Annotated in this window: 58 protein-coding genes and 4 pseudogenes; 39 read left to right on the top strand and 23 right to left on the bottom strand. The window is 35.4% G+C overall.

From position 1 onward, the window contains the following. Both AN161_RS11425 and AN161_RS11430 read left to right on the top strand, forming a co-directional pair. A pseudogene (locus tag AN161_RS11425) lies at positions 1-417 on the top strand (hypothetical protein); the annotation flags it as partial. 219 nt (positions 418-636) lie between these two features. Continuing rightward, on the top strand, positions 637-921 hold the full coding sequence (locus tag AN161_RS11430) for a DUF6886 family protein (protein ID WP_343069290.1): 285 nt from the start codon (positions 637-639) through the stop codon (positions 919-921). Between the two features lie 51 nt (positions 922-972). Here AN161_RS11430 and AN161_RS11435 read toward each other — a convergent pair whose 3' ends face one another. The 3 genes from AN161_RS11435 to madL all read right to left on the bottom strand — a co-directional run bounded on the left by AN161_RS11435 (position 973) and on the right by madL (position 2,866). Beyond that, positions 973-1,458 carry an 8-oxo-dGTP diphosphatase gene (locus AN161_RS11435; protein ID WP_053594468.1) on the bottom strand — a complete coding sequence of 162 codons (486 nt, stop codon included), beginning with the start codon at positions 1,456-1,458 and terminating at the stop codon, positions 973-975. 252 nt (positions 1,459-1,710) lie between these two features. Continuing rightward, positions 1,711-2,472 (bottom strand): malonate transporter subunit MadM, encoded by a 762-nt coding sequence (gene madM, locus AN161_RS11440; RefSeq protein ID WP_053594469.1) that lies wholly within the window; start codon positions 2,470-2,472, stop codon positions 1,711-1,713. Next, positions 2,465-2,866: a malonate transporter subunit MadL gene (gene madL / locus AN161_RS11445; protein ID WP_053594470.1), complete on the bottom strand. Its 402-nt coding sequence runs from the start codon at positions 2,864-2,866 to the stop codon at positions 2,465-2,467. Before madL ends, madM begins: the two co-directional genes overlap by 8 nt. 227 nt (positions 2,867-3,093) lie before the next feature. On the opposite strand from madL, the gene AN161_RS11450 reads away from it, so the two are divergent. The 9 genes from AN161_RS11450 to AN161_RS11490 all read left to right on the top strand — a co-directional run bounded on the left by AN161_RS11450 (position 3,094) and on the right by AN161_RS11490 (position 11,214). Next, positions 3,094-3,744: a GntR family transcriptional regulator gene (locus AN161_RS11450; protein WP_053594471.1), complete on the top strand. Its 651-nt coding sequence runs from the start codon at positions 3,094-3,096 to the stop codon at positions 3,742-3,744. Between the two features lie 6 nt (positions 3,745-3,750). Beyond that, entirely contained in the window at positions 3,751-4,674 is a 924-nt protein-coding gene (locus tag AN161_RS11455) for a malonate decarboxylase subunit epsilon (protein WP_343069256.1), read from the top strand. A 27-nt stretch (positions 4,675-4,701) separates the two neighbouring features. Further along, positions 4,702-6,360: a malonate decarboxylase subunit alpha gene (gene mdcA / locus AN161_RS11460; RefSeq protein ID WP_053594473.1), complete on the top strand. Its 1,659-nt coding sequence runs from the start codon at positions 4,702-4,704 to the stop codon at positions 6,358-6,360. Positions 6,361-6,382: 22 nt separating this feature from the next. Beyond that, positions 6,383-7,234 carry a triphosphoribosyl-dephospho-CoA synthase gene (locus AN161_RS11465; protein ID WP_053594474.1) on the top strand — a complete coding sequence of 284 codons (852 nt, stop codon included), beginning with the start codon at positions 6,383-6,385 and terminating at the stop codon, positions 7,232-7,234. Between the two features lie 20 nt (positions 7,235-7,254). Next, positions 7,255-7,551 (top strand): malonate decarboxylase subunit delta, encoded by a 297-nt coding sequence (locus AN161_RS11470; protein ID WP_053594475.1) that lies wholly within the window; start codon positions 7,255-7,257, stop codon positions 7,549-7,551. Next, the gene (locus AN161_RS11475) at positions 7,544-9,223 is read left to right on the top strand and encodes a biotin-independent malonate decarboxylase subunit beta (RefSeq protein ID WP_053594476.1); all 1,680 of its coding nucleotides are present in this window, start codon (positions 7,544-7,546) and stop codon (positions 9,221-9,223) included. Before AN161_RS11470 ends, AN161_RS11475 begins: the two co-directional genes overlap by 8 nt. Then, positions 9,214-9,816, top strand: coding sequence for a malonate decarboxylase holo-ACP synthase (locus AN161_RS11480; protein ID WP_053594477.1), 603 nt, complete (start codon positions 9,214-9,216; stop codon positions 9,814-9,816). The genes AN161_RS11475 and AN161_RS11480 overlap by 10 nt, the downstream gene beginning before the upstream one ends. Before the next feature lie 119 nt (positions 9,817-9,935). Next, positions 9,936-10,400, top strand: a complete 465-nt coding sequence (locus AN161_RS11485) for a DUF523 domain-containing protein (RefSeq protein ID WP_053594478.1) — start codon at positions 9,936-9,938, stop codon at positions 10,398-10,400. A gap of 253 nt (positions 10,401-10,653) precedes the next feature. Beyond that, on the top strand, positions 10,654-11,214 hold the full coding sequence (locus AN161_RS11490) for a hypothetical protein (RefSeq protein ID WP_241774549.1): 561 nt from the start codon (positions 10,654-10,656) through the stop codon (positions 11,212-11,214). A 242-nt stretch (positions 11,215-11,456) separates the two neighbouring features. Here AN161_RS11490 and AN161_RS11495 read toward each other — a convergent pair whose 3' ends face one another. Then, the gene (locus AN161_RS11495; RefSeq protein ID WP_053594479.1) at positions 11,457-12,257 is read right to left on the bottom strand and encodes a copper amine oxidase N-terminal domain-containing protein; all 801 of its coding nucleotides are present in this window, start codon (positions 12,255-12,257) and stop codon (positions 11,457-11,459) included. A gap of 577 nt (positions 12,258-12,834) precedes the next feature. Between AN161_RS11495 and AN161_RS11500 the strand changes: the two genes are divergently transcribed. The 3 genes and pseudogenes from AN161_RS11500 (at position 12,835) to AN161_RS11510 (ending at position 15,536) form a co-directional block, all read left to right on the top strand. Beyond that, positions 12,835-13,335 carry a sigma-70 family RNA polymerase sigma factor gene (locus AN161_RS11500; RefSeq protein WP_053594480.1) on the top strand — a complete coding sequence of 167 codons (501 nt, stop codon included), beginning with the start codon at positions 12,835-12,837 and terminating at the stop codon, positions 13,333-13,335. After that, entirely contained in the window at positions 13,332-14,591 is a 1,260-nt protein-coding gene (locus tag AN161_RS11505; RefSeq protein ID WP_053594481.1) for a DUF4179 domain-containing protein, read from the top strand. Before AN161_RS11500 ends, AN161_RS11505 begins: the two co-directional genes overlap by 4 nt. A 228-nt stretch (positions 14,592-14,819) precedes the next feature. After that, positions 14,820-15,536, top strand: a pseudogene (locus tag AN161_RS11510) (DUF4184 family protein). Here the strand turns inward: AN161_RS11510 and AN161_RS28780 are convergent. From AN161_RS28780 to AN161_RS11520, 3 genes are all read right to left on the bottom strand, one after another. Then, positions 15,465-15,680 carry a response regulator gene (locus AN161_RS28780; RefSeq protein WP_277815939.1) on the bottom strand — a complete coding sequence of 72 codons (216 nt, stop codon included), beginning with the start codon at positions 15,678-15,680 and terminating at the stop codon, positions 15,465-15,467. The pseudogene AN161_RS11510 and the gene AN161_RS28780 overlap by 72 nt on opposite strands. A 79-nt stretch (positions 15,681-15,759) precedes the next feature. Further along, the gene (locus tag AN161_RS11515; protein ID WP_053594482.1) at positions 15,760-16,467 is read right to left on the bottom strand and encodes a hypothetical protein; all 708 of its coding nucleotides are present in this window, start codon (positions 16,465-16,467) and stop codon (positions 15,760-15,762) included. Between the two features lie 21 nt (positions 16,468-16,488). Beyond that, entirely contained in the window at positions 16,489-17,367 is an 879-nt protein-coding gene (locus tag AN161_RS11520; RefSeq protein ID WP_053594483.1) for an ABC transporter ATP-binding protein, read from the bottom strand. Positions 17,368-18,258: 891 nt separating this feature from the next. Here AN161_RS11520 and AN161_RS29610 point away from each other — a divergent pair. Then, positions 18,259-18,411: a hypothetical protein gene (locus tag AN161_RS29610; RefSeq protein WP_158003012.1), complete on the top strand. Its 153-nt coding sequence runs from the start codon at positions 18,259-18,261 to the stop codon at positions 18,409-18,411. A 177-nt stretch (positions 18,412-18,588) separates the two neighbouring features. Here the strand turns inward: AN161_RS29610 and AN161_RS11525 are convergent, their stop codons facing one another. Continuing rightward, a complete protein-coding gene (locus tag AN161_RS11525; protein ID WP_053594484.1) occupies positions 18,589-19,605 on the bottom strand; it encodes an ABC transporter permease in 1,017 nt (338 codons plus the stop codon). Continuing rightward, positions 19,602-20,330: an ABC transporter ATP-binding protein gene (locus AN161_RS11530; RefSeq protein ID WP_053594485.1), complete on the bottom strand. Its 729-nt coding sequence runs from the start codon at positions 20,328-20,330 to the stop codon at positions 19,602-19,604. Before AN161_RS11530 ends, AN161_RS11525 begins: the two co-directional genes overlap by 4 nt. A gap of 447 nt (positions 20,331-20,777) precedes the next feature. On the opposite strand from AN161_RS11530, the gene AN161_RS11535 reads away from it, so the two are divergent. From AN161_RS11535 to AN161_RS11545, 3 genes are all read left to right on the top strand, one after another. Then, positions 20,778-21,377 (top strand): TetR/AcrR family transcriptional regulator, encoded by a 600-nt coding sequence (locus tag AN161_RS11535; protein ID WP_053594486.1) that lies wholly within the window; start codon positions 20,778-20,780, stop codon positions 21,375-21,377. Positions 21,378-21,562: 185 nt separating this feature from the next. Then, entirely contained in the window at positions 21,563-22,165 is a 603-nt protein-coding gene (locus AN161_RS11540) for a TetR/AcrR family transcriptional regulator (protein ID WP_053594487.1), read from the top strand. A gap of 29 nt (positions 22,166-22,194) precedes the next feature. Beyond that, a complete protein-coding gene (locus AN161_RS11545; RefSeq protein ID WP_053594488.1) occupies positions 22,195-22,839 on the top strand; it encodes a type II CAAX endopeptidase family protein in 645 nt (214 codons plus the stop codon). Between the two features lie 370 nt (positions 22,840-23,209). Here the strand turns inward: AN161_RS11545 and AN161_RS11550 are convergent, their stop codons facing one another. From AN161_RS11550 to AN161_RS11565, 4 genes are all read right to left on the bottom strand, one after another. After that, positions 23,210-23,569 carry a LysR family transcriptional regulator substrate-binding protein gene (locus AN161_RS11550; RefSeq protein ID WP_277815940.1) on the bottom strand — a complete coding sequence of 120 codons (360 nt, stop codon included), beginning with the start codon at positions 23,567-23,569 and terminating at the stop codon, positions 23,210-23,212. A 512-nt stretch (positions 23,570-24,081) separates the two neighbouring features. Beyond that, positions 24,082-24,879: an ABC transporter permease subunit gene (locus AN161_RS11555; RefSeq protein WP_198926868.1), complete on the bottom strand. Its 798-nt coding sequence runs from the start codon at positions 24,877-24,879 to the stop codon at positions 24,082-24,084. Next, positions 24,876-25,763 (bottom strand): ABC transporter ATP-binding protein, encoded by an 888-nt coding sequence (locus AN161_RS11560; protein WP_198926876.1) that lies wholly within the window; start codon positions 25,761-25,763, stop codon positions 24,876-24,878. Before AN161_RS11560 ends, AN161_RS11555 begins: the two co-directional genes overlap by 4 nt. A 323-nt stretch (positions 25,764-26,086) precedes the next feature. Next, positions 26,087-26,986, bottom strand: coding sequence for a hypothetical protein (locus tag AN161_RS11565; protein ID WP_053594492.1), 900 nt, complete (start codon positions 26,984-26,986; stop codon positions 26,087-26,089). 386 nt (positions 26,987-27,372) lie between these two features. Here AN161_RS11565 and AN161_RS11570 point away from each other — a divergent pair, with 386 nt between their 5' ends. Together AN161_RS11570 and AN161_RS11575 are read left to right on the top strand one after the other, a co-directional pair. Beyond that, positions 27,373-27,939 carry an rRNA adenine N-6-methyltransferase family protein gene (locus AN161_RS11570; RefSeq protein ID WP_053594493.1) on the top strand — a complete coding sequence of 189 codons (567 nt, stop codon included), beginning with the start codon at positions 27,373-27,375 and terminating at the stop codon, positions 27,937-27,939. Beyond that, on the top strand, positions 27,939-28,532 hold the full coding sequence (locus AN161_RS11575; protein WP_053594494.1) for a DedA family protein: 594 nt from the start codon (positions 27,939-27,941) through the stop codon (positions 28,530-28,532). The genes AN161_RS11570 and AN161_RS11575 overlap by 1 nt, the downstream gene beginning before the upstream one ends. A 61-nt stretch (positions 28,533-28,593) precedes the next feature. Here AN161_RS11575 and AN161_RS28210 read toward each other — a convergent pair whose 3' ends face one another. After that, positions 28,594-28,839, bottom strand: coding sequence for a transposase (locus AN161_RS28210; protein WP_143114745.1), 246 nt, complete (start codon positions 28,837-28,839; stop codon positions 28,594-28,596). Between the two features lie 489 nt (positions 28,840-29,328). After that, positions 29,329-29,760, bottom strand: coding sequence for a hypothetical protein (locus tag AN161_RS28220; RefSeq protein ID WP_053594496.1), 432 nt, complete (start codon positions 29,758-29,760; stop codon positions 29,329-29,331). A gap of 325 nt (positions 29,761-30,085) precedes the next feature. On the opposite strand from AN161_RS28220, the gene AN161_RS11590 reads away from it, so the two are divergent. Next, complete coding sequence (locus AN161_RS11590) at positions 30,086-30,787, top strand: response regulator transcription factor (RefSeq protein WP_053594497.1); 702 nt, start codon at positions 30,086-30,088, stop codon at positions 30,785-30,787. Then, positions 30,771-32,291, top strand: coding sequence for a HAMP domain-containing sensor histidine kinase (locus AN161_RS11595; protein ID WP_053594498.1), 1,521 nt, complete (start codon positions 30,771-30,773; stop codon positions 32,289-32,291). Before AN161_RS11590 ends, AN161_RS11595 begins: the two co-directional genes overlap by 17 nt. Here the strand turns inward: AN161_RS11595 and AN161_RS11600 are convergent. Further along, positions 32,275-32,580, bottom strand: a complete 306-nt coding sequence (locus AN161_RS11600; RefSeq protein WP_053594499.1) for a hypothetical protein — start codon at positions 32,578-32,580, stop codon at positions 32,275-32,277. The two genes, AN161_RS11595 and AN161_RS11600, sit on opposite strands and share 17 nt — an antisense overlap. 297 nt (positions 32,581-32,877) lie before the next feature. Here AN161_RS11600 and AN161_RS11605 point away from each other — a divergent pair, with 297 nt between their 5' ends. Beyond that, the gene (locus AN161_RS11605; protein WP_198926877.1) at positions 32,878-34,479 is read left to right on the top strand and encodes a Na/Pi cotransporter family protein; all 1,602 of its coding nucleotides are present in this window, start codon (positions 32,878-32,880) and stop codon (positions 34,477-34,479) included. 144 nt (positions 34,480-34,623) lie between these two features. Here AN161_RS11605 and AN161_RS11610 read toward each other — a convergent pair whose 3' ends face one another. Further along, positions 34,624-35,502 (bottom strand): LysR family transcriptional regulator, encoded by an 879-nt coding sequence (locus tag AN161_RS11610; RefSeq protein WP_053594501.1) that lies wholly within the window; start codon positions 35,500-35,502, stop codon positions 34,624-34,626. Positions 35,503-35,605: 103 nt separating this feature from the next. Here AN161_RS11610 and AN161_RS11615 point away from each other — a divergent pair, with 103 nt between their 5' ends. Next, positions 35,606-36,799: a YbfB/YjiJ family MFS transporter gene (locus tag AN161_RS11615; protein WP_053594502.1), complete on the top strand. Its 1,194-nt coding sequence runs from the start codon at positions 35,606-35,608 to the stop codon at positions 36,797-36,799. Positions 36,800-37,001: 202 nt separating this feature from the next. Here the strand turns inward: AN161_RS11615 and AN161_RS11620 are convergent, their stop codons facing one another. From AN161_RS11620 to AN161_RS11630, 3 genes are all read right to left on the bottom strand, one after another. Beyond that, positions 37,002-37,652: a DUF3267 domain-containing protein gene (locus AN161_RS11620; protein WP_053594503.1), complete on the bottom strand. Its 651-nt coding sequence runs from the start codon at positions 37,650-37,652 to the stop codon at positions 37,002-37,004. A gap of 523 nt (positions 37,653-38,175) precedes the next feature. Continuing rightward, positions 38,176-39,036, bottom strand: a complete 861-nt coding sequence (locus AN161_RS11625) for a YitT family protein (protein WP_053594504.1) — start codon at positions 39,034-39,036, stop codon at positions 38,176-38,178. Positions 39,037-39,070: 34 nt separating this feature from the next. Next, on the bottom strand, positions 39,071-39,610 hold the full coding sequence (locus AN161_RS11630; RefSeq protein ID WP_053594505.1) for a transcriptional regulator: 540 nt from the start codon (positions 39,608-39,610) through the stop codon (positions 39,071-39,073). A gap of 176 nt (positions 39,611-39,786) precedes the next feature. Between AN161_RS11630 and AN161_RS11635 the strand changes: the two genes are divergently transcribed. From AN161_RS11635 to AN161_RS11660, 6 genes are read left to right on the top strand one after another with little or no spacing between them, the layout of a single operon-like run. After that, positions 39,787-40,038 carry a PLD nuclease N-terminal domain-containing protein gene (locus AN161_RS11635; RefSeq protein WP_053594506.1) on the top strand — a complete coding sequence of 84 codons (252 nt, stop codon included), beginning with the start codon at positions 39,787-39,789 and terminating at the stop codon, positions 40,036-40,038. Continuing rightward, positions 40,022-40,924 carry an ABC transporter ATP-binding protein gene (locus tag AN161_RS11640; protein WP_053594507.1) on the top strand — a complete coding sequence of 301 codons (903 nt, stop codon included), beginning with the start codon at positions 40,022-40,024 and terminating at the stop codon, positions 40,922-40,924. Before AN161_RS11635 ends, AN161_RS11640 begins: the two co-directional genes overlap by 17 nt. A gap of 4 nt (positions 40,925-40,928) precedes the next feature. Further along, positions 40,929-41,708 (top strand): ABC transporter permease subunit, encoded by a 780-nt coding sequence (locus AN161_RS11645; protein ID WP_053594508.1) that lies wholly within the window; start codon positions 40,929-40,931, stop codon positions 41,706-41,708. A gap of 19 nt (positions 41,709-41,727) precedes the next feature. After that, positions 41,728-42,429 (top strand): ABC transporter ATP-binding protein, encoded by a 702-nt coding sequence (locus tag AN161_RS11650; protein ID WP_053594509.1) that lies wholly within the window; start codon positions 41,728-41,730, stop codon positions 42,427-42,429. After that, positions 42,419-43,999, top strand: a complete 1,581-nt coding sequence (locus tag AN161_RS11655) for a hypothetical protein (RefSeq protein ID WP_053594510.1) — start codon at positions 42,419-42,421, stop codon at positions 43,997-43,999. The genes AN161_RS11650 and AN161_RS11655 overlap by 11 nt, the downstream gene beginning before the upstream one ends. Before the next feature lie 44 nt (positions 44,000-44,043). Continuing rightward, positions 44,044-44,418 carry a GntR family transcriptional regulator gene (locus tag AN161_RS11660; RefSeq protein ID WP_241774554.1) on the top strand — a complete coding sequence of 125 codons (375 nt, stop codon included), beginning with the start codon at positions 44,044-44,046 and terminating at the stop codon, positions 44,416-44,418. Between the two features lie 119 nt (positions 44,419-44,537). Here AN161_RS11660 and AN161_RS11665 read toward each other — a convergent pair whose 3' ends face one another. Continuing rightward, the gene (locus tag AN161_RS11665; protein WP_053594511.1) at positions 44,538-45,482 is read right to left on the bottom strand and encodes a YafY family protein; all 945 of its coding nucleotides are present in this window, start codon (positions 45,480-45,482) and stop codon (positions 44,538-44,540) included. Positions 45,483-45,726: 244 nt separating this feature from the next. Between AN161_RS11665 and AN161_RS11670 the strand changes: the two genes are divergently transcribed. The 3 genes from AN161_RS11670 to AN161_RS11680 all read left to right on the top strand — a co-directional run bounded on the left by AN161_RS11670 (position 45,727) and on the right by AN161_RS11680 (position 48,105). After that, positions 45,727-46,050 (top strand): hypothetical protein, encoded by a 324-nt coding sequence (locus AN161_RS11670; protein WP_053594512.1) that lies wholly within the window; start codon positions 45,727-45,729, stop codon positions 46,048-46,050. Between the two features lie 70 nt (positions 46,051-46,120). Next, positions 46,121-47,215, top strand: a complete 1,095-nt coding sequence (locus AN161_RS11675) for a DNA alkylation repair protein (RefSeq protein WP_053594513.1) — start codon at positions 46,121-46,123, stop codon at positions 47,213-47,215. A gap of 23 nt (positions 47,216-47,238) precedes the next feature. Next, positions 47,239-48,105, top strand: a complete 867-nt coding sequence (locus AN161_RS11680) for an NAD(P)-binding domain-containing protein (RefSeq protein WP_053594514.1) — start codon at positions 47,239-47,241, stop codon at positions 48,103-48,105. Between the two features lie 209 nt (positions 48,106-48,314). Here AN161_RS11680 and AN161_RS30580 read toward each other — a convergent pair. Next, a pseudogene (locus AN161_RS30580) lies at positions 48,315-48,539 on the bottom strand (hypothetical protein); the annotation flags it as partial. 128 nt (positions 48,540-48,667) lie between these two features. Between AN161_RS30580 and sigY the strand changes: the two are divergent. The 6 genes from sigY (at position 48,668) to AN161_RS11720 (ending at position 52,945) form a co-directional block, all read left to right on the top strand. Then, positions 48,668-49,198: an RNA polymerase sigma factor SigY gene (gene sigY, locus AN161_RS11685; RefSeq protein WP_053594515.1), complete on the top strand. Its 531-nt coding sequence runs from the start codon at positions 48,668-48,670 to the stop codon at positions 49,196-49,198. Beyond that, positions 49,185-49,529, top strand: a complete 345-nt coding sequence (locus tag AN161_RS11690) for a YxlC family protein (protein WP_053594516.1) — start codon at positions 49,185-49,187, stop codon at positions 49,527-49,529. Before sigY ends, AN161_RS11690 begins: the two co-directional genes overlap by 14 nt. A 397-nt stretch (positions 49,530-49,926) precedes the next feature. Then, positions 49,927-50,727: a CPBP family intramembrane glutamic endopeptidase gene (locus AN161_RS11700; RefSeq protein WP_053594518.1), complete on the top strand. Its 801-nt coding sequence runs from the start codon at positions 49,927-49,929 to the stop codon at positions 50,725-50,727. Positions 50,728-50,869: 142 nt separating this feature from the next. After that, a complete protein-coding gene (locus tag AN161_RS11705) occupies positions 50,870-51,061 on the top strand; it encodes a cysteine-rich KTR domain-containing protein (protein WP_053594519.1) in 192 nt (63 codons plus the stop codon). Positions 51,062-51,257: 196 nt separating this feature from the next. Further along, positions 51,258-51,506, top strand: a complete 249-nt coding sequence (locus AN161_RS28785) for a hypothetical protein (protein ID WP_143114734.1) — start codon at positions 51,258-51,260, stop codon at positions 51,504-51,506. Positions 51,507-52,330: 824 nt separating this feature from the next. Further along, positions 52,331-52,945 (top strand): hypothetical protein, encoded by a 615-nt coding sequence (locus AN161_RS11720; protein WP_053594522.1) that lies wholly within the window; start codon positions 52,331-52,333, stop codon positions 52,943-52,945. Positions 52,946-53,286: 341 nt separating this feature from the next. On the opposite strand, the pseudogene AN161_RS11725 reads toward AN161_RS11720, so the two are convergent. Beyond that, positions 53,287-53,499 (bottom strand): annotated as a pseudogene (locus AN161_RS11725) (hypothetical protein); the annotation flags it as partial.

Here is a 53,499-nt window from a genome sequence, read left to right on the forward strand (position 1 = left end):
AAAACAACTATACAGGGCAAAATCCAATCTAAAAAGCGTTTTGGAAAAAGCATTGGGAATCATGCCCCAGCCATGCTAGTGGAAATCATCCATCAAAAATTAAGTTACACAAAGCAAACGATACAGAAAGTAAATACGATAACCTTTAGAGCCAGTCAGTATAACCATATGACGGATCGTTATGAAAAGAAAAAACTCCATCAACGTTGGAGTCAAATTGGAAGTCATCTCGTACAACGAGATTTATATAGTGCGTTTTTACTGATGAATAGTGATACAAATTTACAGCAACCTAATCAAGACTTATGCAATAAAACGTTTACTACCTTTTTAGAGTTACACAATCAACATATAGAAGACTTGAAACAAGTAAAGAAAACATTCCCTCTTAGCATGGGTATCCAACAAATCAAGTGAGGGGTATTCCTCCGTAGGTAGAGCTACCTGCCTTCGTTAAAACTTATTGCCAACACAACATCGGTTGTGTAAATAAGAAAGTCTTATGGAACAGAGGATAAATCAAAGATGTTGTACACAGGACATGGCAACACCATCTGTGGAGAGCTTTGTAACGCTTCTCTTAAGTATATAAGAACCCCACTGCTTTAGCTGTGGGAGTAGTCAGATGTTGTTGTAATTGAAAGCAAGTGGTTAGAGACGATGAAAAATACGAAACTTTACTTATATGAGTTTGATAGTAATGGATTTACGCTACAAGATAAAAATGCTGGTTATTATACGAGTGAAACAACACAATATCCTATTGCTAAATTTGAAGTTGAAAATTTATTTGAAGAGATGTTTGAACGTAATGTTGAATTACGGGTAGTCGATAGCCTGTGGAACATCTATGATGAAATTCAAAAAACAACCTTGAATTGGTCGATGTGCAGAATGCGATTTGCACTACCAAGAAAATAATTAACAAAGCCTCGTAAACGCTACTATCGCGTGTACGAGGTCTTGTTTTACTTAGATAGTAACAGTTTGTACGAAGGGGGTACTCGTAATGTCAATCAATTCACTATCTTTATATGTAAATATATATTCATAGTTGGTTGTTTCATCCAGCATTTTCGGTAAGTAATATTTTAAATCTGCTATTCCTACATTTTTAGGATGGAAAATCCACGATAGATCTTTCCAATCTAAAATGCCTTCTGTGACTTTAATCGGTGTCACATAATGATAGGACTCTGGCAATTCAGCAATAAAAGCATACATACAGCCAAAGTCGGTCATTCCATCCGTCCATGTTATCTTTCCTTTGAATGTAATATCGTTCAGTACGATACCTGTTTCTTCCTTAATTTCTCGTAATGCACCTGCTAGTGGAGTTTCATTTTTCTCAATCTTTCCGCCAACCCCATTCCAAGCCCCCATCCATTCTGGAAAATCCCTATTTAGCAATAATATTTGGTCACCCTTTTTAAGAAAACAAATTGTAAATTTAACCAAGTCTTTTTCCTCCTTTTTAAATGGCAAAGCGAAAATCCAAGTATTTGAATTTGGCGGATTCCAGCCAGTACACTGACTCCATTTATCCGCTTTTCAAACTAATTCATATTTACCTTTATCGATAAATTCTTGTGTTTTTCAGCATGAGTTTATACAGAGCGTTAATTTTTACTCTAGTTAAAAGAAATGTAGATAAAAAAATAGTAGCACAAACCAGTCAAAAGGTTGTGCTACTTATAATAAAAAACGGTTTTAAAAAATCATATCAGTTAATATAAAAAGAAGTGTCGGCGCAAGTAAGCAACCTAAGCCCGTGTAAAATGTTGCCGTAACAGCACCATATGGAACAAGTTTTGGGTCTGTTGCCGCTAATCCTCCTGCTACACCTGAAGTAGTTCCCATAAGACCACCATATACCATGGCAGTTACAGGGTTATTCAAGCCGATATACTTCGCGACAAAAGGTGTACCAACCATCACTATTACAGACTTTACCAAACCTGCAGCAATACTAATAGCAATGACTTCAGAGCTAGCACCTAATGCTGCGCCTGTGACAGGACCTACGATATACGTAACTGTGCCCGCTCCAATTGTTGCTATACTTACGGCATCCTTGTAGCCAAAAGCAACTGCAAAAATAACACCGACTACAAAAGATAATACTACACCAATAAATAAGGAAAGGATGCCCCGAAGTCCTGCTTTTTTTATATCATCAAAGTTCGCCCCAAATGAGGTAGCGACAATAGCGAAATCACGAAGCATACTACCACCTAAAAAGCCTATACCCGCAAGAAAGCTAACATCTGAAAGCCCTTTCGATCCTCCAGTTGTAACGCCACCAATATAAGCTAAAATTAAACCAAGCACAATAGCGATAGCAGAGCCGTGAATAAGTCCCTTTGTTAATTTATTTGAGATTAAATAAGCTATCCACATAGTAATACCAACAATAACAAACGCTGTTACGAAACCATTATTTTCTAAGATATTCGTGATGATATCAGGCATCTACTTCGCCTCCAACTATTGAATTATTTGTTTGTACCATCGGCTTTTGCTTTCCGCTGAGTAATGGAACACAAATCCAACTTATAATGACAACAGCAATTCCTGCAATAATGGCTAATGGCCCACCTGTTAATGCACCTAGTACATTTTGGCTCGCTGCCATTGCAATCACGACCGGAATGTACATAGCGTTCCAAAAGCTTAAACCATCCTGAGCAGGTTTACTAATTTTCCCTGCTTTCACTAACTTATCGACCACAATAATTAGAAGTAGCATTGCCACTCCAACTCCGCCTACATTAGAGTCTATCCCCATTAGAGCTCCAATAAATTCACCGACAATCATTCCTACTAAATAACACCCCGCTAAAATAGCAACTCCATAGATGACCATTTTTCTCCTACACCCCTTTATGAAATAGTTGTGACCTAATATTTAAAATATTCGGTCGACTGTATTCTGAGATTATCATAATTTATCGAAAACAATAAATCAACTAGAAAAATAGTATAAAGTAGAAAATATACGCTTTTGTGATTGAAATCAATATCTGTATGTAGTATTATTTTGGTATACAGTCGACCATGTAGTTATATTTTTTAGTTAAGGGAAGTGGTTTTATGGAGTACTTTACAAATTTATTGGATAATGCCTTATCTAGAACAGTGGCACAAAAAATTATGGAGCAAATTTTAAATGGCGAATTGAAGCCAGGAGATCAAATTGTAGAGAGTACATATGCTGAAATGTTTAACACGAGCCGATCTCCTATTCGTGAAGCAATTTACTTACTCTCGACAGAAGGCCTTATTGAGCGAGTTCCTCGTAAGGGAGCATTTATCAAAGGTTACACACTTGCTGAGGTACAGGATTTACTAGATGTAAGGAATAGCTTAGAAATACTAGCAGCTCAGAGAATTAAAGAACCGCAAAAAAAGAAAACAATGCTTAATGACATGAAAAAAATAGTTAGAGACATGGAAAAGTGTTCAAATCAAATGGAATATACTCATTTAAACTATGCATTTCACTTTACACTCATTAAATTTAGTGAAAGTACAGTCATAGAAAGTGTTTATAGCAAAATCAGTCTACCGTTATTACGTATACAAGGTATTCATTTTTCTATCAATGACACCATGGAGAAATCTCGAAAAGAGCATCGTCGAATTTATGAGCTTTTAAAGGACAACCAATTGGATGAATTAATTTCTATTTTAAGAAAACATACAGAAGATGTTATTTTCAATGTGCGTAGACAAATTCTGTAAGGAGTGATGATTTTGCGGACTGCATTTTTATTTCCAGGTCAAGGTTCACAGTTTGAAGGGATGTTAGATTTCCTTCCAAATGAGCCTTGCGTGAAATATTTACTAGAACAAAGTAGTGATATTTTACAACAAACGGTTTCTTCATTGCACAGTAAAGAAGCGCTCGCAACAACTAAGGCTGTTCAACAATGTTTATTAATTTCCTCAGTAGCAACATACAAATTATTTGAGATTGAGGGGCTAATTCCTTCATTTGTTGCTGGACATTCGGTTGGAGCTTTTGGCGCTGCAGTAGCTGCTTGTGTATTAACGTTTGAAGAAGCATTGAGGTTAGTAACGTTACGGGGAGAATTAATGGAGCAAATTTGTAGTGACGGGTTTGGGATGGGGGTTGTCCTTGGTATGAATGAGCACGAACTTTTAGAGGTTACTGAACAATTTTTTCATGTGCATGACCCTGTTTATGTTTCGAATCGAAATGCCCCGTTTCAAATCACAATTTCTGGTTCGTTAAAGGGTTTAGAAAAGGTTATTAGTTATGTGAGTGCTCATGGAGCTAAATCTGCAAGTTTATTAAACGTCTCGACCCCTTCACATTGTCCGCTTTTTCAAGATGTTAGTAATCAAATGCTGGATGCTCTAAACAAAATTGAGTTAAAAAGACCGAAAATTCCGATTTCTAGCAACTTAAATGCACGTTTGTTGAAAACTACAGAGGCTATTAAAAGGGATTTGGCAGAAAGTATTTGTCATCCTGTTCGATGGCATGATGCTACAAGTGTTTTATATGAAAATGGTGCTAGGTTATTTATTGAAATGCCACCTGGTGACGTCTTAACAAAGTTAGCTACAAGTGCGTTTCAGGATGTTAGATCAATGTCCGTCAGCAAAAACGGAATCGAGGACTGTCTTTTTTTATTACAAAATTAACGTATAAACGTACAAGGGGTGTATGGAATGGTGTTGATTCATGAAAGTACTACAAGGAAATCTTGGACGACAAAGTTGGATGCAAAAAAAGAAAGGCTGAATAGTGTAAAAGATTTTGTAGATGGTGTAATGATACCCACTCATCGTATTGTTGATGCTTTAGAACGCCTTATAAAGCCTAGCGATCGTGTTGTATTGGAGGGGAATAACCAAAAACAAGCATCTTTTTTGTCACAAGCCTTGTCACAGGTAAGTCCTACGAAAGTGCATGATTTGCATATGATTATGTCAAGTATTTCTCGACCAGAGCATCTTGATTTATTTGAAGATGGTATCGCGAAAAAAATAGACTTTTCCTTTGCTGGGCCGCAAAGCTTAAGAATTTCACAAATGATTGAGGATGGGAAAATTGAACTGGGAGATCTTCATACTTATGTGGAACTTTATGGGCGATTATTTATCGATTTAATACCGAATGTTGCTTTAGTGGCAGCCGACAAAGCAGACCGTTTTGGTAACCTTTATACAGGACCAAATACCGAGGAAACACCAACTTTAGTAGAAGCGGCTGCCTTTCGTGATGGAATTGTCATTGCTCAGGTTAATGAATTAGTAGATGAATTGCCTCGTGTGGATATCCCTAGCTCATGGATAGATTTTATCGTTGTTGCAGATCAAGCATACGAATTAGAGCCTTTATTTACACGCGACCCAAGACATATTACTGATATTCAAATTTTACAAGCAATGATGGTAATTCGAGGTATCTATGAAAAGCACGGTGTTCAATCATTAAATCATGGGATTGGCTTTAATACAGCTGCTATTGAGCTCCTTTTACCGACCTATGGTGAACAATTAGGATTGAAAGGGAAAATATGCAAAAATTGGGTATTGAATCCTCATCCTACATTAATTCCTGCTATTGAATCAGGTTGGGTTGAAAGTGTTCACTGCTTTGGTGGAGAACTAGGGATGGAAAAATACGTTGAAGCTAGACGGGATGTGTTTTTCACAGGAAGGGATGGTAGTCTTCGATCCAATCGAACTTTAGCACAATTAGCAGGTCAGTATGCAGTTGATCTGTTTATAGGATCGACCCTCCAAATGGATGCATTAGGGAATTCCTCTACAGTTACAAAAGGACGTGTTGCTGGATATGGTGGTGCACCAAATATGGGACATGATCCAGGGGGAAGACGTCACTCCACAGAGGCTTGGAAAAATATGATGACATCAGATGATCCACTTGCACGAGGTAAAAAGCTAGTTGTACAAGTTGCTGAAACTTTCCAGGATGCGAACACACCTGTATTTGTTGAATCATTGGATGCTATTACTGTAAAGGATCAAGCGAAATTAGCAGTGGCTCCTGTAATGATTTACGGTCAGGACGTTACACATGTAGTGACAGAGGAAGGAATTGCGTACTTGTATAAAACAGATAGCTCTGCGGAAAAGCATGAAATGATTGCTTCCATCGCAGGTGTTACACCAATTGGTATGAAACATAACCCGAAATCATCATCACGCTTACGAGAAAAAGGATTAATTGCGTTACCTGAGGATTTAGGCATTCGAAGAGCGGACGCTAAACGTTCCTTATTAGCGGCTAAAAACATTGATGAACTTGTGCAATGGTCTGGTGGGTTGTATACACCACCAGCAAAATTCAGAAGTTGGTAAAGAAGCTTTCAAGGGGGCATCTATGATCGATAAACAATATTTTGCAGAAACTTTAGCAAAAATGGCTGTTTCATCTTTAATTGAAGAAGTATCACTGACCCCAAAACCTGGATTAGTCGATGAAAAAGATGAAGGAGCACATCAAGATTTAACTTTTCATATGATGATTGGCTCAGCGCAGTGCTTAAAAAATACTTTTTATGAGATGGCTATGGCTGCTTTCGTCGAAGGTCCTTCTCAAACGTTACGTGAAAAAATTGGAGAAATAGGGCGTAGAGGCGAAAATACTATGTTTCAGTATACAGATGGTGTGAATACCCATAAAGGTGCTATTTGGTCATTAGGGTTAATTACAGCCGCAGCAGCAATTCACGGTGGCATGGCGGATGAAGAAACAATTTGTTTTACAGCGGGAAGGATTGCTCAATATGAAGATCGTTTTATCCCACACAATATTACGAATGGGATGAAAGCCATTCATGAATACGGCATTAATGGCGCAAAGGTAGAAGCACAATTAGCATTTCCGCATATTCGAAAATATAGTTTACCAATGTTGAAGGCTACCATTCATACCATGAGCTATGAACAAGCTAAGCATTTTACTTTGCTGTCACTTATAGCACAGCTAGATGATACATGTATTCTTCATCGAGGTGGAATAGAAGGATTAAACTATGCTAAAAAACAGGCAAAACAAATAATAGCTTCTAGTAATTTACATGAGCTCGAACATATGAATCAAAATTTTATAGCCCGCAATTTATCACCAGGTGGTAGCGCAGACTTACTAGCAGCAACAATATATTTACTTAAGATAAAAAAATGGTCAACAAATAGTTTATTGAAGGGGCAATTCCAAGCAACACATTGAACATAAAAAGGGGTGTTTTTATGGAAAAGTTAGTCTATTCATTTCCTGCAACTAAAGTAGTTGAACAGCGTGCACACGTTGGTGTTGTAGGCTCTGGTGATTTGGAAATTTTAATTGAGCCAACTAATAATCTAGAAACAGTTGTTGAAATCCGAACAGGTATTACTGGGTTTGGAGAAACATGGCGAAAAGTAATCGAACGTTTTGTTAGTCAAAATGATGTATCTGCACATATTACGATAAATGATTTTGGGGCAACACCTGGTGTAGTGTCCATTCGATTAGCACAAGCACTGGAGGTGAGTAAAAATGCTTAATACATTAACAACTAGTTTAGTAGAGACCAATGCTCGTGAACGTGCATTTTCCATTCTAGATATAGGCTATGAAATTTTAGGACCTTTTGATCGTTTTGAATCTCCGCATTTAACTGCACAAAATATTGTCCCTCAATATGATGATGGCATGATTATTGTGAAGGGAACCCTCGATGAGAAACAAGCTGTCGTTATTTCAATCGAAGGGAGCTTTCAAGGTGGCGGTATAGGAGAAGTATCAGGGGCAAAGCTAGCTGGTACATTGGAGAAAATTTTAGCTGAATGTAAAAATGGACAACTTATTTATCCAATAATTATTTATGATACAGGAGGTGTTCGTTTACAAGAGGCAAACTATGGCCTGTTATCAATTGCTGAAATCAGCTCTGCTATTGTAGAGCTTCGCAATTATGTTCCGGTAATCGGAATTATCCCAGGGAAAATTGGATCATTTGGAGGGATGTCCTTAACAGCTGGATTATGTAGCGCACTTATTATGACACGAGAAGGGCGTTTAGGGATGAATGGACCTGAAGTTGTTGAACAAGAGGCAGGCATCAGAGAGCTTGATGCAAAAAACAAGCAGCTTATTTGGCAAATGATTGGAGGCGCAATTCGTACAGATATAGGTTTTGCAGATTTTATTGTTGAGGACGATGTGCCAAATTTTCGGCAAGCAATTAAAGACATTTGGAATGGGAAAGTAGAATGCAAACATCGTGTCAAAAAGTATAATGAGTTTTTAGCATTATTTAAATCACTAGATATTGTAGAAAAAATTCAACCTCATCGAGCAACAGATATTTTAAAAACGCTAGGTAATGTAGCCGATAAGTCATTATTTCAACCACATACAACTGTTGACAGTCGTGGTCGAAGCTGGTTTAATGCTTTAACTAATAATGCGACTTCTATAAGTGAAATTCCTTCTGTTCTCGTTGCAGAGGGTGAATTACAAGGAAAAAGGGCACGTTTTATCACAGTTGTACCAAACCCCGACAATAAATACTACCGTGCACGAAATGGTGAAGTTGGTTTACTCGAAGGGTGGGCACTTGCAAAGTATATTAGTGAAGTTATTGAAGAGGATAAGTCTGTAGCTGGCAAGAGATTAATTGTTCCAATTGTTGATGTTCCTAGCCAGGCATTTGGCTATCATGAGGAACTATTCGGTATATATTTAGCTTGTTCAGCAGCAGTTAATGCGTATGCTACTGCTAGAATAGCTGGTCACCCAATTGTAGCAGTGTTGGTCGGCAACGCTATTTCAGGAGCATTTTTGGCACATGGTATGCAGGCAAATCGTCTAATAGCACTCAATGATGAAGGTGTAAATGTGCATGTAATGTCCAAAAAATCTGCTGCACTTATTACACAGCGAACGATCGAAGAACTTGATGAATTCTCTAAGGATGTTCCTTCTATGGCTTATGATATTCAGTCCTTCCACAAACTTGGTGCATTATATCAACTTATTGATGGTGTTAATGCGACAAAGCCAAATAAGGAAGATATTATACAAGTGATTGAATCAGTTCATGACGCTTATGAGGATATTGTAGCTAAAGGTAGTACAAGCCTAGCAAATCGTCTTCATTCTGAAATTGCTATTTCATCAGGACGTCAAGCATCTATCAAGGTACGCGAAATGATTGATGAGCAATGGAAATAAATGTTCACGATATAGTGAAGTTCACAACAGTGAAACAACTTAATGAGCAGACAACGATTCCTCCATGGGTAGCGAATTCGTCAGCAGCTACTTCCTATGGAGTCGTTCGCAGGGCGCAAATTACTAACGAATTAGTGCCGATTGGGCTTCGAGGGAATGCACGACATGAAAGATATGGTACTACAATTCATAAGAAGTATATTTTAGAGATTATTAAGCCATATTCATTAATAGAGCAATTAGATAATTTTAAGGACAATCGCTTTTATACGTTATTAAATTCTATTCGCCATAAATTCGATCCATATAAAATAAAATGGGGGCCTACTGGTAGTGTAGGCTTCGAACTAGCGACAGGTATCCCTGTAACCTCCAAAAAGAGTGATTTAGATTTAATTATTTGTATGGATGCTATCGACGAGGTTTTGCTAGATAAAATTAGTAATTTGTTAGCTGATTCTAGAATAATGATTGATCCCCAAATTGAAATTCCACGAATTGGTGCTTTTTTATTGAAAGATTATATGGAAAATAAAGAAAATGGCTTTATTTTAAGAACATTTTATGGACCAAAGCTATATAAAATTTTATAGTGAAGAACTTAACTATCCCTGTAAAATAGTCCGTTGGCAGTGTAAAAGCTGTTGACGGACTTTTTTATTGAGCTATAGTTATACTTATACGAATTGGCTAAAAAAAATGAGGTGCACATATGATTTTAATAAGTTCTTGCTTGGCAGGATTAAAGGTACGTTATAACGGAACAGATAGTTTAGATGAAAGAATTCAACGGCTTATGTTAGAAAATAAGGCGGTAACTGTATGCCCTGAACTTATGGGAGGTTTTTCGACGCCTCGTGAGCCCGCTGAAATTGTTGGTGGAGATGGTGAAGACGTTCTTGATGGAAAAGCGAGAGTGGTTGAAAAATCTGGCCGTGATGTAACGGAGCTTTATATAAAGGGCGCATATGCAACATTACATAAAGCACTTGAAGTAGGCGCGACTAAGGTTATTTTAAAAGAGTATAGTCCATCCTGTGGCAGTGCAATGATTTACAATGGGGATTTCAATGGTACAAAATTAGTTGGCGTAGGCGTAACAACTGCATTGCTTAGAAGAAATAATATTGCGGTCTTTTCTGAAGAAGATGTTTCGGAGTTACTTTTGCAAATTTGATAGGGGAATATGTTTTTGTCTTAGTATATTATACTGAATAATATTAACAGGCGTGTTGATTAGGAAAATATAGGTTTGATATATTGGTGAGGCCTTTGATAAAAAAGTAGTATATTTAAAGAATCAAGACATACAACCGTATAGTTTGATTCTTATAAGGGATGTAAATGCTACAGAGCTTGAAAATCTTAATCTAGTACGCATCTGTGAATTGCTATATCAAGGAAAATCTGTCGTCTATAGTGATCGTTTTATGGCAGTGATTAAAGAAAAAGGTCAATTATTCTATAGCAATGATTTTTCTAATTTCAAACCCTTTGTTTATCAGGAGTTTGTAGAGGATAAAAATGTAGTTAAGTTAGGGGATTTGTGGTTTAAAACAGATAGAGGCAATTTTTATATGGACTACGCTTATGCCACTACGGGAGAATTTATTTTATATTATGTGGATGGACAAGACATTTCAAGAGTAGCCATTGAAAAAGCACCGATTAAGGCTGTGAAAACTTATCAGAATAATGTATATTACCTAACAAGGTATGAGCGTGGTGTAGTAAATGCTCATGAAACGAGTAATTTAAAGTATGCAACGCTTAAAAATGGGCAGTGGGTTTCTGATTATTTAGGTAAGCCAGGATTTTACTATGGTTTTGATACTTTAGCTAATCCATATAACTGGAAAATAGATGATAACGGCATCTACATTTTTGGTTATAATAGATTTGGTAATTTAAGCTCAGCTGAAAGAAAAGAAACTTTTGGGAATTACAGGATAGACTTAGAGGGTCATAATCATGAGGTAGTAAACCCTTAAAGTTTGAGTTTTGATGATGTAGAGAATTGGCTGGTTTGAGTTCGGTATTTATACGGGACTTAAGCCAGTCAATTTTTGCTTAATCCGTTTGTTATAGTGGGTGCTGTTTATAAAATCGCACATAAGTGACTTGCAGAGTTAAAAAGGGACTCCTAAAAATTAGGAATCCCTTTCTTGTTTCTTAAGAGTTATCAAATGAGTGTTCACCATTAGAAAGAAGCTATTTAGTGATTTTCAAGGATTTAAGGAGCTTTTCTTCCTACTGATATGATATAAGCAGCATCATTAACTTCTACACCCTTATTAATCCAGAAAGACTGGCCTTTTTTAATTTCAGGAATTTTTTTATTTCCTGGTCTAATATATGAATCTACTGAAACCCAACCTGAATTCATTTGGACTAGTGGTTGAATATCCGTTTTTCCTTCGGGAACCGTTTCTCCAGTTAAATTTTGTGCCTTAATGCTAATTCCTGAATTCACAATTTTAAAAGCACTTAAGTGGAAACTACCATCGATATAACCATTTGTGTAATCATTTTCATCAAAAAAAGCGAACGATTTTCCTGCTACGACTCTTTTATCTGTTATATGAAGTAATTTAAGATCATTACTATACTTATATTCGATGTCTGTATGGTCTAAAAATAAGCGTATTGGCAAAAACATAGCATCTTTTTTTAAGACTGGGGTTGTATCCATTTTAACTTCTTCCTTATTTACATAAGCAATCTTAGAATTAATAGTTACATCAAATGAATTATTTAAGATTTTTACAGTAGCTGTTTTAGAATTATGATTATAAGAAACTTCCCCACCCATTAAATCCTGTATAGAACGAAGAGGAACTAACAATCGTCCTTGTTGATCAAGAAATGGAGAACTCGGTTTTGTGTAGAGAATAAAATACTTATCTATTTTTAGATAAATAGGTGTTTCTTTATCCGGCAAAGATGAGGTAGCAGCCATTGAACTTATTGGATAAACTGCTAATAAAATAAATGTTAAAAAGGATGTTATTAATAATTTGAGATTACGATTCACAACTACTCCCCCTCGTATTTATAAATTGATGTGTACCCAGAAGATCTCTTTATATAAGAACTTAAACAATCATAAAAACGCCTCTCTGTCGATAGAATAATCTTTTGAAGCTAAACTCGAGTAACTTAATTATACTATATTTTACCATTGATGGGTTGTGTAAAATAATTATACTGTTTTATCCATATAAAAATCATGAATAAAAGTGCTCTAAAATGGGTGTGGGGTTAGTCAGAGCCTACTTTTTAGTGGTATCAAGAAAACAGCGAAATATATACAAACAAGCGTGTTGATTAGGAAAATATAGGTTTATTATTGAGTGATAAAAGGATTTTTTTGTTGATATTTTGCTAATGTATGTCCATTTTAACTGACTGTAGCGTAGGGCCACTCGACGCTCGCCCGCAGCGGAGGTATCCATCTCATCATTTTAGGTGGTTTCTTTTATTTTATAGGGTGGCATAACATCTTTGACGCAAAGATTAAAGGCAAATCCATAGACGGTTTCCTCAATAATTTTAAAATTTTGAACGAAATGAAGCATCGCTCCGTCTAATGGGGGAAGGAGGCGAAAAGGATGGAATTTGAAATCGTGCAGCGTGCTATTCGAGGGGATCATCAAGCGATACTTTCACTTATTGAAATGGATGAAGATATTTTATATCGCATGGCTTTTACATATCTGAAAAATGAGCAAGACGCTTTAGATGTGATGCAGGACCTAGTTTACAAGGCACTAAAAAAAATGCATACCGTCAAACAACACGAATATGCCAGAACATGGCTCGTGCGCGTCTTAATCAATTGTTGTAAAGACCATTTGCGAAAACGTCAACCAACCGTTTCAATTCAGGAACATCACCAAGTTGAATGGGTCATCTACTCTGATATTGAGCTGTTATTGGAACATTTATCCTTGTCGGAGCAGCAACTCGTCTATATGAAATATTTTCAGCAACTAAAAAACAAAGAAATTGCCGAGCTAAATCAAATTCCGGAGGGTACTGTAAAGTCTAAGCTTCATCACATACTAAAGAAGCTTAAAAACTTCGCTGGAGAAAAGGAGGACTGGCTATGAGTAAACTACCGATTGACGTTCCAAAGGAGAAACTTCAACAAGTTCGGATGGATATGTTTCGTAAAGTACAGCGAGAAAAAAGAATAAAGAAGCGCATTTTTTCGGTTGCAATAGTCTCTTTGTTTTGCTTAAGCTTTTTATTTTCAATTCGCGTTTCTCCTACGATTGCTAGCCAGGTTGCAAAAATACCTGGCTTTAAAGAAATTGTATTAGCGGTTGTAAGAGATAAAGGGATAAAAGATATTGTGGACAATGGATACTATGAAGAAATTAATACGACGCAGTCTAAAAATGGTCTATCACTTACATTGCAAGGCGTGATTGCAGATAATTCTGGATTAGTACTTTACTATGACGCCGATGCAACATTTGATATGTCGGAATTATACTTGGAGGAAGTTAAATTGTTCCAAGGGGACAAAGAAATTGAAGGCGGAGCTTCATTTACAAATCATCAATCAAATCAAACACGCTTCTCTTCTTCAGTAGACTATAGTTATTCAGAGCCTTTCGCTTATACTTCAAAGGATTTTAAAGTGGTTTTTCGTTTTTATGAAAAAGATAAGGGGAACATTGAAATTACGATACCGTTTTCACTACAAAACGAAATCGCAAAGGAAAAAATTATTACTGCGAATCGTATTGTAGACGTCGGTGGTCAGAAATTTACGATTACACAAATTCGCCGTTCTCCACTAAGAACGTCAATCGATATTGAATTAGATGAAGCGAATACGATGCAAATTTTAGCGCTTGATGATATTGCGGTCGAGACGGAAAATGGGGAGCGAAGAGAAGGCATTAAATATGGCTTGTCATTAGGTGGTGATAATCGCGACGGCAAATTCACGTTTAATTTACAAAGTAATTATTTCCATGATTCAGATTCACTCAAAATATTAATTGGAGCTGTTCATGCCGTTCCAAAGGGCGAGGATTATATCGAAGTTGATTTTGGTACAAAAGAAGTACTCATGAAGCCTGATTATTTGGATTGGGATATATCTGTAACGCAGCAAGGTGTATCAGTTGCTGCAAAGAAATGGGATGATAGAATGCGACATTCGTTCCTAAATAGCGCTGTAAAAGCAGATGGCACGACGTTAGAATATACAGGTAGCTCGTTCTCAGATGATGAGCAGTATCTATATGCGACGGAGGACTTTGAAAATTATGATGGCAAAGCAAAAATATATATAAACTATTTCTTCAATCCTATTGGAAAAAATATTGAACTGAATATTCCATTGCAATAAAGTAAAGATGTTCAAAAAGGCTCTCCTTTTTGAACATCTTTTTCATTTTTCTATACTTGTGATAATATTCCTGTATTGGGTCCGGGTAGAAATGAAAAACGTTGTAATAAACATGTTGATAAATTGGAGGGGGATTATTATGCCATTAACATTTGCCCATCCAGCAGCGATATTACCATTCTCTGGAAAAAAAGATATATTAATTTTTCCGCAATGGTTTTAGGAAGTATGGCTCCGGACTTTGAATATTTTTTACGAGGCCAACCAATAGGGGAAATAGGGCATACCTTCACAGGTTTTTTTCTATTAAATCTCCCTATGGTAATAATGATTTACTTTATTTATCATCAAATTATTCGTTTGAATGTAGTCCACCATTTGCCTAACTTTCTACAAGTTACATCAAGCTACAAAGTGGAGGGAAGTAAAAAATGGAAGAAAGTCGTTTTTTGTTACTCAGCGATAATTTGAATGTTAACTCATGTAGTATGGGATTCTTATACACATAAACAGGGATTTATGGTAATAAATTTCCCGATTCTTACCGATACTTTTAATGTGTACGGCCATCAAATACCCTTTTATAAATTTTTGCAACACGGTAGTACACTATTGGGGATTTCGCTAATTATCGGCTATATGTATTACAAAGCATCACTAAATAAGAATAAAGATACTCCAAAAATTGGCGCTAAAAAGAAACTCTATTTTTGGGCTTTATTATTTTTTTTAACGCTATTATATGTATGTATTTGGTGCATAATCGATTGGGTACCAATTAGTAGCTATGGAGTAATAGTTGTGCGTATCATAGATTCATTTTTTGGAAGTTTACTAACCATTTCTTTAGTTATAACATATCATCAAAACAAATCAGATTATCGTAATAAAAGGACCTCCTTTAATGGGGCCAATTACCTTAAGAAATCTGTTACGAGCACTTAAGATGAGGATAGCAATGTTACTATTTTCACGAATTTGGCGACATAATTCGATACCATCACAATCTGGGAGAGAAAGGTCAAGAATAATGAAGTCCGGAAAGGTTTCTTTCATATATTGGATGGCCTCATGTCCAGTATTAACGATATTGCATTAGCACTTTCATCTTCTATAATTAGCACTTTAGCTTTCTTTAACATAAGAAATGTCTCCTTCTTTAGAAAACTTATTTCCTTTTTCGATTTGCTAGGAGGAAGAACAACAGGATGACTAAGCATGCATAGACGAAAACCCAAGCAAATTGCCAATAAAAAATGTTCGGTATTGACGTTATAGAATCTTCTGAACTCATCATTTCCAGGGAAAGACGGACAGGTGGAAGTAGCCAAATTATTCCCTTGATCTGAAGAATTGTCTCTTTTAAGGTAGCGATAACGACAGAAACAATTAAGATGCCAAGTACACCCCACCAAGTATTTTGCTTGTTTTTGACGAGTTCTCTTGTAAATATAGCGGATAGTGCAATAGCTAGTACAGCTAAACTAAAATGAGAGAGGAATCCTAATAATTGATGTATAAATCTTGGTTTTTCTCCAAAGGCACCAATTAGAGTAGGGTAGATGACTGATACACAGCTTAAGAATAAACCAATCAGTACACAAATTATAAACATTCCTAAATTATATTGTGTTCGACTTTTGGCATGAAGTGTTGTAATTACTTTTTGCCCTTCCTCCTCTGCGTGAAATAGTGTGACTGTAAACCATCCCATTAGAAAAAATAGAATGATAGCTGTAAACGAATAACTATCTAATATTGGATTTGGTACAAAGGTATAATTAACAACAAGGCATAAAACGAAAATTGAAAAAGGTGGAACATATTTATAGGTCCTTAAATAATTGATAAATTGATAGCGCAATAAACTTGTCATATCGGCGTTTATTCCTCCTCATTAAAAATGGGTACGGAATTGTTCCTCCTTCTGATTGATTGGGATTAATTGTTTAATAGAGGCTTTTTTGTGTAGGAGATCTAATAAAACTTGATCTGTATCTTCTGTCTTAATAACGGAAATTACCTCATGACAACCATTATTTAAAAGACATTGTTGTTGAATTTCAAGAAAAGGTAATAGGTTATCCAATAATTTTTCGCTTGAAATTTCAAATATTAATTTATTTTTCGATGTATCATTCTTATGTAATGAATCAGCTTGAATGACCTTATTACTTTGAATTACAAGAACGGTATCAACAAGATGTTGAAGTAATTTTGTTTCATGACATGTTAAAACGATACTTACCCCTTTGTCTTTTAAAAAAGAGAGGGTTTCTTCTAAATCGCTTTGTGCCTTAGGATCGAGTCCTGATAATGGTTCATCTAAGATAAGCAGATCAGTGTCTTCAAGCATTGCCTGCATAATCAAAACCTTGTGCTTCATACCTTTGGAAAAATTATCAATCCGAATGTTCCGAGCATCCTGTAAATGAAATAATTCAAGTAAATCATTTATTTTTTGCTGTAGTTGTTCTTTCGGCATACCTCGAATTCTGCCCATATGATAAAGATATTCTTCTGGCGTAAACAAAATATGTGAAGGCGTCACTTCTGGCACATATCCAATTTTTAATGTCTGTCGATGTTTCACAATAGAGCCACTGTCAGCCTCGACTAATTCTGCAATGATTTTTAGAAGGGTACTCTTACCTGATCCATTCTTTCCTACAAGAGCTATAATTTGATTGGCACAAATAGAAAATGTAGCATTTTCTAAGATTTTCTTACCTCTATACTGTTTAGAGATGTTCTGTATTTCCATAATCGTATTCATCTTTACACACCTTTTTTAGGATTTCTTATTGTAAGTCATTTTCATTTCTATATATGCATACTTACGATGTACAATGTTCAAGACCATTATCTGTGAATTAGTATAGATGAATAGTAGTTCTTTTGCTAATAGAATGTTGGTTTAATTTTCTATTTTTGGGCACGTGACCTATCGTAACATGGATGTTGATTTCCGTTCCAGGCTAATCGCTTTCCTGCGGGCGAGCGTCGAGCCGCTTCCTCCGCATTTGTTACGCTGCCGCTTCGTTAACACTCAGCTTTCGCGCAGACAAACAAATTGCTGCCGCTTCGCGCACAGAAAACAGTCGCTCCGTGCAGGGTCTCGTCTGTCTTACTTTTCCCGCGGGAAGCTTTGCTCTGCGACAGGAGCATTCGAATAGCCTTCCACTCCAATCAGCAATAGTGTAGAACTTTTATAAAATTTATGTATTTCAAAAGTGAACGCTATGGTTACTCAGAATAGATGTTATTAACCTGACTCCTTGGGGATTAGCGGCTCATCGGACGCCCCCAGGAAAGCGCCTAGTCGGAACGGAAATCAACCCCACATTATGGTGATGGCACTAGTTTATAATAAAAAGGTTTTGCCCAATTTTTGAGCGGAACCCCTAAGTTTTAACATTAATTAATTATACGAAAATTTACTTCGATACGAAAATAAAAGAAATAACTGAGTAAAAATACCAATAAAGGAATTGTGTTTCTTACTTGTTTGTTTTTAATAAATTATAATTTATTGTGTTACAATCAAGAGCGTAAATACGAGATTATTAAGATGATTAATACTTCTTACTTTTTAAGCATTCTCCATTAACTATGTGGAGTATCTCTTGAAATTATTTTAGTCTTAATATTGAACGGAGTGAAATCTATGCAACGACTTCTAAATGATTTATTAGGGGCAATAAAAGATAATTTAAAACTTATTTGTTATTTTTTTCTGGGTGTATTTTCAGTAGGAGCTTTCTTGTATGCTGTTACTTTTGTTATTAAATTTATAACTGGAGATTCTTTTTTAAATTAAATAACCCCTAGATAAAAGAATCTAGGGGTTAAGTATGAGTTAATATAATTTCATACATCCGAATTAAATTAGCTCAAAATATAAAAATGGCCAAAACGTCGTCATAGTAAACCGTTTAAAATTTAATTTTGCTACTACTGTATTTAGAGGTAGTTTTTTTGTACCAATACTCTTTGATTATAATGATCGATATTTTTTTAGACTTATAATATTTAATGTAATAAATACAAGAGCGAAGCAAGCAAGAATCACTAAGTCCACTAGAATTCCGCTAAAGGAATATCCCTTATACATAACCCCATTCAAAGCGTCAGCTGCATAGTAAAGTGGCATTATACGACCAATATTTTGCAGCCACTCCACCATATTATCAAGAGGGAAAATTCCTGAAAAGAAAATTTGCGGTATAATGACAAGCGGAATAAATTGCATCATTTGAAACTCAGAAGAAGCAAAACTTGATAAGAGAGCTCCTAATGATAATGAAACAAGTGCAACGATAATATTGATTAACAGCACAAGCCAAATAGAGCCAACATGTACGATATCAAGGACATAAACCCCGAATAGCACAATAATAGTCGTTTGAATCAAAGCAAACAATCCATAACCAATCATATAACCAGCGACAATTTCAGAACGTTTAATCGGTGTCGCTAGTAAGCGCTCCAATGTCCCTGAAGTTCGTTCTTTTAACAACGCTATCCCTGTAATTAAAAAAACGAAAAAGAACACAAAGAAGCCTGTCAGCATCGGGCTAAAAATATCAAAAATAGCGGTATTTTCATCGCCATATACATAATCAGTCGTCAACTTCATCATTGCAGATTGTTCAGGCTGTAAAACCTGAGAAAGCTTCATCTTTAAAGCCTTGGCTGTAGACGGATCATCATTTAATAATGTGAGCTTCAATTCAGTTTGATGAAAAGCTAACCAACCATCATATTTTTCATCTTTTAAACTGGCAATAGAAAAATCATTTTTTTCAATAACATGAAAATCTGCCTCTTCAAGCTTTTCAATTATTGATGCAGGACCATTTGACACGACTAATGTCATTTCTGGTTCATTACTATTAAAAACAAAATACATTAACGAAAGCACAAGAAGAGGTGCAAAAAATAATAAGCCAAGTGTACGTTTATCGCGTATCATTTGCTGCATAATTCTTGTAACAATTGCGCCGATTCTCATAGTGCTTCACCTCCAGCCTTTAAAAACACTTCATCAAAGTCCTTTGCCTGATAATGAGCTTTCAAATCATGTGGTGTTCCATGTGCGATAATATGACCATTGCGTAGCATAGCCAGCTGATCACAGCGCTCTGCTTCATCCATTGCATGTGTCGTTACTAAAATTGTTTTATGCTCATCGTTTTTTAAACGAATTAACTCCTGCCAAATTTCTTTTTTCAATACGGGATCAATACCAACAGTTGGCTCATCTAAAATCAACAACTTTGGATTTTGGGTAAGGGCAATTGCAAGGGATAATCTTCGTTTCATCCCTCCAGAATAATTCAACACCTTACTATTTAAATCATCCGTTAAATGAACAAGGCTTGCAGCATAATTTACACGCTCCGCACGCTCTTTTTTTGATAATCGATAAAGCTTAGCAAAAAAATGAAGGTTTTCTTCACCTGTTAAATCTAAATACAGTGCATCAGATTGTGCCATATAGCCGATATCCGTTAGTAATTGCTTATGGGGGACTGTATGATTTAACACTTTAATATGACCATTATCGGGCTTGATCATTCCCATAATCATTTTAATTAAAGTCGTTTTCCCACAGCCTGAAGGGCCAAGTAAGCCAATTAGCTGTCCCTTAGGAATTTCTAAGGAAAGCGGGGCAATTACTTGTTTTTGGTGAAACTTTTTTTCTATGGAGTTTAATGAAATTGCATTGTTTCCCATATAGCCATCTCTCCTTTACTAAACACAGTGTTGATACCTGAAATTTTAAGGCAGTGTTTTGGGAATTACAATAAACAGATAACTAAAAAGTGTTCAGTGATTTTGGATTTCAACATTTTCGAGCAAGCTAAAATCAGACTGCCTACATCACTCAAAAAATGGACTAATACCAATTTAAATGAATCGTATTGTTTTATTTTGGGGTTTCTGTGATAAGTACGGATGTGCATTCTCGGTGCTATAGTTTTTCCCTCAGACACTCAAAACTTTTTAAAATAGCCATTTTACTAAACTCGATTAATGGAAATAACTAAGAAGAATGCCGATAAATAAGGTAACGCTGTAATTACTAGCATTATTTGACCTTATTGTGATCATTGAGGTAACCATCTAACAACATCGCTAAATACTAATCGGAATAAAGTGATAATACAATGGGGGTTCTATATGTCTATTCACGATATAATGAATTTTGAAACAAAACGAGCTATAAAAAATGCATTACTTATACAAATAGAGGAAGTAGGTTTTGAACGAGTAACAGTAAAAAATTTAGCTATTACTGCAAACATTAATCGAGGTACTTTTTATCTACATTATAAGGATAAATTTGAAGTAATGGAGGATTTGCAGCAGGAATTATTAAATGAACTAGAAAGCTACGTGAAAAATGTTCAACCGCTAGATGCCTTTCATACGATAAAAACAGGTCAACTGTATCAGCCATTTATCGAAGTGTTTAAATGTATTAAAGAGCATGCAGCGGCATTTCGAGTTATTTTAGGGGAGCAGGGGAGCCCCGCTTTTAGTAAGAGGATGAAGAAAGTTTTTAGTAATCATATTTTGGACAGAATCTCTGTTATTCGAGAAGAAGGACTTGATCCAGAATTCCAACGATATTTTGGGGCTTTTTTAACTTCCGCGATTTTAGGTGTTATTCAAGAGTGGCTAGACCATGGAGATGAGGATTTAAACGTGGAGGAGTTAGCAATGATTCATTTTCGGTTATTGCGCTTCCTTGGTGATTTGGCATCTTTGCAGAAATGAAAGTTTTAGTAAGGAGATATTCTCAATATCTTCTTACTAAAAAGTATCTTTTATTAGAGAGTAATTTTTAATCATTTTATTTGAGAAAGTTCTCTCAAAATCCGTTAAAGGATTGACAAATATTGTATCGAACAATAAAATGGCTTTATATTGACTGACTAATCAATCAAAAAGGAGAGGTATTAATGCCAAAAAACGAAGAACAAAATCAGGAGCTTAGAGATGCACGGAAAGAACAAATATTACAAGCTGCATTAATAGTCTTTGCCAGAAGAGGTATGGCGGCAACAAAAATTAGTGATATTGCTAAAGAAGCTGGTTTAAGCCATGGACTTGTCTACCATTATTTTGATTCAAAAGATGAAATTTTTTCGATGCTTGTAAAAAAAGCTGCTAATAGTTCTATTGAAATTATCCAGAAAGCAATTGAGCATATGGGCACACCGCTTGAGAAATTAAAGTGGATGACAGAGCAAATATTAAATAACTTAATAGATACAGAACATACTTTTTTATTTTTGATTATGATACAGGCAAGTACTTCTGACGCTATTCCAAATGAAGTAAAAGAGTTTCTAACAAAGGATAATGCACTATCACCTGTTGATGCTACATTGCCTATGATTGTAGCAGGACAGGAAGAGGGGGAAATCATTTCAGCAAATCCAGTAACATTAGCTGTTACTTATTTTGCTTTTATACAAGGTTTAGCAATTAACAAAATTCAATGGCCAGAATGCCCGATACCTGATGCAAATATGCTTATGAAGATTTTTACAAAAGAATAAAATCAAAGAAGGAGGAGTCTACAAATAAAATGAGTAGTAAAAAAAGTATATATCTTCTACTATCACCATTTGCAATCATCGGATTGGGATTTATAACTGCATCAATCTTTAGTCAGTACATACAAGGGTGGGCTTGGATTCCTTTGGCGATAGTTTACTGGAGTACAATTGGAATCTGTATTTTTTATTTTAAAGGAGATAAGCCGATTAAAAGTTGGCTAGGAAAATCTGAAGTTTCTAAAGTTTGGATTACGATATCTTTACTATTAGGAATGTTTCCATTAACTATATTTTTCATGAATTATAAGTTATTTAATTCCACTTTTCTTATTGTGCTATGGTTATTATTTGCTTTTATCAATCCTTGGTTTGAAGAGCTTTATTGGCGTGGGATATTACTGGATGGTCTGGCAAACTGGTTTCCCAAATGGTTCAGTATATTGTATACAACTTTATTTTTTGTGCTTAGTCATCCATTAATGTGGGGAGTATTTTCTATTGCAAGTAAATCCTACCATTTATATATTTATTTAAGTATAGCTGGTGTTGTTTGGGCAATTACATATTTTAAAACAAAGAGCTTAAGATGGGTAATATTTTCACATTTTATTGTAGATATCGGTAACTTAACTGTATTAACCTTTTTGAATATTTATTTACCACCTACAATGTAGTTATTTTATTAATTCATTTCGTGTTGATCGATAATAAAGTTTTTTTAAACAAAAGAGGTTGGGACATAACTAATTTCCCCATTATAAAACTCCATATTTTCAAATAAATAAAGCCATATAAACAGAAAACCCGAACGATTATGAAACACTAAATAAAAGTTTCATAGAATTGTTCGGGTTTTCCTTTGGCTGAAATCCTTTTGTCTCAGTCTCTCTTAAAAGTTGTCTTGGGTAACGGAGGAAACCAATAAAACATACTAAACCTTTAGCTTTACTTCTCAGAGATAATTATTTCAATTATGAAATGAAGACTTTTTATATCTCGGTTATTTGATAGAGCATACTGACCTCTCATAATATCTTATCAATGTTATTTTAATAACATTGTCTTTACATATTGAATAAACTGTAGGGCCGCTGGAGATATTTCTTTAAGGGATGTTACAGCAATACCGATAGATCGATACTTTTCCCGCTCTAATTCATGAATACTAACATTATTTTGGAAACTTTGGAGAACTAGTTCTGGAATGATACTGACACCTAGCTCATTTTCCACCATGGCGATAATAGCTTGATCATCGGCCATTTCGAATTCAATTTTTAAATTAACATTGGTCTCTGTAAAGATACGTTGCAAATCGTTGTCATAACCGGCTTTTGTCATGATAAAGGGTTCTTCCTCCAATTGTTCAATGCGGACTTTATCCTGACTACTTGAGGAGCGTATCGCTTAATTTTGGAGTTAAAAGAAGCAACAAGTTTACCGATTCATTTGCATTAACATGATACGAGCGGTAATGGTATTTTCTTATATGCGAAGGCAATTGAAGCAGGTGTATATGAAGTAATGGAGGACTTGCAGCAGGAACTATTAAATGAATTAGAAAGCTATGTTAAAAATTTGCACCATTAGAAGCCTTTCATACGATAAAAATAGAGCAGCCCGATATTTAGCAAGAGGATGTAGGAAGTCTTTAGTAATCAGATTTTAGACAGAATATCGGACATTGTAGAGGAATTACAAGATCCAAAATTCCAATAATATTTGCAGACTTTTTTAGATTCTGCAATTTTGGGGATTATTCAAGAGTGGTTAGATAGTGGAGATGAGGATTTAAACGTGGAGGAGTTAGCAATGATTCATTTTCGATTATTGCGCTTCCTTGGTGATTTGGCATCTTTGCAGCTATAAGTTTTAAAAGAATCTGCTTGCTCCAAGAAAGCAGATTCTTTTAGCATTTATAAATACAAATCACGTTTAACAAAAACACGAATAGCTAGCATATAGCACAGCAACCCAATTAAAAATAATGCTCCTAGCATCCAAATAGACGAGCTTTCTTGAGTCATTAATTTCTCAGGTGCAAACAATGAGTAAATCGTGAAGTACTTAAGCTTTTCTAAAGAACCACCCATATTACTAAGCGCTTGAATTAAATAAAAAAGAATAGGAATTCCTGTACTATACGCATAAGAGGTTCTTAAATCCTTGCTACTGCAGGATACAAAAAAGCAGTAGCCACTAATGGCAAAGTGTAAGAAAAAAAGACCGATATTTAATATCAAAAAAGCACTTATATTTAATTCATTTGGAAAAAGAATCTCGGAAAATATGACTACTACCAAAGTTGTTACCGTGAGCAGTGTAAAGATGCTAGCAACTAAAAAAAATGCTTGCGTGAAGACAATTTTAAAACGTGTATTCGGTGTCGCAATTAAGTATGCCATTGAACCATTATCGATATAGCCCATCATTAGTTTATTTGCCAACATAATGATGAAAACTAACGGAAAAACAAGTAATAAAAATCCATACAAATAGGTTGATAAAAATTCAATTAACGTATTACCTATGTTATTCATACCAAATGCTGACATCAATTCAGGCATGGTTTCGGTAAGCTTATGAAGAGTATCATTCATTTCAGGGTTATACATATAAACAGTGCTAATAATATAGAGCATTAAAACAGCGAGTATAATACTAAAAAGCTTAACAGTCGCTAGCACCTCATGTTTTAGCAAAGTAAAGTTCATGATTCTTGACCTCCTCTTTCGTAGTAATGCATAAATATATCTTCAAGTGATTGTGAAATGATATCGAGGTCATTAATTTTATAATCTGCTAAAGTATGAAGCAATGTTTGGACATTACCTTGAACTTTTATAATGGCTTGTGTTGGTCCAGTCTGTTCAATTTTAAGCTGCTCACCTAAGAAACGAGATAGCTCTTGTTCGCTTTGAAATTCAATTAAAAACTTTTTGGATTTTCGTTTTTTTAAGTCAGCAATTGTTTCCGTTGCAACAATTTTCCCGGCATTAAGTATCGCTACACGATCACAGGTTTTTTCAATTTCTTCAATCATATGAGAGGACATGAATATCGTCGTCCCTTTTTCTTTTTCAGCTAAAATAAATTCTATAAATTTTGTTTGTATAAGAGGGTCTAATCCACTTGTCGGTTCATCTAGAATGACTATCTCTGGGTTATGCATAAATGCACAAATTAGACCTACTTTTTGCTTCATACCTTTTGACATTTTCTTTATAAGCCCTGCGGCATTTAATTCAAAGTATTGCATGAGTTCATTAGCCCTTGTTAAATCATGTAACCCTCGCATTTGAGCAATAAATTTGATAAATTGTTGTCCCGTCATTTTATCGATAAACGCAATTTCACCAGGCAAATACCCTACAAATTTTTGAATTTCAGCTGTAGATTGGCGACAATTCAACCCTTTTATGGAACACTGTCCTTCTGTTGGCTGTAAGAACCCCATTAAATGCCGTATTGTTGTAGATTTACCTGCTCCATTTGGCCCTAAAAATCCGAACACCTCACCTTTTTTGATTTGTAAGTCCACATTCTGTACACTATAAAAGTCCCCAAATCTTTTAGTTAGATTATTGACCTCGATCATTGCCATACAATTCACCCCTTCAACTGTTCTTTATAATGATTATAAGACTAATTTTCAAAAAAATAATTACTATAAAGTGAAACTCTAATCAGTGGGGCTACATCCTTCACTGGTTAGTAGTCTTCACTAATCAGGCTTTTACAGGCAGTTAATCTTTCGTTGCTTCCGCTGAATTTTAAGGTGGGAATGTTGTACCTTTTCAGTACAGATAAATTACTGGCCGTTATTACGGGATAAAAAAAGAACATGAATGGCTTCTTATTAAAAGACTCCTTCATGTTCTTTGCCTATTGATTACAAATGTAACCTCAACTTGAAGATATTTATTCTCCATAATAATTATTCAGTGCTACTTCTAAACGTTCTTCTAGGTGCATTGAAATATAGCTCAACACAAATTGTTCCTTTTCCATCTCAATTTGAGCGGAACGAAAAAATTTTCTGAAATAGCCTGCCTTATTGTCTATCGAAAATAGCTGTAATGCTTCTGTCCGTAATGTCGACACAATTTCATTTTCAATATGACGCTCACGAATTTTTTGAACAATATCCTTTACGCTGCCCTCTTGCAATTCTGAAATTTGCATTTGTAGGTTTTCATTTTCTTGTTTAAGTTCAGCGGTTTCTTTTTGAATTTCTTCTACTTGAAGATTTGACTCAGAGGATACTAATTGAATCTTTTGTGTAAGAAAATCTTGATTTATCGTTACTTGTAAGGCTCCACGTTCTTCATTTGGAAGGATATTAAAAAGTCCTGTTTGTATCATTTGCTGTAGAACATTTCCAAGAACATCAACTTTATTGGCTAAATCATCATCAGCCATAGTTGTTGCAGTTATTTGATGTTTGATAAGCTGACCGTTGTCATCAATTCCTAATAAAAGTTTTAAGCCTTTGACACGGAGTTCATCCTTTAGCAGTAATATCATGCGAAGTCTTAAAATAGCAGGCAGATTCAAACGAATATTGGTGTTTGGGCTTTTCGTAGCATTATCAAAAATATACTGTTCGAATGGTTTAATGTAATAACGAAGCATCGTATCAGTTATTTCAAACCAGCCAGCGACTTCTGAAGTAGAATAATTATTTGCTTCCTCAATATGCGCTAAATAGCCGTCATTATAAAGTATTTCTTCTGAAGGTGTATTTTGTATTACGACAAACAATGGGTCATGTTGCACAATTCCGAGTACCATTTCTTTTGCATCATTTAGTTTAAGCATCCTTTCACACCCCACTTTATTTTTCCGTATAACTCTATATAGGTTTCTATTCTATTGGAAGCAAATGTATGACTATTTTGTGAAGGGAATAATTATTAGAACAAATGACCTAACAACCCTTTCTCCACTTATGCGGTTATCTATACCGAGGGGAAGCGTTAAGTACAAGACTTCCACAAAAAATTTAAAGCAGCGGGGTAGGAGGTTAACTGTCCGTATAAGCCCGATTGGTGAAGAGAATAATCCGTGGGGATAAAGAAAACCCCGTGGATTAAAGTTTCACTTTAGGTTCTTAAGAAAAATTTAAGAAATCTCCTCGGAAATCTTTAAGAAATGCTCTTTATATTAAAAGTATTCAAATAATACTTTGATCGGGGAGAAAATGTATGTTAACGTTCCTTACAGAATTTATAAAACATCCGAAAACGATAGGTGCGATTTCACCTAGTTCAAAAAAATTAGCGAAAAAAATGGTCGACCAAATTTGTTTTGAAAATGCCCGATGTATTGTTGAACTAGGGCCGGGTACGGGTTCATTTACGAAAGAATTAGTGAAAAGAAAAGAGCAGTCAACAAAGTTAATTCTTATTGAAAGTAATGAAGTTTTTTGTGACAAGCTTCGTGAACAATTTGAACATGAGCCGAGTATAATCGTAATACATGGATCAGCTGAGAATTTATGCATATATATGTCAGCATTAAATATTAAAAAAATTGATTATGTCGTATCTGGATTACCTTTTACTTCATTGAATCCTGCCATTTCATCTCGTATTTTACAGAATGTAAAGGAATGCTTAGAGGACGGAGAATTTATTACATTCCAATATTCACTTGTTAGGAAATCCTTTATTCAAAATTATTTTGAGGATATTTCACATGAAAAAGTATGGATTAACTTTCCACCTGCTTATGTGCTCAGCTGCAAAATTGGAAATGTGAGGGCTAGTTAATGGGGTTACAAGATCTTTTATCAACTATTGAGCAATACGGTTATTTTGCTTTATTTTTCAGCTTATGGATAGGAATCGTTGGTATGCCCCTTCCTGATGAGATGATTGTTATGAGTGGTGGATTTTTATCATCGTTAGGAAAAATGAGTGTGTTGAAAGCTTTTGTACTAACTTATCTTGGCGCAGTTTCAGGACTTTCCTTAGGATTTATTCTTGGGAAAGTGTTTGGCCATAAAATACTTGATAAATTGGTGAAAAAGAACAAGGCTAAATATTTGTTACAATCAAAAGAACTAATAGATAGATATGGTCATTTTGCTTTAGTTATAAGCTATTTCATACCAATTGTGAGGCATATACTTCCGTACTTAGTAGGTATGAATAACATGTCTTTTAAAAAATACGCTTTGTATTACTACACAGCAGGTTTTGTTTGGACATTGCTTTACTTTTCACTTGGTTTGTTCTTTGGAGAACACATTGAAAGTATTTCCATGTTTGCAACAAAATACGGTATATACTTTGGCGTTTTCGTCGGTATTGTAGGATGTTTTTATTATTTTTATACACGAAAATTAAAGTCGGTATCGTAAAATGTTTTTATTATTTTATTTACGAAAAATGGCTCATCACCAAAATCCGGGGATGACAAAATCAATGACCTGTTTCCAAACGTAAACGGAGGAAAAGATGGGCATCATTTCGGTAGCCAAAACCACGTCTTTTGATGAGCTTAATTTTATTATTTGTGCCCTCCATAATGCCGTTTGAGAAAGGTGAGTATATGGTATCTACCATGGCTTTCTCACGAACAATCACGGTTTTAGCTATCTTTGAAACTACACCACTTGTGTGAAATTGATAGCGTTCGAGCCAGTCTTTTAAGCGCTGCTTGTGTATNTGTATCCGTTGTAGCTTTTAACACATAACGCATGTGATTCAATGCTTGATAGATATGCTTTGTATGAAAATCTTCCCGTAGCCATTCACGCACAAAACCACGTTCTTCCTCTGTTAACTCTTCCGGTTTTCGCGCTAAACAGCGGTCGATAAATCGGGATTTGTGCTGCTTTTTTGCTTCACCTAAGTAACATCGTCTGCGCTGCTGGGCATCGGTGAAAAATTGAATCAAATGAAAGCGGTCCAATACATGAATAGCTGTTGGGTAAACGGCTTGAATCGCACCTGCCATGGCCACTGCGAAATCACTGACCACGGTTTGAATCGACCCTACCACTTTCTTTAAAACCAATTCAATTGCGTCTTGATCTCGGTGAGGAACAATCGCCAAAATACGCCCTGTTTCAGCGTTTAAGACACTCGTCGCATAGTTGTGCCCTTTGCGTAAAGCGAATTCATCGACACAAATATGTTTCGCACTTTCTTCGACTAATTGTTCGGGTGCATACGTGTAAAACCAGCGTTCAACCGTTCAACCGTTGTATACGGAAGTGCATAGTCACGTGCGACATCCGCAATTGAGCGACCATGACAACGCTTCGTAATTTCACGACGAAACGATTCCGTCGAGGAATGAACAAGCCCTAATCCATAGTCAAATGTGAACGTAAATCCACAATTTTTACAGCGTTGGCGAGGCACAAATAATTCAATCCAAAGCACGCCAATATGCCAGGCACAGCCATGCCGAAAACGGCGTAGGGCACGATCATGACAAACAGTCCGACCTTGGCAATTTGGACAAGCTATTGATTGTGGCGCAATGTCCACGCGAAAAATATTTGGCTCCTCCTCAGATGGCAGAGCGATTTCAAAAAAGGATGGCAACTGTAGAATTAATTTGATAAACTTAGAGCACAAAGTGAAAACTCCTCTCGTGGTTTGTCTCAGCAACAATTACGATACGTGAGTTTTCACTTTTTTTCTATACTTTAATGTAAATTTATTGAATTTTTATGTGGTCAACCCCAAGTTATGGTGATGAGCCCGAAAAATAAAAGAATAGTTAAAATTAGGAACTGTAATTATGGATAGGAATATATTGCATGAAATAGGTTGATTGGAACGAAGACTGAACGCCCCTAGGAGCGCTAAGTTGGAACGACAATCAGCTTCATGTTATGGTGCTTGGACTGTTTAATGTATATCTGGTAATTTAAAATACTTTGAAATTTGGTGGAATTTGATGACTAAAGAAACAATACTAATAGTTGATGATGAAAAAGAGATTAGAAATCTTATTGCTATTTATTTAAAAAATGAAGGCTACGATATTCTAGAAGCAAGTGATGGAGAGGAGGGCTTAAGTCTTTTAAAGAAACATAAAGTACATTTAATTGTCTTAGATATTATGATGCCGAACGTGGATGGTATCGAAATGTGTATGAAGGTAAGGGAAATAGCCGAGATGCCAATTATTATGCTGTCAGCAAAGTCTCAGGATATGGATAAAATCACCGGATTAACTTTAGGGGCAGATGATTATGTAACAAAGCCCTTTAACCCTTTAGAGCTAATTGCGCGCATAAAATCTCAGCTTCGTAGATATATCAAAATGGATCGACTAGATAGTATGAACGAAAGTGAGATAGAGATTGGTGATTTGCGAATCAATACCGACACACATGAAGTAATCGTCAACAATGAAAAAGTAAAGCTTACACCAAGGGAGTTTTCTATTCTCGAATTACTTGCAAGAAATCAAGGCATAGTCATGAGCGCTGAGCAAATTTATGAAAAGGTTTGGAAGGAAGAGGCTATACAGTCTGAAAACACGGTAATGGTACATATACGAAAAATACGAGAAAGAATTGAGACAAATCCAAGAAATCCTCAATATATTAAAACGGTATGGGGAGTAGGTTATAAAATTGAGAAAGATCATTAAGCCATTCAAATACTTACTAAGCAAACTAAAAATACTTATCATAAATGCCATTACAAAAGTTCGACAAAGTATCAGAATTCAACTTTTAACAACTTTTATTCTTTGTGCATTTCTCGGTTTACTTGTTGCTCGAGTTACTCTACCATTTTTAGAGAATATCAATGAAACAGTTACTATTGACTATAGTGGAGGTATGCAGCAAATAAACTTTCAAGCGCAGCGTGCGGCAGATTTGGCTGTTAGTGAAAATAGTATTGAAGCTTTACAGCAAATGATTGAAGATGAAAATTTAAAGATGGAAATGAAACAGAGTGCGTTGAAAGTGCTAGTTACCGATGAGCGCGGGAAGGTTTTGTATAAAACAAAACAAGCGGAAGAGGAACAAATCGATTTGCATAATAAGATTCGTCATGTAATGGATTTTGCAATCAACAACCCATTCTATAATTATGATATACCGCAAGTCGAGGATTCGCGGCAAGAATTTATTGCCTTTTATCCATTAACGATAGAAGATAAAGGTTTATATTTGTTTGTCAGTGGTATTCCAAAAGGTGCAGTTATTTCACAAAAAAAAAAGGGTCCTATTCCTCCTTTAATGGGAATTGCTTTTTTTACCTTTTCATTCTTCTATATAACAAAACGAAAAATGAAACAAATTGAGGCGTTGGCGAAGGGGGTTAAGGAAATCGCAAAAGGAGATTTAACTTATCGAATTGAGAAAAAGGGAAAAGATGAAATAGCTTTATTAACAGAGAATGTCAATCATATGGCCGAAGCAATTATGGCAAGTATAGAAATGGAACGAAGGATTGATAAACAAAAAAATGAATTAATCACAAATGTTTCACACGACCTTCGGACACCACTTACTTCAATTATGGGCTATTTACGATTGTTAAGAGATGAAAAGTACGAAACGAAGGAGCAATATGATGAGTATATAAAAATTGCTTTCTCAAAATCTGAACAGCTAAAAAACCTGATTGATGATTTATTTGAATATACGAAGTTAACGAATGAAAGCAATGTCCTTGCGCAACACCAAGTATGTCTCAATGAACTTCTCGATCAGTTAATTGAGGAGTTGATTCCGCAAGCGGAGGAAAACCATCGTACATTTATTAAAAATTTCTCAGAGGAGCGGATCTTTGCGACAGTAGATTCTGAAAAAATTGTCAGGGTTTTTGATAATTTATTAATGAATGCCATTAAATATAGTACAGATAAAGGTGAGATTTTTGTTTCCCTTGAAAGAAAAGAAAGGTATGTTCAAATTTGTGTTGCAAATGAAAGTAATGAATTTACATCCGAGGAGCTAATGAGCTTATTTGAGCGATTTTATAAAAAAGATCAGTCTAGAACAAGTGTAGCGGAAGGTTCAGGACTTGGACTTGCTATTGCTAAAAGTATTGTAGAACTACATGGTGGCAAAATTGAAGCAAAGTATGCAGACGGTTTGTTGCAGTTTATCATCATGCTACCTGTTATAGCTGCTGAATAGTGATTGAGTGATTGGACAACATATTGTTAATAAGCATTTCTTGAATTGTATCTAAAATGCTTGTGTCTTTTATTAGTATTTGAATTTCTGTCTGCTTGTACTGTCGTTGAAATTCATAAATATATTCTGTGATAATTTGTAAGTTGAAACTGTTTTTAATTTCCACCTCAACAAAAAACGGTAATGTTAATTGGGGATGTTTTGAACAGCCACCGCGACGAATCCAAATTGCTTCATTGACAAAATAACGGATAGGTAGTTGACGATTACTTGCAATAAATAAGTCCATTTAATACTCCTTTGTATAAACGATTTAACAAAAGCCTAAAGGAAATTAGATAAATCGTCAAAAGATATACTATAAGAAAACATGAGGAAATCTTGTATAAAGGCTTCCTTATGTTTTTATTTTTGTTTTTGTGTTGGTTTTCACTTGAATATGTCCGTTTTTGGGACTGATTGTAAAGCGGGTGTAAACATTTATTTAATGCATTGTAAATGATATTTACATACATACTAAAACTATTAATAATAAAGTCTGACAACAATGAAAGGGTTGAATGGATTGGATATTAATATACAGGAAATGGTTTTCCAGTTTCTTGGAGGGCTAGGCTTATTTCTTTTTGCTATTAAATTTATGGGTGATGGACTGCAAAAGGCTGCAGGTGATCGTCTACGAGATATTTTAGATAAATTTACAACGAATCCATTGATGGGTGTATTAGTCGGAATTGTCGTGACGGTTCTTATTCAATCGAGTTCAGGCACGACTGTTATTACAGTTGGATTAGTCAGTGCGGGTTTAATGAAATTGCGTCAAGCTATTGGGGTTATTATGGGCGCCAATATTGGTACTACGATAACAGCTTTTATTATAGGAGTTAACGTAGGTGCATATGCTTATCCAATTATGGCAGTCGGCGCGATTTGTTTATTCTTCTTTAAAAAAAGCATGATTCAAAATATCGGACAAGTTTTGTTTGGATTTGCGGGTTTATTTATTGGTTTAGAGCTGATGAGTGGTGGTATGAAGCCACTACGAGATTGGCAACCATTTTTAGATTTAACTGTGCAAATGTCTGATGTGCCTATTTTAGGTGTGCTAGTAGGTACGATATTTACATTGATTGTTCAATCATCTTCAGCAACGGTTGGTATTTTACAAGGATTGTATTCAGAAGGATTAATTTCATTACATGGTGCATTACCAGTATTGTTTGGAGATAATATTGGAACAACAATTACGGCCATTTTAGCTGCATTAGGTGCATCGATTGCCGCAAAACGTGTAGCAGCAACACATTTACTATTCAATGTTGTCGGTACAGTGATCTTTATGCTTATTCTAGGATTATTTACAAACTACGTAGAATGGATCGCTGGTGTATTAAATTTAGAGCCGAAAATGCAAATTGCCTTTGCACATGGAACTTTTAATGTCTTGAATACAATTATACAGTTACCATTAATCGGAGTTTGGGCTTATGTTGTGACGAAATTGATTCCAGGTGAGGATTCAGTTATAGAATATAAACCGAAATTTTTGGATAAAAATTTAATTGTTAAATCGCCTTCAGTTGCACTTGGTCAGGCAAAAATGGAGGTTGTCCGCATGGGTGAATTTAGTATTCAAGGTCTTGAGGAAACGCTAACTATTTTAAAAACTTCTGATACAAAATTAATGGGAACTGTTGAGCAGCTAGAAGATGCCATTAACAATTTAGATCGGAAATCAACGGAATATTTAGTCGAGCTTTCAAAGCAATCACTATCGAGCCATGACTCCCAAGTGCATCATGCTCTATTTGAAAATATACGTGATATTGAACGAATTGGAGATCATGTAGAAAATATCATCGAGCTGTTACAGTATAAAGATAGTAATCGAGTTCGTCTAAGTGATGAGGCATTTAAAGAATTGGAAGAGATGTTTGTCTATACATTGGAAACAGTTAAAATGGCTATTGAAGCCCTTGATAAACGTGATATCACATTAGCAAACCAAGTATTAGAAAAAGAAAATGAAATCGACAATATGGAGCGACGATTACGTAAACTGCATATTAAACGTTTAAATGAAGGCACATGCTCAGGTTCAGCAGGTATTGTATTTGCAGATATAGTAAGCAATCTAGAAAGAATCGGCGATCATGCCTCGAATATAGCAGAAACTGTAATTTCTTAAAAAGAAAGAGAGCTGTTCAGCGTTGAACAGCTCTTTTTTATAGGGTGACAGTAGAACCTTCGAAGTGACGGATAGAACTCTCGAACCGCCGGATAGAACATTCAAACTGATGGACAATAGCTCCCGAACTGACAGGTAGAACCTTCAAATCGACGGATAGTCGTATGCATCAATCGTCTCTAGAAAATATTTTAGCGCAGGTGACTGTACTTCGTCATTACGATAAATAAACCAAGTAGGGATTTGAGCCTGCTTTGTCGCTAGTATGTGCAGAGACAGTGACTGTGTATCCATATATCTTTGAGCGATTGCGCGTGGCAGTAATGTCACACCTAAACCAGCAGCAACGCAGCCAATGATTCCATCAAGGGTACCAAATTCCATACGCTTCTGTGGTCGCACACCGTCCTCGTGCAACCAATGTTCTAAAATGGCTCTATATGAGCAGCCATGATGAAAAGTAATGAGTGTGCTGTCCTCTACATCTCGTAGGCTATCAATACGTTTATGCTTGCTAGATGTGATGACAACAAGCTCCTCACAAACAAATTCCTTTGCTAGGATATTTTCTTTATAAACGGGTCCTACTACAAATGCACCATCTAATTCATAGTTCTCTAACCGCTCAATATTTTGTTGAGATGGACTTGTCAATATAGTGATATCCACTTGTTTATAGGCTTTATGGAAAGTTGTTAATAGGGCAGGTAAGTGTAGTGCCGCAGTCGATTCCATTGAACCGATACGTAAAAGACCTCTATTTTCCTCTGAATCCTGAAGTACTTCAAAGGATTTTTCATAGAGATGTAGCATTTTTAATACCATTTCATAAAATTGCTCTCCCTTTGGTGTCAATCGGATGCCTCGATGTCCTCGATAAAAAAAGGTTGTATGATACATGGCCTCAAGATTTTGTATTTTCATAGAGATATTGGATTGTGTGTAATTGAGTTCTGCAGCAGCCTTGGAGAAGCTACCTGTTTGCACGACTGTCCGAAAAATTAAGAGATCATTAATATTCATACTTTTCCTCCAGCCATCAATTTATTTGATATCTATTATAACGAATTCATACTATTTGTGATACCTGTATTTTCGTTATAGTGAGAAGGAGGGGAGGGAAAATATGCACAAGCAAACAGTTCAATATTTAGTTGGAGGCATTTTTGCATTAGTCATTGCCATGGGGATTGGTCGTTTTTCCTATACGGTTATCTTACCGTATATGCAAGATACTTTTGCCTTTAGTCGTTCCACAGCAGGTTTTCTAGCAACAAGTAATTATTTAGGATACTTTATAGGGGCATTGGTAGCTGGCCGTTTACAAATAGGGGATAAACGTATTCCTTTTTTACAAATAACACTCGTTATTAGTATTTTGACAACAGCTATGATGAGCTTTACAGATGCCATTTTCGCATGGTATCTACTTCGTTTTATTTCAGGGGTTATGAGTGCATTTATCTTTGTGGTTGCTGCTAGCCTTGTGCTCGATCAGTTGGCTAGAAATGGAAAAGCACATTTATCAGGGCTTTTTTATAGCGGGGTAGGTACAGGAATTGCTCTAAGCGCGGTTATTGTGTCACCCATGCATGCAATGTTTGATTGGAATGGGACATGGATCGCCTTGGCATTGTTTAGTGTCATATTGCTTGTATTCATCATATTTTTCATAAAGCCAGTTACTCAACATACACAACAGCAATCAAGGCAAACAGTAGCATCACAAAAAGTCCCACCTTCGACATGGATGAAGTGGTTAATTTTAGCTTATAGCTTAGAGGGACTTGGCTATATTGTCACTGGAACATTTATCGTGTCAATTGCAGAAGAGTCAACAAGCTTTCATGGTGATGCAGCCTTTGTCTGGTTTGTTGTTGGGATTGCAGCGATTCCATCGTGCATCGTTTGGTCTAAGCTGGCACAGCGATACGGCTATGTGAGAACATTATTGATTGCCATGCTATTTCAAGGGCTTGGCATTATTTTGCCAGCATTTGCGACAAATACGATGACACTCTACACAAGTGCCTTTATTTTTGGGGCAACCTTTATGGGCATTACAACAGTGGCCACAACATTAGCAAGACAAATAGTGCCTGTGAACAGTCACCAAATATTAGGTTATCTAACTGCTGGTTATGCTTTGGGCCAAATGTTCGGTCCTTCACTTGCAGGAACAATAGCCAATTATACAAATAGCTATCAGTATGCCTTATTTGGAGCAACAGCCGTTGTAGTAGTAGGGGCAGTATGTCTTATTGGCGGATTAAAATATGAAAAAGTGAAAGTAGGAGAACTAGATGCCATACGTGAATAAAAGCGCCCAGTCGGAACGGAAATCAATCACACGTTATGGTGATGATCCACTTTAATAACATTAAAAAGAAGTAATTGTAGACGATTTATTTCATCACTACTTGTTTATAATGTTGCACATATTAAAGGGTCAAAAATAGCCTTGTTATTGTACGATTAACAAGGCTAACTTAAATTTCTCCTTCAATAAAAGCCTTCTGTAGTTAAATAAGATGACTGTTGTTATCTTTCCACTTTTCGTTCATTTGTGCGTTTTTCCAATAAGTGTTCGGTCCATTACTTTTTAAAGTTGCATTTTTCGGTACCTGTTTAATTATAAGAAGAAGATTAAGTAAATCAACTGACGATGCCATCGAGTTTAGTAGTATTAAGAACTTTAATGTCGTTGTTAAGAGTCCAAATACACTTAATATTAGTGGGGCAATGATTGAAATAATCATAAAAGGAGCAATTGTAATGAAGATATATCTTAATTTTGAAATCTCTTCTTCCGTTATCACAAAACCCCCGGCCAGAATAAATCCTACATATGTTTTTTCGGATTTAATGAAATTAGGAATGAAAATCAAATGAAGTAATTCGTGAAGTATTAATAGTAAGACTAACCCCAAAATAATATTCAAGTTAATAGTTATTGATATTCCATCAGGTGTCAGTCCAAAATCGCTCAAAGAAATACTTGAAAAGATATTTATTACCCCAATAGAGATGATTGTAGCAATAATCATTAAAGGGACAGATATCAAAATAGCACTTAATAAATTCTTAGGTTCTTTCATTGGAGTCCATCCATTTTTAAGTAAGTCCAAATGTAAATTCGGGTTACTTTTTGGCAATTTGTTTAGTAATTTCATTAAACTCCCCCATCCTTAATTCAAGAAAATTGTATAACTGTCCTGTTCTATTAGTTGAATAAGTCACGTTTAGTGAATTTTTTTATCTAATGTGCCGTACTCCTCGTTTTCGTTGTTACTGATTATTGTAGCAGTTTCATTTTCATTAAACCAAATTCGATATTCATAAAGTCTTCCTGGCATATTTTCATCAAAAGTATAAAAAAATATCAGGTGTGTTGATTAACCATTTTTATCCACCTCAATTAATTAGAAGGCTCTGATTTCCGCTACGGGCTACTCGCTTTCCTAGTCGAGTAGCCCGTAGCGGAAATCAGTTAAAATGGACATATATTAGCAAAATCTCCTTATTATAAATTTACCACATAAAGCGAATTCATTCTTTATCTATTCTCAGTTTGTAAATATTCAACTTCATTTTTGTTCATAAATAAAAGCTGAACTAAATTGTTTGAATTAGTTCAGCTTAAAATTATTTTAATGTTTTTAACTCTTGAATACGAAAGACTTATTTACTTTTGATTTAGTGGATATCACGTTTTTTGAAGTTACCACCGCGTACCTCTGAAACATCAGAAATGACTACAAAAGCACTTTCATCGATATCTTTAATAATCGAAACAAGCTTATTTTCTTCCATACGGTTAATAACACAGTTTAAAATTTCAGTTGGTTCATTGGAAAAACCGCCACGCCCATGCGTATAAGTAACACCACGTCCTAAACGAGCTTGAATAGCATCACCAATCTCTTCTGATTTTCCACTAACAACACGGACATCTTTTGATTTTTCTAAACCAACTTGAATAATATCAATCACGTTTTTCGCAATATAATATGTTAAAGCTGAGTATAATGCGCTCTCTAAGCCAAAAATAAAGCTTGCCCCTAAGAAAATAAAGGCATTAATAAATAATATAATATCCCCGACTGAAAACGGAATCTTACGTGATAGTAACACGGCTAAAACCTCAGAGCCATCCAAAGCGCCACCGTTACGTAAGACAATCCCAATCCCAACACCTAGTAGCATACCACCAGATAAAACAATTAATAACGGATCATTTGGACCTAAAATTGTTTTAACATCATGCATAAGCACTGTGGAAATAGATAGAGCTGCAATCCCAGCAGTACTCATCAATGCAAAAGTTTTACCTACTTGTTTGTAGCCAATATAAATAAACGGAATGTTTAATACAAAGAGCAGTACGCCTAATGGAATACCAAAGAGGTGTGCGCCCATAATACTAAGCCCCGTTACGCCACCATCAATGACATCGTTCGGTATCAATACCGCCTCTAGTCCGTATGCTGCGATGATAGCACCAATAATAATCATAATAAATTTTCGTGTGTTTTCAACTGACTTTCTTCTTTTCATAAATCTTCTCCATTTCTTTACGTAAAAATAATACTTAAGGTTTTGGAATAATATTTATAGCTATTGTTTTTGTCTCAGTCTCATTGCTTGAGTCGGCCATATTATAGTATTTATTTATTAAATCGTTTAATTCATTTTCAAAGTTCTTGAATTGATCCTTCGTTAACTTAAAATCAATAAGCGAAAAAGTTGCTAAATCTGCAAGTCTTTCTTCTTCATCAAGTGAATCTAAATAGTTTTGATATTGAGATAGCAAAGCTAATTGATAGTAGGAAACGTAATTTAATTTTTGTTTGATTGTTAGTTGTGTCCAATCCTCCTTACTAAGTTTTGCTGCTCCTTCATTTACTGCATAAAATTTTTCTGTAACAGAACGTACTTTTCGCTCTTTCACAATTTTTATGATGTTTTCATCTGCTAAAATTTGGATGTGACGATACAAGGTAGCTTGAGGTACATCCTTTATGATTGAAATCATCTCCAAAGTACTTATGCCTTCTTCTTTAGTGTGCATGAGAGCTTGTAAAATTTTCATTCTCACAGGGTGCATTAAAACTTCTGCTTTATTCCGCATAAAACGATCCTCCTATCAGATGGAATCAAGGGAAGCAATCAAATGTTATCAATATGAGAACATTCTCAAAAAATATACTATAGAATTTTTAAAAGGATGTACAGTAAAAAGGTAATGAAATTTTTTACATCTTTTGTTATCATTATTGATAATGATAATGAATGGAGGTTTTAGGAATGAAATTACACTATGGTTTTGATGATTTAAGCCAACTAGATTGGGCAAGCATACTGCCAATCATTTTGCCGTTGATATTCGTTGGACTTGTTCTAATCATTGTTGCTTTATTCGATTTATATCGGCACCGAGATACGCGGGAAAACATACTGATGTGGACAATTATTATTTTGTTCTGTAACTCAATTGGTTCTGTTCTTTACTTCATTATTGGTAGGAAGGATGTAAATAAACGTGCGCTTAGAGATTAAACATATTACGAAAAAGTTTAAACAAAAAACAGCCGTGAATGATTTTTCTATGGTCATTGATGTTAATGAGTGTGTTGGGTTAATTGGACCAAATGGGGCGGGGAAATCCACGTTAATTCAAATCATTGCCGACATTCTGTGTGCAGATGAAGGGAAAATTCTTCTTGATGGTCAGAAGATTTCATCTATGAAAAATCAAATTGGTTACTTACCTCAGTATCCTAATTTTTTCTCTTGGATGACAGCATTTGAAACATTGTCCTTTATGGGAACACTTTCAGGCATAGCAAAAAATGAATTGCAGAAAGAAATTCCATTACTTTTAGATAAGGTAGGCTTAGGGAAAGAAGCACATCTCCATGTCGGGACATTTTCAGGTGGTATGAAGCAACGTCTTGGCATCGCACAAGCATTATTGCATAAGCCAACTTTAATGATTATGGATGAACCGGTATCAGCTCTAGATCCAATAGGGAGAAGAGAAGTGTTAAATCTATTAAAAGAGATAAAAAAAGAAACGACCATTTTATTGTCAACGCACATATTGAGCGATGCGGAGGAAATTTGTGAGCGCTTTGTGATGATTAAAAATGGTCACAAAATAGAAGATGCTACAAAATCAGAGTTGCTTAAGCGCCATCAAGAATCAGCTATCTTTTTAATGATTCAAAAAGCAGATTTTCACTGGTTAACAATGGTTGAACATTTACCCTATGTGAAGAAAATCGAAAGCTGTGGAGATGGCTTCAAAATACACGTTGAAAATTTGGGAACAGATGCGAATCGCCTAATACAGCATGGACTGGATTCAAAAGTGATGTTTACTAAATTAGAAGTAGGTATTCAGGACAATCTAGAAGAAATATTTTTGGAATTGGTGGTGTAAGAGAATGAGTGCTTTTATTGCATTGAGCAAAAAAGAAGTACATCAAATGGCAAGGGAGTTTAAAATATTGTGGCTCCCCATCGTATTTATTTTACTAGGGCTAACACAACCGATTATGATGTATTATTTACCTGTTATTTTACAATCAGCTGGTGGTGTTCAAGGTATAATAATTGATCCTACGATGGCAAAGCCTGAAGGACAGGAGGTACTTGCCTCAACATTAAATTCACAGTTTGATCAGCTCGGCATTATTATTTTGGTCGTTGCCACTATGAGTATTATTCAAGGAGAGAAAGCAAATGGCATGATGGCATTTATCCTAACAAGACCAGTATCAATATCATCCTATTTAAATAGTAAAATTATTATCCATTATATATTGGCTGTTATATGTATAGCTCTTGGCTATGCAGTGTCCTATGGCTATTCGGCGTATTTATTTACTACTGTTCCTATGACACAAGCTATGTGGGCTTTAGCATTTTATTGTGTTTGGCTGTTATTTATCATAACGTTTGTTGCAATGATGAGTACATTTTTTAATAGTCCTGCATTTATTGCACTAATAAGTATCGTTGTCCTATTAATATGTCGCTTTATTACTGGGCTACATCCATTCATAGACGTTGTGAATCCTGCTAGTAATAGTATGTATGCAACAAATATTCTGATGACAGGTGACATTGGGACTTGGTATGGCATCAATATTGTAGTTACGGTGCTGTTGGTTTTATTGATGATCATTACCATGCAAAGTTTCATTGCGAAAAAGAAATTTTAAATGAAATTAGGTGAAAAAATTGTTATCGATACAAAATTTACAGAAATCGTATGGCCAGCATGAGGTTTTAAAAGGAGTAGAGTTAACAATAGAAAAGGGAGAAATACTGGCGTTTGTTGGGGGGAATGGTGCAGGTAAAACAACGACATTAAATTGTATTGCTGGACTAGTAGAACAAAATTGCGGGGGAATTATGATTAATAATGTTTCGAAATCGCAATCGCTCGAATATAAAAAGCAATTTTATTTTATACCCGATACGATTCATGTATTTCCAAATATAGCTGCATATGATTGGATACATTTTGTTTTGAAGCTATATGAAAAGACTGATAATGAAAAACTACAAAACTTTATTAGCGTCTTTGGTATGGAAAAAAGTATATATAAACCTATGGGAACGTATTCTTATGGAATGCTTCATAAGATAGCGTTGATTACTGCTTTTACAATTAGTCCGCCTATCCTTATTATGGATGAACCGTTAAATGGCCTAGACCCACTTGCTGTCGTTGCTTTTAAAAATTGTATGAAAGAGTATGTTGAAAAGGGTGGGACCGTTCTCTTTTCCACTCATTTATTAGACGTTGCTGAGAAAATTTGTCAATCTATTTCGTTTTTAAAAGATGGAAAGATTGTCTTACATGAGCGTGTTGAGAACTTGCTAGTCGATGGGAGCTTAGAAACTATTTTTATGGAGAAACAAGCAAATGAAGGATAATATACAATTAATCAAATTCTTTTTAACATCTTTTTATGCAAAGCCAAAGCAGCCAGTAATTCAAGTACTCCTAATTATTGCATTTATTTATCTAGCGGTTCAGTATTTTGTACTTACTTTCACTATCTATTTCATAGCGACCCCAGAGGAGTATTTATTTTACAATGTTCTTCTTTCAAATGGTGTGACCTATTTATTGATTTCGTATTTTGCTATTTCAGTAGTGTTTAGTCAAAGTGATTTTGCTATATTTGCTCATTTACCTATTTCTGCGAAGAAGGTTGTCATATCGAAAATTATAAGTGGGGTAACGTTACCGATAATGGCGGTAAGTATTTTATCAATACCTACATTTTTCATATTCCTGATAGAGTTTAAGCTAGGTGTTGCTATAAAATCACTTTTACTTTTACTTGTCATGAACGTTTTAATTGTACTGTTCCTTCTATTTGTATTGTCCATTTTGAATCATTTTCGCAGTATGTTTAGTAACACATCCGTATATCTACTTGTTAGGATGACGCTTATAGTAGGTATTGGAATAAGCCCAATACTGTACTTTCTCATAAAAAATTATCATGCAATGAGCACTGTTTTAGTGAAATTAGATGTTTCAACCATATCATCCTTAAGTGCTTCAATTTCTGATTTTCTAGAAATAGGTTATCGTTTTGCAATGCAACAGTCATTGGTAGAGACACTTTTGTCATTAAATTCGGCGATAAGTTTTATCTCGTTATTCGCACTATGTTATGTATTGTTTAAAGCAACTATTAAAATGATTGCATCTAAGTATTATGAACATGGCATGCTTGTCAGCAGAATAGAAAAAACGACTAAAGTTTGGGGGAGAGATATTCAAAGCAGCTTGGTCAATTATTTGCAGCGTGAATATTGGATTATTCAATCTGAACCGTACTTTAAAATGCAAGCTATTCTTGGGATAATCTTAACGCCAATTTGTACAATCATTTTTTTAATTCTCTTACAGATGAATATGATAAAGGCGGAATGGATTGTAAACAATGAATCTTTTCTATTTGCCTATATGGTTTTGTTGATGAGTTGTATGAACAATATTAGTGGGACACCCTATTCAAGAGAGGGAAAATACTATGCATCTAGCATGACATTGCCATTTGATCCACAAAAAATTTACATGGCAAAAATTATGACTTCATCATGCATCGGTATAATATCAGTTGTAATAAGCTATATCATTTACATGCTTTTTGGTAGAGGCGATATTATTACGGGACTACATTTATTGATTACATTACTATTAGTCATTACGTATAATTTAATGTCCCCGCTTTATGATAGAAGGCTTCCTTTACTTGAATGGTCTAATCCATCGGAGGCAATAAAATCAAATCCTACAGTATTAATAAGCCTGTTATATGGATTACCATTATTGATTGTCATCGGACTTCTTCACTTTAGCTTGCTATCTTTCAATGTTTCTCCGTCGATTTCGGTAGCAATTATTTTGATTATTGTAATACTATGTGCAATCACATTAATTTACAAAATATTTAATAGAAAGAATTTGGAATGCTCTTCACCATAACTTCTGGCGATGAGCCATATGAAAGGATACGTGAACAATTGAATGTGAAAATAGATCCAATGAGTAATATTCCTTTTTATCAGCAGTTAACCCAGCAACTACTTTGTGAAATAGCGACAGGGAATTTGCAAAATGGTGACCCATTGCCCTCCATTCGTGATTTAGCAGCTGAAACAAACCTCAATCTCCATACCGTTCATAAAAGCTACAAGGAGCTTCAGAAGAAGGGAATAATCGCTATAAAACCTAACTCAAAAGCAATTGTTAAGAAAACTCCCGAAGCAAAGGGGATTGACCTTCAAGAAATTTCTATAAAAGTCGAACAAATAATATGTGAAGCTTATGTTTTAGGTATTAGCGAACAACAACTGCAGCAGATGTTTCATAAGATTTTGCGAAAGTATTATACTGATTGTTAAGAGAGAAAGAGATGACTTCTGCAATATACAGAAGCCATCTCTTACTAATTAGAGTGTATTTTAATCAATTATGCCTTGGTATAATTGATTAGCTTTATTTCTTACGCATAATTTTCTAATCATTCTTCGTACTGCTTAATTAGTTCCCTTAGTTTACTTTGTATTTGTTCACGCACCACTTGTGGGCGCTTTAAGTTTGCCTCCATGCCTAGGCTAAGGAAGAAATGAACAGACCAAGATATAAAAGATGTGCTCATCTTTGTACGAATCGTACCTGAGCCGTCCTCATGTAGATTTATATATTGGGCTAACCATAAGTCTGATTGGCATCTTCTTACACCTTCCAATGTTAAATCCACCTCCAATTCTAACATTTCATCCCCTTCTATTCTCATAATCCATGTCTTTATATGTTCCTCATCCATATTTAATTTCAGGTTTTGGTCTGCATCTAAGGAGAATCCCTTCACTCTATCCACCCGAAATACTCGATGATCTTTTGCAAAGAAACAGTAGGCTTGACAGTACCATAATCCATTCATCGTATATATCCCAATTGGTTGAATAACCCTTTCTCGGCTTGAAGAAGCTTCGTACATCATTGTGATTACTCGTTGCTCCAAAGCTGCCTCAAGAAGTTCCTTTAAGAAAGGAACTTCCATCTCATGTGGGGGTATCCAAAATACAAGTCGTTGCTGCATACGTTCAATCTTTTGCTTAAGTTCACTCGACAGATAATGGAAAAATTTATCCAATGCTGTATTTACTTCATTTTTGAAGGGGAGAGACTTGTAATTATGTAGAGATTGACAGGCAAAAAACAAGGCGATTGCCTCATATTCCGTAAAACTAATGGGTGGCAGTACCTTTTCCCGTAAAACGCGATATCCACCGTTTGGTCCTGTCTCTGAGTATAGTGGTACGCCAAGTTCACTTAACTCCATCAAATCGCGAATCATTGTTCGACGTGAAACACCACACTCATCTGCCATCTCCTGTATTGTAAACTTCTTACGTTCATTGACCTTCATTATAAGTTGAATAAGTCTCTGCGCTTTATGCATTGAGTAGTGCCTCCTTTATAAAATTTAATTAATAGTGACGATAGTTGGCACTATTATCACGTATATTTTAATTCGAAGTCAATGTTAATGAAAAGTGGAGAATATGAATAGTAAGTTTTTAATTCTGAAAAGGCTTTACGTGCTTTCATAACATTGACTTTACACACGTTTTTTATCTTTACATTGGGGTATAAAAAGGATCAAAAAAACGTGAAAACAATTTTTAATAGAAGGAGATTTAAAAATGAAATCAGAAAATCCAAAATACGTGATGGAAATTGTTTTATTTGAGCTGAAGGAGGGAACGGATACCCAACTTTTCTGTCAAGCAGCTGCACAACTTACTGAGGTACTGCAATTACAAATACCGGGATTTAAAGAACGCACTTTGCTGCATACACAAGACGAAAGCCAATGGACGGATATTATTTATTGGGATAATATGGAAATGACATTAGGAGCGATGGAACAACTAAAGTCAGTACCGGTTTTTCAAACTTTTGTGTCGATGATTGATTCACGAGAGATTGTACAACGACATCTAATTCCAACTAATTTGAATATATAGGGAATTTTGCGTATAAGAACGTTTACTATTGATGAATTGTCCATAGCAAATAAAAGAAAGGAGTTGGAACATGTCTGATACATTTGCAGGAAGATATAATGAAGAATTCTTTTACCATTTTACGGATGTTGTCAAACACAATTATCCTGATTTTGATTCGAATATGTTTCATAGCTTGATATACGATGAACATTGGGAACAGAAACAATTCAAAGAGCGAATCCGACATATAAGTACTTCTTTACGTATGACTTTACCTAATTCTTATAGGGATGCAATTTCTATTTTGATCCAAATAGCTCCTCAATGTTGTGGAGTTGAATACTTGTTCTTTCCTGATTTTGTAGAAGTAAATGGACTTGACGATTGGACAACTTCTATTACGGCACTTGAGAGGTTTACGTCTTTTTCCAGTTCTGAATTTGCTGTTCGCCCGTTTATATTAAAAGATTCCCAAAGAATGATGGATCAGATGCTAAAATGGGCCAGTCATCCAGAACCTCATATCAGACGCTTAGCAAGCGAGGGTTGTCGTCCTAGATTACCTTGGGCTACGGCTTTAAACATATTTAAAGCTGACCCAATGCCAATTGTGCATATATTAGAACAACTAAAGCGTGATACTTCGGCCTATGTACAGAAAAGCGTTGCTAATAATCTGAATGATATTTCGAAAGATAATCCGGAACTAGTCAAAAAGCTCGCACGTGATTGGTACGGAGAGAATCCAAACACTGATTGGATAATTAAACATGGATGTCGCAGTTTGCTGCGAAAAAGTGATCCAGATATGCTTTACTTGTTCGGCTTTGAAAATTCTCCAGATGTGACGGTAAGTAATTTTTCACTGGACAAGGAAACGTTAAAGATTGGTCAAACTCTCAACTTTTCTTTTTCAATTCGTGCCAACACCTCTGTATCTCAGAAGTTACGAGTTGAATATGCTATTGATTTCGTCAAAGCCAATCGTAGAACCACGAGAAAGCAATTCAAGATAGCGGAACGAAACTACGATAAAGAAGATTGGCAATATGTACGAAGTCATCATTTTAAAGACTTAACAGTCCGCAAACATTATCCAGGCAAACACCAGTTATCCATCATTGTTAACGGTAAAGAACTAGCTACAACGAATTTTTACGTAACCGAAATCACAGAGTCTTAATAAAATGACATGGAGGAAATAATATGAGTAATGTATCAGTAATAGGGTTAGGATCAATGGGAGCAGCACTGGCTCGTGTATTGCTTCAAAGTGGCCATCAAGTTACAGTATGGAATAGATCAATTGCAAGGGCGGAACCCCTTATTGAAGATGGAGCTATGCTTGCTTCCAGTATAGATAAGGCTATAAGCGCAAGCAAGGTCTCGATTATTTGCGTATCAGACTATAAGGCTTCATACAGTATTTTGGATACTGAAGAAGTCAAAGCAGCCATTAAAGGGAAAGTGCTTGTCCAATTAAGCACAGGTAGTCCTCAGCAAGCGCGTGACAATGAAAAATGGGCTAAAGATAATAATGTGGACTATCTCGATGGAGCAATAGCATCCTCACCACTGCAAATGGGTAAAATGGAATCAACAATTTTTACATCCGGTTCCATAACCGCTTTTCAACAGAGTGAACCATTTCTTAAATCTTTAGCAGGAAACATCCCTTATCTTGGGGAGCAAGTTAGCGCAGCATCTTCTACAGAATTGGCTTTCCTTTCATACTTATTTGGTTCGTATATTGGATTCTTTCACGCTGCACGTATTCTCGAATCGGATGGGCTACGAGTAGATTCATTCGGTTCCATGATTGAAAATGTTTCCCAAGTTGTTGGTGAAGTGATCAAGTATGAGAGTGAAGTTGTTCAAACAGAATCTTACGATAATGCACAGAGCTCTATAAATATGTGTATGACGACAGTGGAACTCTTTATGGAACAAGCGCGCGAAGCCGGAATTAATAATGAATTTCCGAATTTTGCTCATGGGCTTTTTAAGAAGGCTTTGGATGCGGGCTACGGAAATGAGGAACTTGGAGCTCTTATTAAAGTAATGCGAAAGTAAAATAGTTTGTAAAATTCTATAGGAATTGATAAAGACCACTCGAGATGAGTGGTCTTTATGTATGTGCGCCAAGGATGGACGTAATCTACAGGGTGCAAGTCCCGAAACATTAAGGAGTGTGGAATAAACCCAAATTTCACTTGTTCGATGAAGCAGACAAACAATTATGGCATAATCGAAGGTCCTATTTGTTGCATCACAACCAACAGTTAAATTAAAAACACCGCCACTATGGTTGTAATCACAAGACCAATCGCCACGGGCAATAAATTACGCCTTGCAAGTTCGAAGGGGCTAACGTTACAAATGGCAGCAGCCAGGATTAATGCCCAAGGAATGATTGTTCCTCCTCCAACAAAGATTGCTGTTATTTGTCCTAAAGCTGTTAAAGTTGCAGTACAGCCACCAATAGCAATACCGTCAAATATATAACTTTCAAGTAAACTTAATAAATACTAATAGGTGGCTAAACGTTTTTGTTGTAATTCTTTATTTTGAAAATGAACGATTTTTCCCAGTTAGTCGTATTACATATAAATCATTATTGTATGGAGTAGATTTCATGGATGAAAAGGATTTAATTCGAAAGGCGAAAAAAGGAGATACATTGGCTCTTTCGAAACTGCTACAACAGAATTATTCGTTCCTCGTAAAGTATTTAATGAAAGTTACCCTTCATCCACAAATCGCAGAAGATTTAACACAAGAGACGATGATGAAGTGTATTGAAAAAATCCAACTATATAATGGTGAATCCAAGTTTTCCTCATGGCTCATCACAATCGCAACGAACCTTTTTATCGATCAACAGCGTAGAAAGAAGCGGGAGAAAAACTGGCTAGAGCAGGAACAAGCACTCCGAAAAATGAAATGGAATGTAGCCAATATGAACGAAGAATGGACTGATGTACTTGATGTACTTGCTCAAATTAATGAAGAAATACGTATGCCAATCGTGCTAAAGCATTATTACGGATATTCATATGAGGAAATCGGAAAAATGATGGGTATTGCAGAAGGAACAGTAAAATCTCGAGTTTCAAATGGTCTAAAAAATGTACGAAAGGAGTTGGCTGAACTTGAAGGAGTATGATTCTAAAAATAGTAATTCTATGTTGGATGATGAAGATGAATTAACGGTTAAGCAATTAATAGATGATTTAGAAAAACTGGATCAATGGAATCCAGTATCTACTCCAAACTTACAATGGTTTCAACAAAATGTTGAATTAGAGAAAAAAAGAATACGAAAAAAACAATGGAAAGACCTCCTCACGTTTATGTCTGTTGCAGTATTTGTGCTTTCGGTTGGGATTGCTGTCGTTTATCGTCAGCCAATTCTTATTCTTTATTTTCAGCTTGTGGGGATTATCTTATTGCCCTTAGCTCTTAACAAAACTAGAAAGAAGGTCAGTAATGAATGATCTCAAACAAACTAAGTAGCACACCGCTTTGGTTATGCGTCGTGATTGCATTCATTCTGATTTGTCAGAGCTCATGGATGTTTTGGGATGCACGGAAGAGGGGACACAATGCTTGGCTATGGGGCTTTTTAGGCCTTATTACATTTCCAACGTATCTTATTATCTATCTTATTTTTGCAAGAAAAATATTTAAAAGAAAGGTCTCAGGTTCAAATTCCTGAGATTTTTTTTATTTATTTTTTCGTAAGTGAACGATTAGTCGAACGTAATCGTATTAAGGGTGAATAAACAATTTGGAGGAGGGAAACAAGAATGAACTGTTTAATAGAGTCTTATAGTAAATAAAACAAATATTGATATTTATATGAATCTTATACTGAAATCAAGGAGGTTACTTATGACAAAGCAAAAAAGTGTTAAAGGACTATTCATTTATCTCTTGCTTGGAATCATTGCATTCGTTCCCTTATATCTTAAGGCACTATCGACACTATCGACAAACCCGGCCCAATTAGAGCAAGCGAGGGAAATGATGGGGATTTCAGGATCACCTGAAATGTTAGCCTTACTTGGCACACTTCCCAATTATATTTTCTTACTCATTGCTCTTGTTATAGGTTTTTTTACTGCTCATAAAGTTGGTTTAAAATCTGTGATTATGCACCCGAATGCTAGAGAAAAGTCAAAGTCAGAGTGGATAAAAGGTATTAAACTAGCTATCATACTCGGTTCGATTGCAGGAGTTGTTATAAGAGGATTCGATTATCTTTTATTCCCACTCTTGCCGGAGGGTCTAAAAGAACTAATACATCCTTATAATGCAATAGAATTTTTAGCAGCTTTACTCTACGGAGGGATTGTTGAGGAACTATTAATGCGTTTTGGGTTTATGAGCTTGTTGGTTTTTATTTTTTGGAAACTATTTGATCGAAAATCAGCAAAACCTTCGAACTGGGTCTTTATCCTTGCAATATTTGTTAGCACATTATTATTTGCAATAGGTCACTATAGTGGAACTGCAAGTGTGATAGAAATGACCGCATTCATTTGGTTCCGAATGATCTTATTGAATGGTTTACCCGGCTTCTTCTTTGGCTGGATTTATTGGAAGCACAATCTAGAACTTGCGATGCTTGCACATATGTTTGCTCATATTGCCATGAATTTTCTAATGTTGATTGTCTCCTTTTTTCTGTGAAAAAAACTTTTTCATGTAAGGGTTGGGAGCAATCGCTCATGAAGGTTTTATGTAAAAATATATATGGTGCATATACACTTTGAAAATTTGCTTGTGTAAAATATAACTATATGAGGAGCTAGACAGGAAAGGAGAAGGGTATATGAGTGCAAAAAGCAAATGGATATACTGCCCAATTTGTAGTTCAAAAACACGCACTAAAGTATATGCGAATACAATATTAATTAGTTTTCCTCTTTACTGTCCAAAATGTAAACAAGAAAGTTTAGTAAACATAAAAAAATTTAAAATTATCATAGTTAAAGAGCCAGACGCTAAGACGCAGAGCCGATAAATTGAGATATATGTTAACCTCAATATAAATCCTATATGGTTTTAATACGTTACTTCAAGCAACTGGATTTAATCGAATCATCAATGGGCTGCTACCTTCTGATCAAACAGTTGAAAATGGCTATACCGAAAAAGAAATCAGTGATAATAAATTATTTTCTTATCATGTTGTCAACGATACGATCATTAATCAGGCTTTGAGTTTAAATGACAATGTCAATGAGGTAAACAGCATCGTCTTCCCTTCAGAAGTACCTGTACTGAAACTAATATCCTCAGTTTCTCAAAAACAAGTAAAAGATGGAGAAGAGATTCAAAAAAATCACTTAAATCGACTTGGTGCAAATGCTGAGTCCAAAATTATTGACGGCTCTCATTTATTCTATCAAACTAACGTTACAGATATCAGTGATGCCACAAGTAATTTCCTTAAAAAAATCAACTAAGGACTTGTAACAAATACAGACTAAAGGGAGCTAGAACTATAATCTCAGCTCCCTTTTTATCTTTAGATATGAATGTACTTCAACAAACGCACCATGTTAGTGCAACGTCTTTGTATTGTTTAAGTTTGTCACAAGCAAAGCGAAGATTGTTTAAGCTTGATTGAATTTTTTTACATATAAATGTTCAGAAATATCATTTGGATTTATTTCAGAAAGATCAATATCAATTTTCCCATCACGACTAAACTCAGTAAATGTCTCCATTGCAAATTTATATGCCTTTGTTAATTCAATTGTTAAAACACTTGCTAATAAGATGTTGGAATGAAATTTTATGGAAGGTAGATGAGGAATCTGTATCAAAAAGCAGTAAAGGATTCTGTAGTTTTAAATGGTAAAATTAATTAAATTTGGAACGAATATTTATTTCGTTCGTTCTTATAGTAATTCTAGAAAGTAAGGAGGGGGTAAACAATGCTCAGTAAAAAAGGTATATTATCAACATTATTTTCAGTAGTAGGGCTTATTTGTGTAGCATGTTTTTATTACTTTCAACTTAAAACTGCTTGGCTATTCTTCGTTGGAGCTATTATGTTCGTCATGAGTTTTAAAAAAAGGGAAAAAGGATTTTGGGAGTATACTCCTATGATCTGTTTTTGAGATTTAATCATTGCGTTTCATTGTCAATCGTACTACTTGTGTTTATGGGCGAAACTTGAACGACTCCCACTTATAGGAGTGGGAGTCTTCTGTCGGAAAGTAATTCATTGTGAACATGGGAGTAATATGAAATAATTCCTGACAAATTGATTGGAGGAGTAAAAATGCAAGGCTTTAAACGCTACTGCTCGTTTGTAATTCTTATCTTGTTGTTAACAGGGTGTGCGGGTGTGGAAAAAGATAAAACGTCCTCAAATGCGAAGATAACTATTGAGCCATATAACATGAGTGAAAAAGAAAGTCTGCTTATTAGCAAATCAGGGGTAGGAAATATTGAATTTTTTAAACTAAATGGCACTTTAACCGAAGAGGATGATTTGCAAATCTCAGTGGAAGTATTTGAAAAAGGTAAGTTTAAAGAAGAATTGCTAAAGACCTGGGATGACCCCGAAAAAAATTATAAAGATATCCTCATTTCATTTGGAATAAGTGACTTTAATGATGAAGTTCGTCCCTTAAAATTGATATCTGGCATACCTTCTGGGCTTGCTACGACGAATTATTCAAATAACATGACGTCTTCTTCTTTCAGTAATTTAGTAGGCGAAAAGGTTACTTTAAAGAAAAACAAACCTGTTTATTTAGCGGCATGGCTAGGCACTACAAAAAACGAGCTGCGTTCTGTAGGAAGCGAAAATGGCGAATTACCTGCTGGCATTGAAGAAGCTGAGCTCTCATTTTTATACAGAGTATTATGGACTGATAAAGAAAAGAATTAACATTAGCAGTGTAATCGGAATAAGGAGATACGGGACCTGGTATTATATATTGGGTTATTCGATTAACGGGTACTTTAGTGAAATAAGGAGTACAAAAATAATCAAACTTTATTAAAAATCTAATACTAAATAAAAAAGGTTAAAATCAATTTTGAATAATATTTTTCGGAATGGAGTTTGTTTAAGTTGCTATTAAAAAAATCTGATTTCAAATCAAGCATTACTCAATAATAGAAAGGCTTAGGAGTTGTTCCTAAGCTTTTTTTGAGGTTTTAAATGAAAGAAAAGTTATGAAAATAGCATTGGTTTTATGTATTTAAAAAGATTCCTTTGTTGGCGTTCGCCACACCAAGTGCTGGTAAGCCTGCACGTAGAGCAACAGGTAACAAAACCGCCCCTAAAAGTGCCACAGCTGGTGATGGCCAAAAGAACCACGAAATAAACATCATTAACAGACCAATCGTCCAATAAGCGAGCGCAGGTGTTTTAATGATTTTCGTAAAAGGAGCAATCATGACCTCATTAATACCAGAAGTCATCATCACCCGACTCAT

The sequence above is a fragment of the Lysinibacillus sp. FJAT-14222 genome (assembly GCF_001278875.1).
GTDB lineage: Bacteria > Bacillota > Bacilli > Bacillales_A > Planococcaceae > Lysinibacillus > Lysinibacillus agricola.

What these genes read in the sequence shown, in the direction of transcription:
- madM (WP_053594469.1), bottom strand. Translation starts at nt 2,472, where the DNA reads ATGCCTGATATCATCACGAATATCTTAGAAAATAATGGTTTCGTAACA.
- madL (WP_053594470.1), bottom strand. Translation starts at nt 2,866, where the DNA reads ATGGTCATCTATGGAGTTGCTATTTTAGCGGGGTGTTATTTAGTAGGA.
- AN161_RS11450 (WP_053594471.1), top strand. Translation starts at nt 3,094, where the DNA reads ATGGAGTACTTTACAAATTTATTGGATAATGCCTTATCTAGAACAGTG.
- AN161_RS11455 (WP_343069256.1), top strand. Translation starts at nt 3,751, where the DNA reads ATGATTTTGCGGACTGCATTTTTATTTCCAGGTCAAGGTTCACAGTTT.
- mdcA (WP_053594473.1), top strand. Translation starts at nt 4,702, where the DNA reads ATGGTGTTGATTCATGAAAGTACTACAAGGAAATCTTGGACGACAAAG.
- AN161_RS11465 (WP_053594474.1), top strand. Translation starts at nt 6,383, where the DNA reads ATGATCGATAAACAATATTTTGCAGAAACTTTAGCAAAAATGGCTGTT.
- AN161_RS11470 (WP_053594475.1), top strand. Translation starts at nt 7,255, where the DNA reads ATGGAAAAGTTAGTCTATTCATTTCCTGCAACTAAAGTAGTTGAACAG.
- AN161_RS11475 (WP_053594476.1), top strand. Translation starts at nt 7,544, where the DNA reads ATGCTTAATACATTAACAACTAGTTTAGTAGAGACCAATGCTCGTGAA.
- AN161_RS11480 (WP_053594477.1), top strand. Translation starts at nt 9,214, where the DNA reads ATGGAAATAAATGTTCACGATATAGTGAAGTTCACAACAGTGAAACAA.
- AN161_RS11485 (WP_053594478.1), top strand. Translation starts at nt 9,936, where the DNA reads ATGATTTTAATAAGTTCTTGCTTGGCAGGATTAAAGGTACGTTATAAC.
- AN161_RS11490 (WP_241774549.1), top strand. Translation starts at nt 10,654, where the DNA reads ATGGCAGTGATTAAAGAAAAAGGTCAATTATTCTATAGCAATGATTTT.
- AN161_RS11500 (WP_053594480.1), top strand. Translation starts at nt 12,835, where the DNA reads ATGGAATTTGAAATCGTGCAGCGTGCTATTCGAGGGGATCATCAAGCG.
- AN161_RS11505 (WP_053594481.1), top strand. Translation starts at nt 13,332, where the DNA reads ATGAGTAAACTACCGATTGACGTTCCAAAGGAGAAACTTCAACAAGTT.
- AN161_RS11515 (WP_053594482.1), bottom strand. Translation starts at nt 16,467, where the DNA reads ATGACAAGTTTATTGCGCTATCAATTTATCAATTATTTAAGGACCTAT.
- AN161_RS11520 (WP_053594483.1), bottom strand. Translation starts at nt 17,367, where the DNA reads ATGAATACGATTATGGAAATACAGAACATCTCTAAACAGTATAGAGGT.
- AN161_RS29610 (WP_158003012.1), top strand. Translation starts at nt 18,259, where the DNA reads ATGCAACGACTTCTAAATGATTTATTAGGGGCAATAAAAGATAATTTA.
- AN161_RS11525 (WP_053594484.1), bottom strand. Translation starts at nt 19,605, where the DNA reads ATGAGAATCGGCGCAATTGTTACAAGAATTATGCAGCAAATGATACGC.
- AN161_RS11530 (WP_053594485.1), bottom strand. Translation starts at nt 20,330, where the DNA reads ATGGGAAACAATGCAATTTCATTAAACTCCATAGAAAAAAAGTTTCAC.
- AN161_RS11535 (WP_053594486.1), top strand. Translation starts at nt 20,778, where the DNA reads ATGTCTATTCACGATATAATGAATTTTGAAACAAAACGAGCTATAAAA.
- AN161_RS11540 (WP_053594487.1), top strand. Translation starts at nt 21,563, where the DNA reads ATGCCAAAAAACGAAGAACAAAATCAGGAGCTTAGAGATGCACGGAAA.
- AN161_RS11545 (WP_053594488.1), top strand. Translation starts at nt 22,195, where the DNA reads ATGAGTAGTAAAAAAAGTATATATCTTCTACTATCACCATTTGCAATC.
- AN161_RS11555 (WP_198926868.1), bottom strand. Translation starts at nt 24,879, where the DNA reads ATGAACTTTACTTTGCTAAAACATGAGGTGCTAGCGACTGTTAAGCTT.
- AN161_RS11560 (WP_198926876.1), bottom strand. Translation starts at nt 25,763, where the DNA reads ATGATCGAGGTCAATAATCTAACTAAAAGATTTGGGGACTTTTATAGT.
- AN161_RS11565 (WP_053594492.1), bottom strand. Translation starts at nt 26,986, where the DNA reads ATGCTTAAACTAAATGATGCAAAAGAAATGGTACTCGGAATTGTGCAA.
- AN161_RS11570 (WP_053594493.1), top strand. Translation starts at nt 27,373, where the DNA reads ATGTTAACGTTCCTTACAGAATTTATAAAACATCCGAAAACGATAGGT.
- AN161_RS11575 (WP_053594494.1), top strand. Translation starts at nt 27,939, where the DNA reads ATGGGGTTACAAGATCTTTTATCAACTATTGAGCAATACGGTTATTTT.
- AN161_RS11590 (WP_053594497.1), top strand. Translation starts at nt 30,086, where the DNA reads ATGACTAAAGAAACAATACTAATAGTTGATGATGAAAAAGAGATTAGA.
- AN161_RS11600 (WP_053594499.1), bottom strand. Translation starts at nt 32,580, where the DNA reads ATGGACTTATTTATTGCAAGTAATCGTCAACTACCTATCCGTTATTTT.
- AN161_RS11605 (WP_198926877.1), top strand. Translation starts at nt 32,878, where the DNA reads ATGGTTTTCCAGTTTCTTGGAGGGCTAGGCTTATTTCTTTTTGCTATT.
- AN161_RS11610 (WP_053594501.1), bottom strand. Translation starts at nt 35,502, where the DNA reads ATGAATATTAATGATCTCTTAATTTTTCGGACAGTCGTGCAAACAGGT.
- AN161_RS11615 (WP_053594502.1), top strand. Translation starts at nt 35,606, where the DNA reads ATGCACAAGCAAACAGTTCAATATTTAGTTGGAGGCATTTTTGCATTA.
- AN161_RS11620 (WP_053594503.1), bottom strand. Translation starts at nt 37,652, where the DNA reads ATGAAATTACTAAACAAATTGCCAAAAAGTAACCCGAATTTACATTTG.
- AN161_RS11625 (WP_053594504.1), bottom strand. Translation starts at nt 39,036, where the DNA reads ATGAAAAGAAGAAAGTCAGTTGAAAACACACGAAAATTTATTATGATT.
- AN161_RS11630 (WP_053594505.1), bottom strand. Translation starts at nt 39,610, where the DNA reads ATGCGGAATAAAGCAGAAGTTTTAATGCACCCTGTGAGAATGAAAATT.
- AN161_RS11635 (WP_053594506.1), top strand. Translation starts at nt 39,787, where the DNA reads ATGAAATTACACTATGGTTTTGATGATTTAAGCCAACTAGATTGGGCA.
- AN161_RS11645 (WP_053594508.1), top strand. Translation starts at nt 40,929, where the DNA reads ATGAGTGCTTTTATTGCATTGAGCAAAAAAGAAGTACATCAAATGGCA.
- AN161_RS11655 (WP_053594510.1), top strand. Translation starts at nt 42,419, where the DNA reads ATGAAGGATAATATACAATTAATCAAATTCTTTTTAACATCTTTTTAT.
- AN161_RS11665 (WP_053594511.1), bottom strand. Translation starts at nt 45,482, where the DNA reads ATGCATAAAGCGCAGAGACTTATTCAACTTATAATGAAGGTCAATGAA.
- AN161_RS11670 (WP_053594512.1), top strand. Translation starts at nt 45,727, where the DNA reads ATGAAATCAGAAAATCCAAAATACGTGATGGAAATTGTTTTATTTGAG.
- AN161_RS11675 (WP_053594513.1), top strand. Translation starts at nt 46,121, where the DNA reads ATGTCTGATACATTTGCAGGAAGATATAATGAAGAATTCTTTTACCAT.
- AN161_RS11680 (WP_053594514.1), top strand. Translation starts at nt 47,239, where the DNA reads ATGAGTAATGTATCAGTAATAGGGTTAGGATCAATGGGAGCAGCACTG.
- sigY (WP_053594515.1), top strand. Translation starts at nt 48,668, where the DNA reads ATGGATGAAAAGGATTTAATTCGAAAGGCGAAAAAAGGAGATACATTG.
- AN161_RS11700 (WP_053594518.1), top strand. Translation starts at nt 49,927, where the DNA reads ATGACAAAGCAAAAAAGTGTTAAAGGACTATTCATTTATCTCTTGCTT.
- AN161_RS11705 (WP_053594519.1), top strand. Translation starts at nt 50,870, where the DNA reads ATGAGTGCAAAAAGCAAATGGATATACTGCCCAATTTGTAGTTCAAAA.
- AN161_RS11720 (WP_053594522.1), top strand. Translation starts at nt 52,331, where the DNA reads ATGCAAGGCTTTAAACGCTACTGCTCGTTTGTAATTCTTATCTTGTTG.